The sequence below is a fragment of the Bradyrhizobium sp. 25ACV genome (genome assembly GCF_054863005.1).
Window position 1 is genome coordinate 520,427 of sequence record NZ_JAVAYO010000002.1, and the last position, 57,671, is coordinate 578,097.

General features: G+C 58.6%; 46 protein-coding genes and 3 pseudogenes (2 of these 49 running past the window's edge). 29 read left to right on the forward strand and 20 right to left on the reverse strand.

Annotated elements, in window-relative coordinates:
- Window positions 1-433: the 3' portion of a plasmid pRiA4b ORF-3 family protein gene (locus RAD04_RS06220; RefSeq protein ID WP_461623037.1), read on the forward strand. It extends 170 nt beyond the left edge of the window; only the last 433 of its 603 coding nucleotides appear in the window; the start codon falls outside the window, past its left edge; the stop codon is at window positions 431-433.
- 46 nt (window positions 434-479) lie between these two features.
- A pseudogene (locus tag RAD04_RS06225) lies at window positions 480-698 on the forward strand (IS66 family transposase); the annotation flags it as partial.
- Window positions 699-740: 42 nt separating this feature from the next.
- Here the strand turns inward: RAD04_RS06225 and ccrA are convergent.
- Window positions 741-2,021, reverse strand: coding sequence for a crotonyl-CoA carboxylase/reductase (gene ccrA, locus RAD04_RS06230; protein WP_461623038.1), 1,281 nt, complete (start codon window positions 2,019-2,021; stop codon window positions 741-743).
- Between the two features lie 1,225 nt (window positions 2,022-3,246).
- On the opposite strand from ccrA, the gene RAD04_RS06235 reads away from it, so the two are divergent.
- The 10 genes from RAD04_RS06235 to RAD04_RS06280 all read left to right on the forward strand — a co-directional run bounded on the left by RAD04_RS06235 (window position 3,247) and on the right by RAD04_RS06280 (window position 20,775).
- Window positions 3,247-3,564: a 2Fe-2S iron-sulfur cluster-binding protein gene (locus RAD04_RS06235; RefSeq protein WP_461623039.1), complete on the forward strand. Its 318-nt coding sequence runs from the start codon at window positions 3,247-3,249 to the stop codon at window positions 3,562-3,564.
- A gap of 25 nt (window positions 3,565-3,589) precedes the next feature.
- Window positions 3,590-4,837: a cytochrome P450 gene (locus RAD04_RS06240; RefSeq protein ID WP_461623040.1), complete on the forward strand. Its 1,248-nt coding sequence runs from the start codon at window positions 3,590-3,592 to the stop codon at window positions 4,835-4,837.
- 928 nt (window positions 4,838-5,765) lie between these two features.
- Window positions 5,766-7,028 carry a serine hydrolase domain-containing protein gene (locus tag RAD04_RS06245; protein WP_461623041.1) on the forward strand — a complete coding sequence of 421 codons (1,263 nt, stop codon included), beginning with the start codon at window positions 5,766-5,768 and terminating at the stop codon, window positions 7,026-7,028.
- Window positions 7,029-8,742: 1,714 nt separating this feature from the next.
- Complete coding sequence (locus RAD04_RS06250) at window positions 8,743-9,771, forward strand: radical SAM protein (RefSeq protein ID WP_461623042.1); 1,029 nt, start codon at window positions 8,743-8,745, stop codon at window positions 9,769-9,771.
- 160 nt (window positions 9,772-9,931) lie between these two features.
- Complete coding sequence (locus tag RAD04_RS06255) at window positions 9,932-11,323, forward strand: Gfo/Idh/MocA family oxidoreductase (RefSeq protein WP_461623043.1); 1,392 nt, start codon at window positions 9,932-9,934, stop codon at window positions 11,321-11,323.
- A gap of 167 nt (window positions 11,324-11,490) precedes the next feature.
- On the forward strand, window positions 11,491-12,066 hold the full coding sequence (locus RAD04_RS06260) for a class I SAM-dependent methyltransferase (RefSeq protein WP_461623044.1): 576 nt from the start codon (window positions 11,491-11,493) through the stop codon (window positions 12,064-12,066).
- A gap of 678 nt (window positions 12,067-12,744) precedes the next feature.
- Window positions 12,745-13,491 carry a YqcI/YcgG family protein gene (locus RAD04_RS06265; RefSeq protein ID WP_461623045.1) on the forward strand — a complete coding sequence of 249 codons (747 nt, stop codon included), beginning with the start codon at window positions 12,745-12,747 and terminating at the stop codon, window positions 13,489-13,491.
- Window positions 13,492-13,650: 159 nt separating this feature from the next.
- Window positions 13,651-14,943, forward strand: coding sequence for an APC family permease (locus RAD04_RS06270; RefSeq protein ID WP_461623046.1), 1,293 nt, complete (start codon window positions 13,651-13,653; stop codon window positions 14,941-14,943).
- A 1-nt stretch (window position 14,944) separates the two neighbouring features.
- Window positions 14,945-16,042 carry a radical SAM protein gene (locus tag RAD04_RS06275; RefSeq protein WP_461623047.1) on the forward strand — a complete coding sequence of 366 codons (1,098 nt, stop codon included), beginning with the start codon at window positions 14,945-14,947 and terminating at the stop codon, window positions 16,040-16,042.
- Window positions 16,043-19,767: 3,725 nt separating this feature from the next.
- Window positions 19,768-20,775 (forward strand): cytochrome-c peroxidase, encoded by a 1,008-nt coding sequence (locus tag RAD04_RS06280; RefSeq protein WP_375849172.1) that lies wholly within the window; start codon window positions 19,768-19,770, stop codon window positions 20,773-20,775.
- Window positions 20,776-20,956: 181 nt separating this feature from the next.
- On the opposite strand, the gene RAD04_RS06285 is transcribed toward RAD04_RS06280, so the two are convergent.
- Window positions 20,957-22,198 (reverse strand): cytochrome P450, encoded by a 1,242-nt coding sequence (locus tag RAD04_RS06285; RefSeq protein ID WP_461623048.1) that lies wholly within the window; start codon window positions 22,196-22,198, stop codon window positions 20,957-20,959.
- A gap of 448 nt (window positions 22,199-22,646) precedes the next feature.
- Between RAD04_RS06285 and RAD04_RS06290 the strand changes: the two are divergent.
- Window positions 22,647-22,853 (forward strand): annotated as a pseudogene (locus tag RAD04_RS06290) (IS110 family transposase); the annotation flags it as partial.
- Window positions 22,854-22,984: 131 nt separating this feature from the next.
- On the opposite strand, the gene RAD04_RS06295 reads toward RAD04_RS06290, so the two are convergent.
- From RAD04_RS06295 to RAD04_RS06335, 9 genes are all read right to left on the reverse strand, one after another.
- Window positions 22,985-23,236: an HAD family hydrolase gene (locus RAD04_RS06295; RefSeq protein WP_461623049.1), complete on the reverse strand. Its 252-nt coding sequence runs from the start codon at window positions 23,234-23,236 to the stop codon at window positions 22,985-22,987.
- 38 nt (window positions 23,237-23,274) lie between these two features.
- A complete protein-coding gene (locus RAD04_RS06300; RefSeq protein ID WP_461623050.1) occupies window positions 23,275-23,709 on the reverse strand; it encodes an HAD family hydrolase in 435 nt (144 codons plus the stop codon).
- On the reverse strand, window positions 23,706-24,479 hold the full coding sequence (locus tag RAD04_RS06305) for a phosphoribosylaminoimidazolesuccinocarboxamide synthase (RefSeq protein ID WP_461623051.1): 774 nt from the start codon (window positions 24,477-24,479) through the stop codon (window positions 23,706-23,708). Before RAD04_RS06305 ends, RAD04_RS06300 begins: the two co-directional genes overlap by 4 nt.
- Window positions 24,480-25,048: 569 nt before the next feature.
- Window positions 25,049-26,179 (reverse strand): aminotransferase-like domain-containing protein, encoded by a 1,131-nt coding sequence (locus RAD04_RS06310; protein WP_461623052.1) that lies wholly within the window; start codon window positions 26,177-26,179, stop codon window positions 25,049-25,051.
- Window positions 26,180-26,190: 11 nt separating this feature from the next.
- On the reverse strand, window positions 26,191-27,774 hold the full coding sequence (locus tag RAD04_RS06315) for a class I tRNA ligase family protein (protein ID WP_461623053.1): 1,584 nt from the start codon (window positions 27,772-27,774) through the stop codon (window positions 26,191-26,193).
- 1 nt (window position 27,775) lies between these two features.
- A complete protein-coding gene (locus tag RAD04_RS06320; protein ID WP_461623054.1) occupies window positions 27,776-28,105 on the reverse strand; it encodes a cupin domain-containing protein in 330 nt (109 codons plus the stop codon).
- Between the two features lie 26 nt (window positions 28,106-28,131).
- Window positions 28,132-28,911, reverse strand: a complete 780-nt coding sequence (locus tag RAD04_RS06325; protein WP_461623055.1) for a phytanoyl-CoA dioxygenase family protein — start codon at window positions 28,909-28,911, stop codon at window positions 28,132-28,134.
- A gap of 21 nt (window positions 28,912-28,932) precedes the next feature.
- Window positions 28,933-30,030: an MFS transporter gene (locus RAD04_RS06330; RefSeq protein ID WP_461623056.1), complete on the reverse strand. Its 1,098-nt coding sequence runs from the start codon at window positions 30,028-30,030 to the stop codon at window positions 28,933-28,935.
- 152 nt (window positions 30,031-30,182) lie between these two features.
- Entirely contained in the window at window positions 30,183-31,499 is a 1,317-nt protein-coding gene (locus RAD04_RS06335; protein WP_461623184.1) for a lysine N(6)-hydroxylase/L-ornithine N(5)-oxygenase family protein, read from the reverse strand.
- Between the two features lie 1,503 nt (window positions 31,500-33,002).
- Between RAD04_RS06335 and RAD04_RS06340 the strand changes: the two genes are divergently transcribed.
- From RAD04_RS06340 to RAD04_RS06375, 8 genes are all read left to right on the forward strand, one after another.
- Window positions 33,003-33,203, forward strand: a complete 201-nt coding sequence (locus RAD04_RS06340; RefSeq protein WP_027544377.1) for a hypothetical protein — start codon at window positions 33,003-33,005, stop codon at window positions 33,201-33,203.
- 669 nt (window positions 33,204-33,872) lie between these two features.
- A complete protein-coding gene (gene sfnG / locus RAD04_RS06345; protein ID WP_461623057.1) occupies window positions 33,873-34,979 on the forward strand; it encodes a dimethylsulfone monooxygenase SfnG in 1,107 nt (368 codons plus the stop codon).
- Between the two features lie 116 nt (window positions 34,980-35,095).
- The gene (locus RAD04_RS06350; protein WP_461623185.1) at window positions 35,096-35,923 is read left to right on the forward strand and encodes an ABC transporter ATP-binding protein; all 828 of its coding nucleotides are present in this window, start codon (window positions 35,096-35,098) and stop codon (window positions 35,921-35,923) included.
- Entirely contained in the window at window positions 35,923-36,813 is an 891-nt protein-coding gene (locus RAD04_RS06355) for a branched-chain amino acid ABC transporter permease (protein WP_458180775.1), read from the forward strand. Before RAD04_RS06350 ends, RAD04_RS06355 begins: the two co-directional genes overlap by 1 nt.
- Before the next feature lie 3 nt (window positions 36,814-36,816).
- A complete protein-coding gene (locus RAD04_RS06360; RefSeq protein WP_461623058.1) occupies window positions 36,817-37,863 on the forward strand; it encodes a branched-chain amino acid ABC transporter permease in 1,047 nt (348 codons plus the stop codon).
- 27 nt (window positions 37,864-37,890) lie between these two features.
- The gene (locus RAD04_RS06365) at window positions 37,891-39,222 is read left to right on the forward strand and encodes an ABC transporter substrate-binding protein (protein WP_461623059.1); all 1,332 of its coding nucleotides are present in this window, start codon (window positions 37,891-37,893) and stop codon (window positions 39,220-39,222) included.
- A 66-nt stretch (window positions 39,223-39,288) separates the two neighbouring features.
- Window positions 39,289-40,083 (forward strand): ABC transporter ATP-binding protein, encoded by a 795-nt coding sequence (locus RAD04_RS06370; RefSeq protein ID WP_458180778.1) that lies wholly within the window; start codon window positions 39,289-39,291, stop codon window positions 40,081-40,083.
- 20 nt (window positions 40,084-40,103) lie between these two features.
- A complete protein-coding gene (locus tag RAD04_RS06375; protein WP_461623060.1) occupies window positions 40,104-41,300 on the forward strand; it encodes an acyl-CoA dehydrogenase family protein in 1,197 nt (398 codons plus the stop codon).
- A 240-nt stretch (window positions 41,301-41,540) separates the two neighbouring features.
- Here the strand turns inward: RAD04_RS06375 and RAD04_RS06380 are convergent, their stop codons facing one another.
- The 5 genes from RAD04_RS06380 to RAD04_RS06400 form a co-directional block, all read right to left on the reverse strand.
- Window positions 41,541-43,148, reverse strand: a complete 1,608-nt coding sequence (locus RAD04_RS06380) for an acyl-CoA carboxylase subunit beta (protein ID WP_461623061.1) — start codon at window positions 43,146-43,148, stop codon at window positions 41,541-41,543.
- A 1-nt stretch (window position 43,149) separates the two neighbouring features.
- Window positions 43,150-43,653 carry an acyl-CoA carboxylase biotin carboxyl carrier protein subunit gene (locus RAD04_RS06385; RefSeq protein ID WP_375860577.1) on the reverse strand — a complete coding sequence of 168 codons (504 nt, stop codon included), beginning with the start codon at window positions 43,651-43,653 and terminating at the stop codon, window positions 43,150-43,152.
- Window position 43,654: 1 nt separating this feature from the next.
- The gene (locus RAD04_RS06390) at window positions 43,655-45,130 is read right to left on the reverse strand and encodes an acetyl-CoA carboxylase biotin carboxylase subunit (protein WP_461623062.1); all 1,476 of its coding nucleotides are present in this window, start codon (window positions 45,128-45,130) and stop codon (window positions 43,655-43,657) included.
- Between the two features lie 1,332 nt (window positions 45,131-46,462).
- Complete coding sequence (locus RAD04_RS06395) at window positions 46,463-47,401, reverse strand: class I SAM-dependent methyltransferase (RefSeq protein WP_461623063.1); 939 nt, start codon at window positions 47,399-47,401, stop codon at window positions 46,463-46,465.
- 392 nt (window positions 47,402-47,793) lie between these two features.
- Complete coding sequence (locus RAD04_RS06400) at window positions 47,794-48,000, reverse strand: hypothetical protein (protein ID WP_461623064.1); 207 nt, start codon at window positions 47,998-48,000, stop codon at window positions 47,794-47,796.
- Window positions 48,001-48,401: 401 nt separating this feature from the next.
- On the opposite strand from RAD04_RS06400, the gene RAD04_RS06405 reads away from it, so the two are divergent.
- The 5 genes from RAD04_RS06405 (at window position 48,402) to RAD04_RS06425 (ending at window position 54,208) form a co-directional block, all read left to right on the forward strand.
- Window positions 48,402-49,571: a metallopeptidase domain-containing protein gene (locus RAD04_RS06405; protein ID WP_461623065.1), complete on the forward strand. Its 1,170-nt coding sequence runs from the start codon at window positions 48,402-48,404 to the stop codon at window positions 49,569-49,571.
- Between the two features lie 48 nt (window positions 49,572-49,619).
- Window positions 49,620-51,956 (forward strand): non-ribosomal peptide synthetase, encoded by a 2,337-nt coding sequence (locus tag RAD04_RS06410; RefSeq protein ID WP_461623066.1) that lies wholly within the window; start codon window positions 49,620-49,622, stop codon window positions 51,954-51,956.
- 39 nt (window positions 51,957-51,995) lie between these two features.
- Window positions 51,996-52,187, forward strand: coding sequence for a phosphopantetheine-binding protein (locus tag RAD04_RS06415; protein ID WP_461623186.1), 192 nt, complete (start codon window positions 51,996-51,998; stop codon window positions 52,185-52,187).
- Window positions 52,188-52,367: 180 nt separating this feature from the next.
- Window positions 52,368-52,928, forward strand: coding sequence for a HipA domain-containing protein (locus RAD04_RS06420; protein WP_461623067.1), 561 nt, complete (start codon window positions 52,368-52,370; stop codon window positions 52,926-52,928).
- Complete coding sequence (locus RAD04_RS06425) at window positions 52,874-54,208, forward strand: HipA domain-containing protein (RefSeq protein WP_461623068.1); 1,335 nt, start codon at window positions 52,874-52,876, stop codon at window positions 54,206-54,208. Before RAD04_RS06420 ends, RAD04_RS06425 begins: the two co-directional genes overlap by 55 nt.
- Before the next feature lie 30 nt (window positions 54,209-54,238).
- Here RAD04_RS06425 and RAD04_RS06430 read toward each other — a convergent pair.
- The 4 genes and pseudogenes from RAD04_RS06430 to RAD04_RS06445 form a co-directional block, all read right to left on the reverse strand.
- Window positions 54,239-54,475, reverse strand: a pseudogene (locus RAD04_RS06430) (AbiV family abortive infection protein); the annotation flags it as partial.
- Between the two features lie 73 nt (window positions 54,476-54,548).
- Window positions 54,549-55,085, reverse strand: coding sequence for a hypothetical protein (locus tag RAD04_RS06435; protein WP_461623069.1), 537 nt, complete (start codon window positions 55,083-55,085; stop codon window positions 54,549-54,551).
- A 288-nt stretch (window positions 55,086-55,373) separates the two neighbouring features.
- A complete protein-coding gene (locus RAD04_RS06440) occupies window positions 55,374-56,315 on the reverse strand; it encodes an ImmA/IrrE family metallo-endopeptidase (RefSeq protein ID WP_461623070.1) in 942 nt (313 codons plus the stop codon).
- On the reverse strand, window positions 56,302-56,694 hold the full coding sequence (locus RAD04_RS06445; protein ID WP_456659641.1) for a helix-turn-helix domain-containing protein: 393 nt from the start codon (window positions 56,692-56,694) through the stop codon (window positions 56,302-56,304). The genes RAD04_RS06440 and RAD04_RS06445 overlap by 14 nt, the downstream gene beginning before the upstream one ends.
- Before the next feature lie 162 nt (window positions 56,695-56,856).
- Between RAD04_RS06445 and RAD04_RS06450 the strand changes: the two genes are divergently transcribed.
- The 3 genes in view from RAD04_RS06450 to RAD04_RS06460 are tightly spaced (at most 3 nt apart) and all read left to right on the forward strand, a layout consistent with a single transcriptional unit that may run on beyond the window.
- Window positions 56,857-57,198: a multiubiquitin domain-containing protein gene (locus RAD04_RS06450; protein WP_461623071.1), complete on the forward strand. Its 342-nt coding sequence runs from the start codon at window positions 56,857-56,859 to the stop codon at window positions 57,196-57,198.
- Window positions 57,199-57,201: 3 nt separating this feature from the next.
- On the forward strand, window positions 57,202-57,603 hold the full coding sequence (locus RAD04_RS06455; protein ID WP_461623072.1) for an E2/UBC family protein: 402 nt from the start codon (window positions 57,202-57,204) through the stop codon (window positions 57,601-57,603).
- Window positions 57,600-57,671 carry the 5' portion of a ThiF family adenylyltransferase gene (locus RAD04_RS06460; protein WP_461623073.1) on the forward strand. 1,344 nt of this gene lie beyond the right edge of the window, so the window shows 72 of its 1,416 coding nt (coding positions 1-72); its start codon is at window positions 57,600-57,602; its stop codon lies off the right edge, out of view. The genes RAD04_RS06455 and RAD04_RS06460 overlap by 4 nt, the downstream gene beginning before the upstream one ends.

Here is a 57,671-nt window from a genome sequence, read left to right on the forward strand (position 1 = left end):
CGAAGGACGTTGGGGTATCCCTGATCCCGATGGAGATTTTGGCCCTCAGCCCATCGATGCCCGCAAGACGCGGCTCTCTAATATCGTTCAGGAGACCGGCGCGAAGACGATCCATTATCTCTACGACTTCGGCGACAGCTGGGATCACGTGATCAAGCTTGAAAAGTGGTTCGACAACACGACAACGGAGGGACTTCCGTTCTTGCTCGAGGCCGCCGGCCGTTGTCCTCCGGAAGATGTCGGCGGTGCGCCAGGCTATGCCGAATACCTCGACGCCATCAGCGACCCCACCCATCCGGAGCACGAACATATGCGCCTCTGGGGCCCGGAGCAGTTCGATCCCAACGTGGTCGACCGGAAGGCGTTTGAGGCCGCTGTCAATGCGTTGTCCCACATATGGAAGCCGCGCCGGCGCACCACGCGCTCAAAATAGACGTCAAGCGCCAATCAAATGGGCCTCAGAGCTACGCTTACGCTGAGCTCACCTGCGGCGGCGTTTCTTCGACATCGTCCAGGACGGTCCTGCCGCGATCGCCAGCGAGGCGCTCGCGCGTATCGCCGCTCTCTATGCCATCGAGAAGACGATCATGGGCCGCAGCGCCGATGAGCGGCGCGTGGTGCGGCAGACGCGCAGCAAGCCCCTCGTGCTGCCGCTCAAGGCTTGGTTCGAGCTGGCACCCACCCGCTTCTCGGCAAGGCGAAGATCTGGTTGTGTCTGCGCTCGCCAGCTCCAGCCGCGGTCATGTAGTAGGCAGGGTTGTACTTGCTTGAACAAGAACTGCCATGTTTCCAGGCCGATGCTGGTTTCGCCACATTTTGGTGTGGGCGCGCGGAATTTCGCCCCACGCAAAGACTTCGGACAGGCACGGGGTTATGCGCCGTTCAACTACAAGTCTATTCGCCTCCCACGCTTGATATAGATTCGCGAAGTGACTGCCTTGCACTCGTTTCTGCCGCATCCAGATCACGCGCGCATCCATCGTAAGATTATAGCCTGAGGTCCCACCACAGAAGACGACCATTCCGCCTCGTTTCACGACGAAGCAGCTGACTGGAAACGTCATTTCTCCTGGATGCTCGATGACAATATCGACGTCGTTGCTCTTTCCCGTAATCTCCCAAATGGCTCTGCCAAAGCGGCGCACCTCGCTCATGTAATCGCTGTAGCGAATACTGCTGTCGATATCGGGAAGTTGACGCCAACACTCGAACTCTTTCCTATTTATCACACCTTTGGCGCCCAACGACATCACATAATCACGCTTCGCGTCATCAGAAACGACGCCGATCGCGTTGGCTCCTGCCACGCTTGCGAGTTGGATTGCCATCGACCCCAGGCCGCCAGCGGCACCCCATACCAAAACGGTTTGACCTGGCCGGAGGGCATGTGGGCGATGACCAAATAACATCCTGTATGCAGTGGCGAGCGTGCCCGTATAACAGGCGCTCTCCTCCCAACTTAGGTGCATTGGCCGGGGTAGCAGCTGACGCGATTGAACGCGGGCGAATTGTGCAAAGGACCCGTCCGGGGTTTCGTAACCCCAGATTCTCTGAGATGGCGAGAACATGGGATCCCCGCCATTGCACTCGACATCGTCACCGTCGTCCTGATGGCAGTGGAGAACAACCGAGTCACCGACTTTCCATCCTTTTACGCGATCTCCAACTGCCCAAACGATTCCCGCGGCATCGGAACCGGGAATGTGATGAGAGTGCCGATGTATGTCGAAGGGCGAGACCGGTCGCCCGAGAGCCGCCCAAATACCATTGTAGTTTACACCAGCAGCCATAATCATGACCAGGGCGTCCTCCAGCCCTATCGCAGGAGTATCAACTACCTCCACTTGCATTGCAGACTCCGGGTCGCCATGCCGCTCGCGGCGTATCACCCAAGCATACATACGCTTTGGCACATGACCCAACGGCGGAATTTCCCCAGTCTCGTAAAGGTCCTTTGGGACGGACTGCGGATAGTTCGCTGCGAACGGATCGGAACCGCTGCATTGATTGATTCCGTTCATGTATAACCTCCATGCAAATGAGAATGGATATAACGCACGACTAGTGTGGGTCGGGCGATCGATGACTGCACGTCACTGGTCGCAGCTCGATGCAGAGTTTGCGCTCAGCGCCTTAAGCTCGGATATAAAAACAGCGGCGAATCCAAGGTCCAACAGAATCGGTGAGAGGCCGAAGCTGTGAGTTCGGTCTTCAGACAATCCGGGGAAACGGGTGCACTGGCGCCCGATCTCCTCTGCCGAGCGCTTTCGTATCTCGAGTCGAGACCCGTAACGACGCCAACGTGACTGCTTCTTCGAATATCATGATCCGGAACATCCTTCCTCCGAATTTCCAGAGCCATCCCATGGAGAAGAATAGAACAAGATTGAAGCAAGGCCGCCCTCCCGTTTCTGGTAGGAAGCGCAAAATCGCTCGCGTTTGCAAGCTCGCCAGAGCCGAACAGCGGCGATAAGATCTGCAACCCTTCTGAATTAGCGCGAATCTAGCTCACCCAGTACCTTCCGTGAGGACCTGGCGCCTCACCAATCGATAAGAGAGCTCGAGCACGTCTTCAATCCTCCTCAGTACGGTCTCACTTTCGCAATTCCCCAAGTGCGAATGTTTGGCGCCGCGAGTTGGATGTAATTCCGAGAGGTTCACCAGCTGGATTTGGTTCGCCTATTCGATGACATGTTTTGTTCGATGCCTGACATGTCTGTTCGACGTTCAACAGTCTGGAAATTGACTCACTTTGCCAATGCTGCAGTGTGACCAGCCGGCTGGACGCGCCTCGTAGGCGGCGTTCAAGCAGCGCTCCAATTTTCGGAATTGTGTCGGATATGGACACAGGCCGTTGCGCCACGTAGTGCGCAACCTCCAGGCCGCGGCCCTATGCATCGTGTACCAAACGACTCGCGTCGGAGTGGTTGATATATGAGGTACTAACTGTTCGAACCACTGAAGTGTTGGTTCGAGTGTCTGTCAGACAAGGTCGTTCCCGACGTTTGTGCATGCCCTCCGATGGCTCGGCTCGAGTCGCCAGATCGGCTCTCTCAAACTCGCCAGCGACTACAGACGGCGACACCAACACGGCGACTCTCAAGAATACCGAATAGATTGTTCGTCGGTCCAATACTGGCATCGAGATTGCTGGGGTGCTTGGAAAGCGTAAAAGAAGATTTTGAAGGGTAGATGGCTCGCCCCGCGCTGAGACCGGACCAGATAAAGAAAAAGGATTGAGACAATATGCCGACAGTCTATTTCGAATGTGGCGAACGTGAATACCAAGTAGAGGTTCCAGTCGGCACCAGTGTAATGCGGGCCGCCCGCGATAACGGCGTGCCGGGGATTGACGCCGACTGCAACGGGGAGTGCGCGTGCGCTACGTGCCATGTGTATGTGGAGCATGCCTGGCTATCGAAGACCGGCGAGCGAACGTCGACGGAGGAGCAGCTCTTGAGCTTCGCGTCAGCGGCAGAATCAAATTCGAGGCTTTCCTGCCAGATCAGGATCACCCAAGCGCTGAATGGTCTTCGGGTAAGGATACCTGACGGCCAGCACTGACAACCACTGCAACTAGGAGGCGAATATGAATACTCTATTGGCAGACCGAGTACGCGACGACGCTTATAATATCTCACTTGACAGTCTCGATGTGAGCGAGGCCAAGCGCTTCCAAGACGATACCATCTGGCCGTACTTCGAGAGGTTGCGAAGGGAAGATCCCATTCACTACTGTAAGGACAGCCTGTTCGGTCCATATTGGTCGGTGACTAAATACCGGGATATTATGGCCGTGGACACAAACCATAACGTGTTCTCGTCCGAGCCAGCTGCTGCTGTCAGTATCGTCGAGATGCCCGAGGAGTATCGAAATCCAAGTTTTATAAAGATGGATCCTCCCGAACATGACGAGCAGCGGAAGACCGTCAGCCCGATAGTGGCACCGGCAAATCTCGCTAAGCTGGAAGGTTTGATCCGCAGCCGCGCCAGAACCATTCTCGAGGGCCTGCCGCGTAATGAAACTTTCAATTGGGTCGATAGGGTATCGATAGAATTGACGACACAGATGCTGACCACGCTATTCGATTTTCCGTTTGAGGATCGTCGGCTGCTGACATATTGGTCGGACGTTGCCAACACAATTCCGCAAATAGGACAGGAGATCGACAGCTGGGATAAGCGAAGAGCAATTCTGTCCGAGTGCTTGGCCTATTTCACGAATTTGTGGAACGAACGGATAGATGCCGAGCCGCGCGCTGATCTAATCTCGATGATGGCGCATTCGCCAGCGACTCGGAATCTCGAACCACGCGAGTTCCTCGGAAATCTGATCTTACTGATCGTAGGCGGGAACGACACAACGCGCAATTCGATCAGCGGCGGCATGTGGTTCATGAATCAGAACCCGAGCGAGTTGCGAAAGTTGCGCGATAACCCCGCACTGGTGTCGAGCGCGGTGTCCGAGATTATCCGGTACCAGACGCCCATCGCGCACATACGCCGCAATGCCCTAGCGGATATCACTATGTGTGGCAAAACAATCAGGAATGGCGACAAGGTCATCATGTGGTACATCTCCGGGAATCGCGACGACGAGGTCATCGAGAACGCGAACAGCTTCATCATCGATCGTAAGAATGTACGGCAACATCTTTCGTTCGGATTCGGCATCCATCGCTGCCTTGGTAATCGTCTTGCGGAACTTCAGCTGAAAATCATGTGGGAGGAAATTTTGTCTAGTCATCTGGATGTAAACGTCGTCGGTGAACCGGACCGGATCGCATCGAACTTCGTGCACGGTTACTCCGCCCTGCCGGTGCGAATTGTAGCTTAGGGCCGCGGGCACAGCTCAGTCGAGGGACAACTTTGCGAGGGACCGATCCGAGCCAAGAGCCAGCAACGGTTGAGTTGTTGCGACCTTTTTTGCCTTGATTGCCTGAGTTTGCGAGATAGTTTCCGCATCCTTGAGGCGAAGGACTTCGTCAGATGGCGGTCGGTCAATCTTTTCTCCAAAGCGCGGCCTTCAGATGCTCGGCCGCCTGCCGTGTGTTCGGCAATGGTAGATTGCATCATTGGTACAGCGTTCGAACTGAGTGCAGCGGAACGTCCGACGCATCCCTGTATCAGAGGAGCAATGCAGAAAACGATACTAACGGCCGCTGCCGCAAATGGAGCCCGTTCGAAGGAAAACCACGAGACAACTCCGAAGAAAGATTGTCGACTTCGACTCGATCCAGGAACTCGGCAGTCAGTTGGCGCAGCTCAGCTGTTCGTTAAAGGACAACCATCCAAGTGACCGAAGTTCGTTGTCTTGACTTGCAGGCACGGCGTGCCTCAACGGAGTCCCGCACGAAGCTCGTGGTTCTGGTTCGTCTGTCTGATTGCTCTAGCCTGTTCGCTGCCGACATCTGCGTTCGATCCTCACGTTATTGTGGCGGCTGCAGGACTTGGCGTACCGTTCTCAATGTCCAATGTCACGCAGCCGTACCGCTCGCGCGCATATCACCGACAGCCTTCGAGCGGCACATCAATTGCAGAGCACGTCTTGGGTAAGGATACAGTCCGTTAAGCGGCGCGATCTCAGGTAGCAGCGTGATGCATCTCTTACCAATGCGAGGTGCGTCCGGCCGTTTTGGCATGTCGGAGATCGATGGTTTCGACCACGGGAGACTTGGTTCAAGTGACTATCCAATACACGGTCACGGTTCTGATCGCCATTTGCGCCGTCTCGCACAACGAACGCTGCGGGAGCTTGGCAATCGATGAAAGCTAGGCTGAAGTCGCTTTCCTTTTCGGCGCGCTTAAAGCTCGTAGGTCGGACCTTCGCGCACGGCTTACCCACCGCCCAGCCCGAGACCGTCGATGTCTCGCCTGAGCGGATCGCCCGAATTTGCACGGTGCTGCAAAAGGAGGTCCATGCGGAGCGCATGCCGGGTGCCGTCGTTATGATTGCTCGGCGAGGCAAGTTGATCTATTCCGAAGCTATCGGTTTCCAAGAGAAGGCGACGGGCAAACCGATGACCAAGGATGGGATCTTTCGCATCTATTCCATGACGAAGCCACTCGCCTCAGTTGGCGCCATGATGCTGGTCGAGGAAGGCAAGATCCAGCTGAACGATTCTGTATCCAAGTTCCTGCCGCAACTGGCCAAGATGGAGGTCATAGTCGCGGGTAAAGACGGTAAAACCGCCCGTGAGCGCGCCAAGCGCCAGATAACCATCCACGATCTCCTCCGACATACGGCGGGCCTCACTTACGGAGAGTTTTCCAATATTCCAGAGATCAGAGCCGCTTACGCCGAAGCAAAACTTTTTACTGAGCCGTCTCGCTTCATCACGCCGGAACAATTCACCGCGGGGATTGCCAAAGCGCCGCTAGTGCGTGAGCCGGGCACCGCCTTCGAGTACAGTTTGGCTGTAGACGTGCTCGGCCGCGTCATCGAGTCGGTCTCAGGCCGGCGTCTTTCAGAGTTTCTCGACGAGCAACTGTTTCGGCCCCTTAACATGGCTGACACGGGTTTCAAGGTTCCTGAGGCAAATTGGAACCGAATTGCCGAGCCAATGCATAGGAAAAGGCAATTTCTCGACGTAAAGATCGAGCCGTCGAATGAGCTTGCCGGAGTGGGGGGCGTGTCGACAGCGACCGACTACCTGCGCTTCTGTCAGATGATGCTGAACGGCGGCACGCTTGATGGCCGCCGATATATGAGCCCCACGACTATTAAGATGATGACTTCGGATCACCTCGGGCGCCGTCCCGGGGTGCCTGCATTACCCGGCAACATTCTCATGGGCATCGATGGTTATACCTTCGGACTGGGCTTTATGGTTCGCCAAGGGTCTGGGCTGGCAAGTGTGCCCGGTTCCGAAGGCGAATACATGTGGGCCGGTCACGGTGGGACCTTCTTCTGGATCGATCCAGAGGAGGAACTAGCAGTTGTTTTCATGGCGCAGATCTCGGGAGGCATTCGCACCTACTATTATCGGATGATAAAGGCACTAGTGGCTCAGGCGCTCGGTAAGTAACCTGATTCGACCATTGCTGCCGCCTTTGAACAAGGCAAGCAGCGCTTGTGCTTACATTGCGTACCCCGTGCCAGAATCGCTCAGTAGATCGCGCGCACAATGACTAACCCAACCGCTCTCAAGGAAGGGATTCTAGCTTAGTTGCGTGCCTGAAGCTCAGCAGCAAAATCGATTACGGGCCAGCAGCACTATTCCGTCTGAGCAGCCCTCGTTAACTTGCCCCTAAGTGCAGTAAGCGAAGGCGGCTCAGAGTGGGCGCCGATCTGTCAATCGGCATATTAGAATCGGCTCTGACGACAATTGGTGCTGCTTGAAGCACATCGATTTTGCCACAGGCGTCTGACAAGTTTGAGCTGGGTGATCTGCCCCCGCTCTGTCCGTTGGAGCAAAGTGATCGCCGCTCGAACCGCCGCTGCCGTTGGTAGCACCGCGGGGTGAACGAGGCAACGCGACTGGCGAGAGTGCGCTCCATTCATGGTAACGGCTCGGTGGCGGCTCTGCGCCGCATCAGTAAGCGGATTCGGCGATGATCCCGCGTGCTTCGAGCAGGGTTGGCACGTAGCTTGGATCGCTGCGACAGTCACCCTCTCTCCCTTCGAGAATGTATCCCGTCCGACCGTCTTGATACCAGCGATCGTTCTGGCCGTGGGTTCCGCGAAAGTATTCAAGATCGGCCTTCTCGCACCGGCTGCGTGTTACCCATTTTCCGGCGATAGTGCATCCTTAGGCGAGCCCAAAGTTCAGCCCATTTCGGCATTCGGCGGCCCACTGATCATCGAACCATGACAGGTGCTGATCGAGGGAACTCTGCCGCGATGCGGAAGGCATCATGGCGTTCACCGCGACACCTGTTGAACCAGCTTTCCGCCATGACCGGTCCGGCGTACGATCTGCTTGATCGGCGTTCTGCCTTTCGACAGGAAGACCATGAAGCAATATGTTGGGCTAGACCGTCGTGTCTGCAAGCAGGCACCGCATACGGAGAACATCGGTCGGGCGATGGCGAGTTAGCTGTGCCATGAACTTCACAGAGTCTCGGTGCGCATAAACAAGAGCGAGACGTCATGGTACCCTCAGCTTTGTTGGCGGCATTGAGCTGGTCACCGGTAAGGTCACGCGCTCGTTAAAGACCGTCGCCGCAGCCGAGAGTTCATCGAATTCTCGACGCCGCCCATTCGGTCAGGACCGTCATCAAGTTGATTCCCGACAATCATTCCGCGCACATTTCGGGAGAAATTAAGGCCTGGCACGACACGCGACCGGCGACCTGCTTTGAGTTTCCGCACTCTAAGGGCCGTTTGACAGCTGGAGTTGCCTCCACGTCCTGTGCTGTCCTGAATTCGCTTACGGGCATCGGGTAATTGTCGGTCGGAGTCAAAGCGACGCGGGGCCGCGTCGGTGACGTGAACAACGTCTCGTTTGACAATTGGTCGCGTCGCGCCCCTGAAGCTTCGAGGTGTTCTGCAGAAAAGGAATTTGACGTTGTAGCGAACACAAATTGGCGATGGACGTCGAGAGCGATGGAAAGATTGTGTTACTCGGCAATCCCAAGAGCGTGGGTGCTTCTGTTTGGAACCAAACGCATTTGATGTCGAGAACCCGCCAAGCTGTTTGCAGAGCGACATTGGGCGTCCAAACTCGTCGGCGCTTCGTCGCGTCGCGGACTGGCATAAATCCTGCTGCAACCTTTCTGGGAGAAAGCTAGGAGGATGCCATGTCAAGCGACCATCCGCTACCCATTGTCTTCAACCACGCGAGAATTTGCGTATCTTTCTACTGCAATCTTCATTGCGAGCACTGCTATGTTCCTGAAGAGTATCGGGATCAATACAAGCGGCTTTTGGAGCCATCACAACTATCTATCGAGGAGATGACGGAGTTCGTCGACCTTCTCGTCGACAAATATTCGCTGAGAAAAGTCTCTTTGACGGGTGGCGAGCCGCTTCTCAAGCGCGTGTTTCCGCGCACGGCAGCCGTGATGGCCCATGCGAACAAGCGAGGCCTTCACGTGCAACTGAACACAGGAGGGCTCGGCCAGGTGCCAATTTATGACGTCGCCTCGTTCTTCGACGATCGCGAGAAGCTGACGTTTCAGTTCAGCTTTGACGGTGCGAAGCGGAACACGGTGGACCGCTTCCGGGGCAAGGCGGGTGTTTACGATTCTGCGCTCCGGCAGATGGCTGAGGCGGCCAATTGCGGGGCCTTGGTGCAGGCCAGGATGACGGCCAACCGGCACAACATCGGTGAGGCGCTCGACGCCTACCGGCTCCTGTCGTCGATCGGCGTCTACTCCTTCAGGGTCAAGCCGATGTTCGCCTCGGGCGTTGCCCTCGGCAATGAGGATGCGCTCTTGGGCTCGGCTGACGAAATTCGAGAACTGCAGGAAGCCCTGATGGAGATTGCTGCGCAGCCCAGCTCGGCGCGCCTCGAACTGCCGCCGCCGATTTTCATCGATACGTCGCAGCCGCGGCCAAACGTCAGATATACCGAATGCGACTGTGGTGCCACCGCGGTCTACCTCTCTACGGACGGCGATTTGTATCCCTGCTCCTTCGTCGTTGGGGATCCCGATAGCCGCGAGTTCCTCCTCGGCAATATCCGATCGCCGGAATTCGACCTGGAGAAGGTTTGGCGTACCTCGCCGGCCCTCAGGAAATTTCGGGCGAACAGCGGCTGCGGCCAATGCCCGAGCCAGGTCGCCCTCCTGAAGAATGTCGAGAACCGTGCGCTTTCCTGCGCCTGACCGGGCGAACGATGAACGAAAAGCGGTCTCCACATCGGGCGGTTCTCGGTGCGCGAGGAGGCAGCATCCCACCTTGTCAGCGTCCGTCAGGTCGACCCAGTGTCTGCCCTCATCGCGTCGAAGTTCTGATTGCGGCAAAAGTGAGAGAGTATCAGAAGGCATGCGAGGAGACATCATTCTCGTCGGGCTCGGTGCTTATGCCCGGGCGAGATATATTCCTCTAATCGAGGATGCTGTCTCCAGCGGTCGAGCATCGGGCTTCCATGTCGTCGAGCTCGACACTGCGCGAGACGACATGGTTGCCTTTTTCCGGACCCGCTCCTGCAAGCCGGCGAGCCTCTCATGGGTACCCGATCTCCGGCGACGGGCGATCTGGTATTCCGGCCATGGGGAGGACGTCCTGACGGCTCTGGCACGTCCAGGCACGAAAGTGATCGTCTCGACCGAACCCAAGGCTCATTTGGGCTACCTGCGCGCGGCGCTTGGACTTGGCCTTGATTGCCTGGTCGACAAGCCCATCGTTCTTCCCATGGGGTCGAATGGACGCCCTGCCGCGGACCGTCTGGTTGGTGCGGTAGCCGAGCTTAAGGAGATCTGCGATCGGACTGGCGGCCGTTGCGTGGTCATGACGCCGCGCCGATACAACGCAGTCTACGAATTGATTGGACGCTATGCGCGCCGCGCCTCCCGAAACCTTGGCACGCCGGTCACCTATATTGGTATCGAGCATCACGCGGGAGTGTGGAACACGGAGGAGGAGATCCTCTCCCGGGAGGACCATCCTTACCGCTACGGCTACGGAATGCTTTGCCATTCCGGTTATCACTACATCGACATTCTCTCCGGTCTCCTGGCTCACAATGAGGACCACTTCGGCAGTCTTGCGCTTGAGCTGGATGTCCACCGGGCGACCGCCGCCGACCAGGTCGAGCAGATTGGCCCGGATCCGGTGCGCAGGCTTCGCGGCGACGCGCCAGACGCTCGACTGTTACCCGCGCCACCGTTCTGGGGTGAGACGGATATTGTCTCGTCCGGAGCCGCAAGGCGTCCCGGAAGCCGCGATACCGTCTGCCTGTTTCGGCTCGACCTTCTGCAGACCAGCGTGTCGCTTCGCAACTGGCGGCAACTGCCAACCGATGTTTACAACAAAAACGGACGGTACGGGTCCGAGACCATCCGCTTGAATATCGGTCCCTTCGCAGCGATCGAGGCCAGGATCTTCAAGCGCGCACATTTGAGCACGGAAGCTCATCCGCAACTGAGAAGGGAGGCGCACATCACGCTTTGGCGCAATGCCGGTTTCCTCGGCGGCGCAGCCTTACGCGAACGGGTTTATCCCGCGCGGGACACACTTATCCGAAACGCTGATCTGGGGGCTGGCCGCAAAAGGCTGTTTGACGATTGGCTGGCGGGACGGAGCGACAAGAGTTCCCTCGATTCGCACACGCGGACGATATCGCTCTTTGCTCACTATTTGGCAGCGCTCACGACGGATGGAGCGAACAGAGATCAAGCGCCCCAATTACGCACTGTCAGCAAAGTGCTGGCATGAATGCCGTTGCTTCGGCTTCAGCGCGCCGTCGGCATTCTGAGCTCGCCGTGTTCGCCGGAAACGGTCCGACCTTGGCCATCGTTGATGGTGACCGGGATGGGAAGGCGCTTGGCCGTGGGTACGGCATGCCAGATGTATTTTCCGACCAACTGCGCGACGAGTGATGAATGGTGACCGTCATGACGTCCTATTTGACGGGAGCCATCCTCTGCCCAGCAATTACCGGGCGCACAGGGCAGTCGGTTCATGCACGCCTAGTGAAGATCCTTCGGCAGAATCTAAGGTGCCGCTTTCTCGAGATCGGCGTAGGGCCGACCTTCAGGCAGGAGCGGTTCAGGGCCATCAACGACCTCGGCATCCACTATGTAGGCTTGGATTTCGAACATGTTTGCGCCGAACGCCGGGCTGACCCGGCCGCGGCCAGCATCGCCGATCGAAACATCACCTTTCTGGGAAATCCGCCAGGAACATACCTGTTCAACTTGATTAGGTTGGCGAGGAATCGAGAGACTTTCGACATCATCCATCTCGACGATAGCCATTCGATCTATGTCGATTTGGCGGCCGCCATCGCAGCAGTACGGCTATTGAAGCCTGGCGCCCTCTTCCTTTTCGACGATGTGAGGTTCTGCTTCGGAAGGCGACATTTGATCCAGACCACAACTCAATATGCGGATGCCAATCAGGCCAGGCAGTTGAGCGAGGATGAGGCCAACGAACCGCACGTCGCGATCCGGGACTAGCTGATCCCTTTGTTCAGCTTTGAGGTGGAGCTGTCGTGGTCGGATCCTGATTGGATCGCACTCCGAGCGCCCAGGTCCGTTGCGTGGATACGGATTTGACGGTTCTCCCACGATCGGTTCTTCGATCGACGTCTGCACGAAATGCAATCTCGACCGACGCCGGCAGGGGCAGCCGTCATGTTGGGACGCATCGCGTGCGGTCGCGCTTGCCTAGACGTCACATCGTAGATCGGTCTTCACCGACGAGCTCGCTCCATAGGTGCGCGTCCGAAGCATGCGCGCCGATCCGAGCTCGCGCTTACGCTAGCAGTCATTGTCGGATCTCCGACGATGTCGGACATGGAAACATAGCGCTCTCAGATTGATCGTAGTGATTCCCGCTTGGCACGACACATGCACGACTATCCACAACGCCTACGCCACCGATCGGAGATCCCATGATCAGGTTCGCCGTGCAACGATCACCGAGCGAAAAACTGCGCTTTTCGATCCGACGCGGACGTTGCCGGGAGTCTTCATCTGATCGATGTTTTCACGCCGTTGATGTGTCAGGCCGAGCTGTAAACGGACATGCTGCAACAACGTATGAGATCGCTCGCTGCAGAAGCGGTTGGTTGCGGGCAGAGGGGCTCGGGCCATCGCACACAGCGCCCAATGCACAAATTGAGGGGAGAAAACATGCTATTCAGTCAGGAAGAACTTGCTAACCTCCCTACAAGATTCCGCTGGGGCCACTCAGCTATTTCGCACATCCTTTCGAAGTTCGAAAATGAAGCAGAACCCCGCACTGCATTTCCCTGCATTTTCGCGCGGAACGCGGTTAAGCGCGGGAATTTGCGTTTCCTCCTTATTCCATACGAACTCGAAAACTCACGGTATGAACTTAACCTTCTTGCTTCTGGTCTACGCACCTACGTTGATCAGATCAATATCGATGCGCTCGATGTCAACCACAACCGGTCACTCCTGGTGCTCTTCGAGCCGGTAGCGACCTTCACGACCACGGATCAATTCAAGCAGATCTTCATCGAGGCGATGCAGTATCTCCTCGATGAAGATCAGCGACCTTGGCCTCCGCACGTGTCCAAGGATCCCACGCATCGCACCTGGACGATGTGCTTTCACGGCTGCGAACTCTTCGTGAATGTAAGTCATCCAGCACATGTTCTCCGCAGAAGCAGAAACATGGGCGCCGGACTAGCTTTCGTGATCAATCCGCGAAAGATCTTCGATATTGCTGCTCCTGCCAATCAGCAGGGCAGGGCCATCACTGCAAGGATCAGACAGAATATCGACGTCTACGATGGCGTCACACATAGCGGGCTGCTGGGATCGTACGTTCTGGGCGAAGCGCAGTGGCAGCAATACATGATACCCGACAACAATGAGGACGCCCCACTCGAGTGCCCTCTGCACTTCAGGTGATGGTCAGTGTATCAGCGGCTTCGTCCCTCTCTCACTTGAACCCTGAGCGTGACTGAGCGGGACGGCTCGCCCATGGCGAACTCAGCGACCACGTCGATCACAGCACAGCTTTTGTAAATTGGCTTACCCCTCTCGCTAGCCGGGCGATGGACAAATCGTGTGGCCGGCTATCGCGAGGGTCCTTATGTCGAGGTCAGCGTGAAACATGAAAGCGAGAGCAAACTCGAGGGACATTTGGGGCTTGCCTCCGGGGTTTTGCTGATCGTCACAGTCATCCTCGGATCCGGCATCCTTGTCCTTCCCGGATTTGTGTTCGAGAAAATTGGCCAGGACGGCATCTACACGTGGTTCGCCTGCTGCTTGCTCTCTGCACCAATCCTGGCGACGATGGTCCTGTTAGGAGGCGCATATCCCAGTGCCGGCGGTGTTGCACACTATGCCAAGCTGGCCTTTGGCCAATACCTGGAATTGCTGGTGTCACTGCTGTTCCTGGGAGCGATAATGGTGGGCTTGCCATCCATCACCCTTGCGGGGTCTGTCTACCTGCAGAAGCTAACCGGCCCCAGTGTGGACGTCCATTTGCTTGCCGCGTTGCTCATCTTGCTGGCTGGTTTCTTTGCCCTTTCCGGTGGCGAGGCACTCCGTCGAGGCGTGAAGCTCATCGGCAGTTGGTCGGTCTTTTTATTGGTAGGCGCGCTTTTCGCCCTCATTGTTCTGGCGGTGCGGGCCAACGGTGTTCGGTTCGATCGTCCCGCAAACGTTCTGTCGATTGCGAGCCAGATTCCCGTGATCTTCTTCTCCTTCACCGGTTGGGAGGCCGCGTCCCATCTAGCTGCAGACTTTCGGAATCCAAAAAGGGATTTTGGCCTGGCGATGCTCTTGGCCTTTGTTCTTGTCTGCGGGGTCTACATCTGCAGCGCAGTGCTCGTCCATGTCGCTGATATCAAGTCGAACTTCAATGCGCCAATATTTCAAGCTGCGGCGGAGCTTGCACCATCCGCGCCAGGCTGGCTGATTCCCCTGCTTGGCATATCGTTGATCGCGGCCAACCTCTTCGGGTCAGTTGTAGCCATCTCACGGCTCGTCCTGTACCTCTCCGGACGACGCTTCCTTCCGGCCTGCCTCGGTTGCCTGCACAATGGTGCGCCCCGGAACAGCGTCTATTTCGTGGTTGCATCCTTGGTGTTGGTCGTGGCCTGCGACCAGATTGGGTGGCTCGACATCGAAATGATGTTCAGTCTGGCTGGGATGAATCTTCTCTTCATTTACATGATTTCGGCACTTGCGCTGGTGAGGCTCCGGCGAGGACCGGTTTCGTGGCTCCTCGCTACTCCGATTGTGATTTGCTCTGTGCCGATTATCGTTGGCGTCAAGTCTTCTCACCCTCTTATCGCATCGACGGCCATCCTCGCATACGTCTTGAGCCGCAACCATCGAACGGAGTTGACTTGATATGAATCAATCCGTCGTCAACGAGATGTTCAAGGCCCTCTCGATCAAAGAGGGCCTGCTGCCGCTGAAGGCGACGCCATTCTATCAAAGGAAGATCAAGGAAGAGGTCGAGGCGTTAGGCAATCATCTGGGCCCGCTTCACCGAGTGTCCTTTCCAACGCAAGACAGATTGTTGTTGAGGGTCCCGAACGAGGTGAAGGACTTCGTCGACGATCGGTCAAATGCGGTCGGCCACGCCCACAAAACGTCCGTCGTCAAAAAGTACGTTGACCGCATACTTTTCCTCACCACATCGGAATGCTTTGGGAATTGTCAATATTGCTTCCGCACAGACGTGCTTACAGAAAACAGTGCTGCTGACATACGAACTGGACGACTTGCTGATCTGCACATGCTGCGTGAATATCTGGGCACCCACCCGGAAGTCACGGAGGTTATCCTGTCGGGCGGTGATCCGTTAATTCTGCCGGCATCCAGGCTGACGGAGATCATCGAGTGGATCCGTTCGGTTCCATCGGTAAAGTCAATCCGAATTCATACAAGGGCGATTGTGTATGAACCAAAAGCCTTCACTGCGGAGAAAATTGATATTTTTGCGAAACACAATGTTCGCATCGTCTTTCACATCGTGCACCCATATGAAATCTGCGAAGACGTTTCTGAAAAGGTCGAAAAACTTCGAGAGCGCAAGGTGAGGCTGTACAATCAATTTCCGTTGTTACGTAACACCAATGACCACCATTTGGTCCTCTATCAGCTCCTGGAGAGGCTCGACGAGATGGGCGTACGCAATCTCTCGATCTTCATTCCGGATCCCATCAACTTCTCCGCGGCATTCCGCGTGCGTTTGAGTCGGATGTGGCGCATCGCTGATCATCTAAACGCCACCTCACCATCATGGATCAATTCGACACGCTTTGTATTCGACTCCAAGGTCGGAAAAGCGCGGCGAGAAAACTATATTGCGACGGATGATGGCGATGTTGCGACCTTTGTGCGCGACGGAAATCCGATTTTGTTTCCCGACTTTCCTGAGCATCTTGATGTCCCCGGAAAGATCGAATTGATGCTGTGGAAAGAGGGGGGCCACAACAGCTGAGGTTGCGAGAGCGGGGCCTGCTGCCAGTTCGGTGGCAGATAGGGTGCTCAAGAGCCGCAGGGTGCGAACGCGGAGAAAGAAAGTCTGCAGCAAAGGTGAGAGCGGATTGTGAGGCTGGTCAACGGGTTGAATGCTGTTCGATCTTGAAGCGTGACCCGGAGTGCGGAGTCCGGTCTATGTCGCCCACCCGTTCCGAGATGATCTCACCCATCATTCTGAACTCAAGTCGCTCTTGTTCGAAGAAGATGTCGCCCACGATTCCGCGATGATGTCGCCCCGGGGTGACGAGGCCTCTTCTGGCGCCCATACGGTCGCCCTTTCGGCTTGCAACGGGGGACCATGGTTGCCGACGCAGAGGCTTGCAATGCGACATGTGCGCGGGTGATGAAGATGAAGGCAGGCATACTGCCAGGCCGCGAGATTGCGCGGCGGGTCGGGCGGCACCCTCGACGATGCGGGTGGCGGTCCGGCGCTTCGGGGCCGTGGGCCTGAGTTGTTAGTCGCCGGACGATGTGACCGACGTGGTCTTGGAAGCGCGGCTGTTTGCCCGATCCGTCATCAGCCGGCGACGGGCAGCGGCGGCTTGCCGAAGAGCGACTGCGTAACCGTGCACCGCGAACTCAAGCGCAGGTAGGTGACGCTGCGATCTACCGGAAGAGGACATTGCCGCCGAGCCCGGCTTCTATCGGGACTCACGCTTCTGCGAGGTCATCGCCAAGCGAACATGGGCTTTCCGGCGAGTGCGGCAAATTCCATGGCGGAGCTTGGGCCGGTACCGCACTTTTGCGGTGGCAATGGAGTGCGGGCTTCCGGTGTTACGCGTTCAACAAGTGTATGGGATTTCGGGAGGACAACTAGAAGGACCGTGGTGGGAATTGGTCTTCCACACCACGGTCAAGGGATAAAGGGACTAACTCAAGCGCTGGCAGTGCTCACACTTAGGCCGACCGCCCGTGCCAGAGGCTAGATATTGCCTCTCGATATTGTTGCCTTCGGTGCACTTATCGTTGTCGTGGTAGACGTTCTTTGTATTTGGCTTCTTTGAATGAAAAGGAGCTACTTTCGCCATGATGCAGTCTCTCGAATTACGAGTGCCCGGAATTGAGCGCTCGTTTTGCTGCATGTCATGTTTCTACAACTTTTGGGAGTCCATAAAGATTGGATGCGTCGCCGCGGGCTGCGTCGCATCAATCGCCACAGACCTAAAGCTCGACGGCGTGCGCTTTTGTAAGGGCGCGAACAGGGATCTTGTTTCGAAATACTGCGCAATTTAGCAATAAGAGCTGTATTTCTGCGTGCTTTGCGACTGGGCTGCCGGCTTGCAGCGAAGTGAATGTGCTATCCGGATTGGTAAGGTTCTCTAGGCGAGTGTGGCGGAGGAAATTCGGTGCTACCAAAGAAATACGCCGCACGCGCAAATATCGTGTGGGGCCTTTGCGCCCAGAGCCGAGCGCGCGCATGTGGTGGCGGCCGACGCAGCGTCGCGATCGAGACACACGCCCGCGCTGGCATTGGCTCAGCGAATGACAATGTTCGCACGGTGCTGCGAAGGGTTCTGGGGTTATTTGCGCGAAACGATCATGAGGTCAAAGTGCCGGGTCTTTCCGAATGCGTAACCGCGACAGGACCGATTGTTTTGACTTGTCTGCATCCCGTATCGTTTTCCGCAATATTACACAGCCGGGCAAACGACCAAGATGAGCATCTGCAGCGAGTCCCTATTGGTAATCGCGCGTGAGCATTCCATGCCAGGAGTTGGGCCTATCGGCGAGATCATGGCGGCCGGTCTCCATCGCGCGGGCGCGCGGCAGGATACCGCCGGCTGCTTGTTTGAAGCCGGAAAATCTCTACCCCGCGCTGTTATCGAGGATCTGGTGTTGTCTGTGAGTTCCTGCCTTACGAGCGTTGCACCGGCTCAGCTCTGCGGCGAGGGGGCGCCATGAGAATCGACCGCGAGGTGCATGCCTTACGTCGGGAGAGCCGGCAGGCTGCGCCCATCATCGACGGCTCCATGCAAACGCTGGAAGGCGACGCGCGAGAATCGGAGATCACCGGGTTGGTCCTGGTTGAGCTAGCCTTCCACCAGGCGAGCCGGACCCGGATGGGAGAGACTCACTGCGCCTCTCGTGCAAGCGCTGGCGCCTGAGGTGCTGGAGATGTGGGGTCGATCAGGTGCCGTGGGTTTGGCGTTAATCCTCACCGATCCCGATTCACTGGCCGAATCCCTTCAGCCCGGCCTCCAGCTGGGCTTGCATCTGGAGGTATCGGGTGACCTCAGCACCTGGCAGAGTCGCTGCTGGCCGACGGCCATCGACTGGTCTTCTACGGCTTCGGACTCGCGGACAGCGCCCGCGGGGGAGCCAAGGTGTTGGTGAAGCTGTCGGGGATCGGACGCGTCCCAGATGGCTGGGCCCAGGCAGCCGCGGCCAGGATGCTGCAGGAGCTGCGGCCGAAACCGCTGCTGGGGCTCGGAGTGGCCGCACATGATGGCTGCCCACGCCTACGCGCCGTCGTATGCGCAGACGCTTCATTGGCTTGAGGGTCTCGTTCCAGACGAGGGCGGCGGAGGGGCTGATGACATGTTTGATCGATTTCCAATCTTCGACGTTGTCTTGGAACGCCGTGGACGAAGATGGCTGTGGTCGATTCGCACGACCGAAGGCGCGCTGGTCATGACAGGGTCAAGAAGCAGCCGATCCGGTGCGCGTTATGAAGCTCACAGGGCACTCTTTCTGATGCTGCTGAGCGCGCCGTACGGTTCGCGGCCCTCGGGGGGAGAGATCCAGGCTAACAAACAGGGTCGCGCGGGGCGTTCGCTTCCGCCCAAACTTTAGAGCCATTTGACCTTTCGAAGAAGACGCGCTCGTGGCCGGCATCTGTTAGCTCGACCGGGTCTGGCGGGCTGACCAGAGCAGCTCTCGGCAGTTGTTGGAGGCCCTCTTTGCAGCCCGATATGGCTACGCTGCGGATGCGAGGAAAGGCGATGTTCGTTGGGCGCCAACTTTCGAACATCCATCTCAACACCGAGGCGTGCCCGATATTTTCACTTTAGCGGTCCCAGCGTAAGCGCTGTGGTTCGTATCCCTGGTGGACGCAGCGCTCGTGCACTTTCCTTGCTGTCGTAAGGCCATCGAACAAATGCATCCCCGGCCAAAGGTTCGTTTGATAATTGCCAGTGTTCCGGCTACTCAAACCAGCGGTGTCCGATTTCCGACATAGGCTGCAATCGCTCCGATCGTGCGATACGATGTGCTCAGCGTGCGGTTTTGCGCTGATTTCGCGAGCGCCATAACTGGTACAAGTCTTGCTGTTCTCACTCCCGGTCGTCGGAAGTTGCGGAGGCCTGTGTGCACGGAATCGTCTCGATCAAGCTGGCTCTCGACTTCGCGCAGACTGTGCGTGCACCCGAATCATGTTCGTAGACCAGAAGGAAAGATATCCTTGTCAGAGTTGTCTTAGCTGGATTCACGCCGCGGTCCGGTCAGTCTAAAAGGCGCTGCCTGCGCCCCGCGATCAGATCGAACACCGCAAATAGCCACAACGTAGTCCGGCTTGACGTGCTTTCGCGCGACCGGACTACGCCATGCAGGATAGCCGCACACGGTGTCGTGCCTTTCAATTCCCCAGAGCATCAATGAGAACTGCTACCGATGAGACTTACTAGAAAGAAGTGCGTGATCCTGGAATACCCCCTTGTACGGAAGTTGTGCGCTGCAGCCATTGCGATGCTGGTCACATCACACGCTGGTGCAGAAGATGATTTGATGAAGGCCGCTAGGCGAACATTCAAGCCGATCCCCTCGGTCGTTCCTGCGGTGAAGGACAACCCGGTCACCCACGAAAAGGTCGAACTCGGCAAGATGCTGTTCTTCGATCCGCGCGTGTCAGGTAGCCAGATAATCAGCTGCAATACCTGCCACAATCTAGCTACGGGCGGAGTAGATGCCGGTCCGACGTCGGTCGGTCACGGCTGGCAACTGGGGCCACGTCGGGCCCCAACCGTCTATAATGCGGTATTCAATGTGGCGCAGTTCTGGGATGGACGGGCGGCGGATCTCAAGGCGCAGGCAAAGGGCCCTGTGCAGGCGAGTGTCGAAATGAACGCGACCCCAGAGCATGTGATCAACACGCTAAGCTCGATGAGCGATTATGTGATCATATTCAAAAAGGCGTTTCCAGATGAGGCGTCACCGGTCACCTTTGACAATTTCGCGCGGGCGATCGAGGCCTTTGAGGCGGTTCTTATTACGCCCGCGGCCCCTTTTGATCAATATCTCGAAGGCAACGCGAATGCTCTCAACGATCAGCAAAAATCAGGATTGAAGCTATTCATGGAAACAGGATGCTCCTCTTGTCACAATGGAATCAACGTCGGTGGTCAGGCGTTTTTTCCTTTTGGCGCGGTCGAAAGGCCAAGCACAAGCCTGCTTCCGACAGTCGACAAGGGCCGATTCGCGGTCACCAAGGTGCCCGGCGACGAGTACGTTTTTCGTGCAGCGCCGTTGCGTAACGTCGCGTTGCGACCGCCATACTTCCATTCGGGTCAGGTTTGGAGCCTTAAGCAAGCCGTTGGTGTGATGGCTGAAGTTCAGCTTGGCGCCAAGCTTGGCGATAAGGAAGAAAACGATATCGTCGCATTTCTGAATTCGCTGACTGGGCAGCTGCCGAGGATCGATTATCCGATGCTGCCCACCCGGACCGACACGACGCCGCTGCCGTCTACAGGAAAATAGCTCGTTCTATCACTGTAGCGGCGCGTGTTTGTTGGGAGAAGGGACAATGCAGGGGAGTCCCATCGAGGCCAAAAATGCTTGCGACTGAGAGAATCCTCTCCCAGCAGTAGAACTGCTCCGACCGACTCACGGTTGCAAGCTCTGGCTTCTCTCAGGGCGATTGCAAGGAGCAGCCTATTCCCTAAGCTGCCATCTGCACTGGGAGGGCGGAATAACCGTGCACGAAGTTGGATGCGACTCGTTCCGGCTCGCCGACAACCTTGATGTCAAGGCGCCTGTCCAGCATCTCCTCCCAAAGGATCTTCAGCTGCAGTTCCGCAAGGTGTCTTCCAACGCAGCGATGGATACCGAACCCGAACGAGAGATGTTGCCGTGGAGTCTTCCGATCGATGATGAAGCTGTCAGCCTGGTCAATGACCTCATCGTCCCGGTTCCCGGAAATGTACCACATGACGACCTTATCGCCTCGTCTGATATGCTTGTTGCCTATCACGATATCGACCATGGCGGTGCGGCGCATGTGTGCGATCGGCGTCTGGTAGCGTATGATCTCGGAGACGGCACTCGACACGAGCACAGGATTCCCGCGTAGCTTCCGGAACTCGGACGGATTCTGATTCATGAACAATACGCTTCCACTCATCGAATTGCGCGTGGTGTCATTCCCGCCCACGATCAGCAGGATGAGGTTGCCCAGGAATTCGCGTGGCTCCATATTCCGAGTCGCCGGTGAGTGCGCCATCATCGAAATCAAGTCCGCGCGGGGCTCGGCATTTCTGCGCTCGTTCCAAAGTCTTGTGAAGTAGTCCAGGCACCCGGATAGGACTGCCCGTCGCTTCTCCCAGGTGTCGATCTCGTGGCCAGTTCGCGGAGTTGTGGCGGCGACGTCCGACCAATAGGTCAGCAGCCGCCGATCCTCAAATGGAAAATCAAACAGCGTCGCCAACATTTGCGTCGTCAACTCGATCGAGACCTTATCGACCCAGTCGAAGGTTTCATTGCGCGGCAAGCCATCCAGAATGGCCTTAACTCGCCGACGGATCAAGCCCTCGAGCTTGGCCAGATTCTCCGGTGCCACTATCGGGCTGATCGTGTTGCGCTGCTCGCCATGTTTCGGAGGGCTCATCTTGATGAAACTCGGAGTCCGATACTCCTCCGGCAAATCGACGATCGTGACGCCTTGCTCTGACGAGAACACTCCGTGAGTCATGTTGACTGCAACGATGTCGTGGTATTTTGTTATGGACCAATAGGGACCGTAGGGGCTATCTCTGCAGTAGTGGATGGGATCTTCCTTTCGTAACCGCTCGAAGTAGGGCCAAATGCTGTCATCCTGAAAGCGCTTGACGTCGCTGACATCCAGATCGCTCAGAAGAACATCATATGCCCCATCGCGCGCGTGACCTGCCGATATTGTATTCATGATCTCCCTCCGGCCTTAACCTCTCATCTTGCCTCCGCTCGCCTGGGCGAATTCCCATGATGGCTCTGAGAGCTTCCCACGATCTTTGATGGACCGACCGATCATTTCGCTTTCGGTTGCGAGCGATTGATCGGTGTGAATGGTCGAACAATATCGCAAGCCGGAGCGCAGCTCCCCCTATCATGATTGGGAGGCGCGTGAGCCTGCGTTCACTGCTATAATCGTTCCTCGCGCAACCGCTCAGCTGGTTGCAGCGTAATCGCGAGCTATCGCCGAAGTCTGGTGATGGCTTGGCTGGTCAGGAGGCGGCGGCTGTGGCTTGACTGACCTCGATCCCGTCGCCCGAATGTCAGACCGGGAACGAGTTTTGGCAAGTGATTGTGGCCATCGAGACGAACCAGCCTTTCTGCGCGACCGCTCGATCTGCTTGCGTTCTTAGCCGGGCTCGCTCGAGGCGTGCGCGACTGCGCGCCATTGTGCGCGCGAATTGATCGCGCTCGGCCACCAGGTCTGGCTGGTGCCGCCGAGCTACGTCAAGGCCCACCTCAGGCGCGGCAAGAACGACGCGGCGGATGCAGAAGCAATCTGCGAGGCGTTGACGCGACCGAGCATGCAATTCGTGCCGGTAAAGAGCGAAGAGCAGCACCTACTGCTTCTTCGCAGTGGATGTCCACTACCTACTCCTTGCCGGTTTGCCGGCGCACCAACTGTCGTGCTCAATCTGAGTGTGGCGCAGCGGCATCCGGAGTCACAAACGCTTCTTAGAAATGAAATTACCGGTACTGCTTATGCACCCTTGCCGAGGAGCGAAATGATGTCATCGAGCGTCGTTATGACAGCGACCGATTCGTCTTTTGGCAACGAGGCGTCACGGCAAAACCAGACTGCTCGGCATCCCGCGCCGCGTGCGCCCAGAACATCCGAGCGAAAGCTATCACCTACCATGATGACGCTGTCTGGCGCCTCACTCAAAAGGTCTAAACAGGCTTCAAAAGCGGCTTGGCTGGGCTTGCGATAACCGCAATCGCCGCAGAACATGACAAGATCGCAGTTGAGGCTGACGTTTGTGTGCCGACCTACCTCGGCTCGCCACAACCTGTGGCTCGTTCCCCAAGGTTATTGGACAAGATCGCCGTCCGGTAGCCCGTTTGGCGAAGGGTAGCAATGACTGTCTCCGCTTCTGGCATGAGCTGGCCACTAGCAAAGATTCGTTTGCAGAGGCGCAGCTCGAGTAGCGCTGCATCCGCGTCATCCATGTCGGGTGCCAGTACGCATCTCAACCGGTCGGCGAAAGAAACCACACGACAATCCTCGCGCTCTCTGTTCAGCGCCTGCAACGCTGCGCTAGCGACGGATCTCGGCGCTGTGACGGTGGCCAAATCTGTAAAGCTGGACGGATCGGTGAGAAAATCATGCAAGAACTCAACCTGTTCGGCCTCGGTCCGCAATGGATAGTCGCAAAGGGTGTTACCCCAGTCAAAGATGACGGCTCCTGGGTTGCTCATCTTCATGGAAGCGCTTTGAGCCGATCTAGAAATGCTCGCCACTGGCGGAGAATAGTTTCTGGATCTTTGCCTTTGCGCCAAAGGTCCTTGTCTAAACCATTTGACGCGTGCTTGGCTCGCATGCAGTCTGGTGAAACCTCGCCAAATATCGCATCGCCTTCGGCGGTGATAAAAAAGCAAATATCGAGGAGTTCAATTTCGCACGATGCCAAGACGCTCGCCAGCGCCTTGAAGGCTCGCAAAGCCAAAGGCCTGGCAGCATCCGTATCGATGAAGCGGTCCGCCAGCCAATTCGGCATGCATTCGTCCCGATGTGGTAGTGGGTTGCGCCAATCGAAGCGCACATAGGGTTCGTGTCGCTGATCGGGTCGGAGGTATCCGCCATGACGCGTTGGGAAAGTCTCCAACCCGAGGTAAATATGTTTTGGTGTCCCGACATAGGCGGCCTTCACGATGACCTCGATAGGCGGAGCCGCAACTCGCCGACTGATGTAATAATCTTCACCAACGTGAACGATCGTGGAAGGCACGCCCTCAGTCTCTAGCATCCGCCAAAGCCGCTCGCTGATGCGTAGGCGTAACCAGTCGGTGCCCTCAACTGTGGCAGCGCGATTTGCGGAGTACGAAAACAACGTGGGCTTTAAACGCACGATGACGCTTTGATCGTCGATAACGCGGATCACCTTCGATTCGCCCTCTGTCAACAAGGGCAAATCTTCGAACTTGGAGCGCCAGTGGTCCGGATACGGAAACGCGGCTCGTTCAATAGGCTGCATGAGGATTTCCATCTATTCGCTATGTTTCTGCGTACGGGACACTGTCCTGTCGTACGCAAGAGTCTTCGTGTTCGTACCGCCGAGGGCATCCCGACGAGGCTGTGAGCGACCGCGACCGCAACCGTCCAGGCGTCCCGTTGCACACCACCTCGTTCCGATTACAAGCGCGGTGGCGCAACGGCGGGTATTGTCAGGCGCTGAATCCGCCCCACATCACCGATTGCTCAGTGATATCCTTCCAACACGCAAATAGCGTGCCGGATTGAAACTGGCGCTTCTGCAAGCCTTGATCCAAGCATCTTCAAGAGCCTTGAAGCGTGCGTCGCGTCACATTGCTCGAACTGTCTCAAAACCGACAATCGACACTGAAGGATATCCGACAAGGTCAGTTGGATTGTAATGTACCCCGATTGTGGGGCCACGTACTCAGTTGGAAGGGGCCGCTCCGTTTGATAGGCGGAGCCCATGATGACGACGAAGACCAGACGCAAGATCGACGCGGCACTGAAGGCAAAGATCGCGCTGGAAGCCGTGCGGGAGCAGGCGACGTTATGTCGTGTGGAGTTTAGTTAGGTCGCGTGCAAGGTCCCCAATCGCGCCAGGCCCTGCTCAATGAGCGATGTGGGGAGATAGCTAAAACACAGGCGTACATGATCGCCACTTCGTGGGCCATAATCGCGACCATTTATGAGATGAACGGCGTGCTCGCGACGTGCAGCCTCAATGAAAGTCTCAACTTCGAGACCAGCAGCCAACCGCACCCAAAACGAGAATCCACCGCTTGGTACGACATACTCTGGCTCGCAAAATCGGCTGGACTGCAAGAGTGTATGCAGGATATCCCGCTTGGCACGATAATGCTGGCGCAAGCGCGCAATGTGCGCATCAATGGTGCCCGATTGCAACAACGCTAAAACGATATTACTGACGATGGGGCTTACGCCGCCATCGCATTTTAGCCGTGCAAGCCCGTTGATGATGTCCGACTCCGCAAGCACCCAGCCTACCCGTAACCCCGGTCCGGCGACCTTGGAGACGCTATGAATGTTGATCACGTTGCCGCCTGGTGCCAGCCAATCAACCGTGCCGTTATAGGGCAGCTCCGCATACACAAGATCCTGTACCAACGCCACGCCATAGTGGTCCAGCAGCGCGGCGACCCGGGCCATATGGGTGCGCGACATCTGGCGCCCAGTCGGGTTATGAAATGCTGGCGTCGTATAGAAAAGCTTCACGCGGGTATGACTACGCAACGTTGCTTCGAGTTCATTCAGATCGACCCCTTCTGCGCACATACCGAGCTGGAGGATGTTCGCACCTACGATCGAAAACGTTCGCAGTGCGCCCAAATAGCACGGCTCCTCGGTCAGGACCACATCGCCTGGGTCGATCCAAGCGTCGGCAATCAATTGCAACGCCTGTGAAGCGCCACCCGTAAGGATAACTTGGTCATGGCGCACACGGTAGCGCCCTGCGAGCTTTGTACGGAGCTCGGGTAAACCCAGCGCATCCGTATACTGCGGCAGATCGGTGGAGGCCACGCCGGTATCTCGGTTAAATGCATCCGGCCAGGCCAGCTCTGCAAACATCACCGGATCGGGCAGGCCGTAACCGAAATTGATGGCGTGCTTCGCACCTGAGTAAGAGAACGGGGCAAAGTCCTGAGCGAGAGCGCTGCGGTTGGAGGCCCGCGAAGTCATGGTTTCGTCTCTCAAACAGATTGCTTCACCTGTTCTGTGCGAAAACGCGTGTTGTACGCTGCAATGAAGTTCGCAGATACCGCCGCACTGAAATACGGGAAGTCCACTCTCGCGCTCGGCAAGGCAGCTGTTGCAGCAGGGTTCTCGAGGGACGGCTGCCAGGCTGCGCCGAAGAAATGCTGACCGTAGCGTATCGCTAGCTCAGGTACCACGGGATAAAGCAGACTTAGGAACAATGAGACCTTCGCAGCATTCCACATACCATTATCCTCGCGCGCAAAGTCGGCCACCTCGAGGTACATGTCGATGATATCAAGCGCATCCCAGAAACGCAGTGACTCGATCGCATCGGCATAACGCTGAACCAGGCTGCGGAGAGTAGGGCAGAGGGGCTCGTTGTCCACTGTGTGTGCGTTGTTGGCTGAGTGGCGTAACGCATCCTCCCAGATCCGAAGGCGTGACGCTGCCATGATCAGGCTGTCAACATCGAAGTCGTTCTTATTGCTGTCGAATGGCTTGGCCACGCGCGCCAGTGCGTAGCGGAGTACACTGGCGTCGACCTCTCGCGTCACTTCATCGGTCCAAAGGGCATGGTCACGACTGGTCGAAAACTTTTCGCCCTCGAGCTTGTAGAAGTCCTGGACGGAATGATTTTGGGGAATTGGGTAGCCGCGCGCAAGCAGGGTGCCTGTCACACCTACCGTGTAGTAGAATCGGTTATCCTGGCCCATGAAAAACAAAAGCTGGGTGTTCGGATCGTGCAATGCCGAGTGGGCGTCCAGATTGTCACGGGCACATAGCTCGCGAATTCCAGTGTCGAAACTCCACAGGCCCTCAAACCATGTGAGGAGGGTTTGGCCAATCAAATGTTGAGGCTGTGTCAGCTTGACACCATGACCGAAGTGGCGTGACATCGGCAAGCCATGTACGGCGCCGGCTAACCAAGTGCGCGCCTTGTCGCGGATAACCCCAGGCCAAGCGCTTTGTCCAATAGCGTTGTCCAGCGCCTGAGCCAGCCGGGGCATATCAAACACGGCCTGCTTGATCGGCCTTAGCCCAAGTGTGCTGCCGCACGTGGTGTGCCGCGCGTCGCGTAGGGTGTCGTGCTGGACAGCTAGGCCGCAGTTTTCGCACAAATTACTGTCGGTCGTCGCATCGCACGCCGGACAGGTGCCAACTGCCAGCGAGTCGGCCACGAATTCGTCGCAGTGTTCGCAATAGAGCTGGACACCGTCGCGCACGTCGACATAGCCGGCCTCCTGCAACTCGCGGAAAATCGCCAGCGCATTCTCTCTGTGGGTCTCGCTAGATGTACGCACAAACGCATCAGGCGTGATTTGCACCGCGCGCAAGCACTGCAAGATGTCGTGAATGTGCTTCTGTGCGACGTGGCTAACCGGTTGGCCGAGTTTTCGTGCTTTCACCAGCGTGTACGTGCCGTGCTCATCCGCACCCGTAATATAATACGCGCGATGGCCGGCCATACGCTGAAAGCGCTTGAACATATCGGCGAGTAAGTATACGCCGCCGACGTGACCGAGATGCAGCTTGCCGTTGGGGCAAGGGGGAGCGGGACAGACAAAATAGGTCCGCATGTCAATCCCACCAAATAGATAGAAATTTGAGAGGACTGTCCTGACTGACGTTGCGGATAGTGTGCTGCTGGTTTGGTCGCATGTAGCACAACGTCGTCTCGCTCACCGGCCTCATCTGGCCGTCGGCTTCGAACTCTCCATGCCCGGAAACCACCACCCAGAGTTCGTGCTCGTGGTGCCCGTGCAGATCGACCGCACCGCCGGGTGCGACCTCCACCACCGAGGCGCCGAAGCCGGGGCTGAGACCATCCGGAAGATGCTCCAACAGACGGCAGACCAGCACGCCATATTCCGTTCGCATCAATGAATGATCGATCTGCTTGGTGTGCACGACAGTCCTTCCTTCTGAATCGGCACTCAATCGCGATAGAATATGCCGTTAGGGGCGTTCAGGTTTTCCGGATCCGATAGCTTGCCTTCCGGTGGGTTGTAGGCGCGCTTCATGCGCATATACTCGGCACGCGTTGGACCTCCAGTCGATGCGCGCTGGAACACCAGATAGAGAGCGCGGCGGGGGCGATTGCTCTTATTTGGTAGTGAATAGTGGGGGGCGTAATCGTCGAAAATAAACACATCGCCGGCTTTCCATGACACCGGTTCCCATGTGAAGGTCTCGGCGACCTCTGGATTGATCACACCGCCGGCATCCATTGGAAACACTCCCTCCTTATGGCGACCTGGCGTGAAGAAAAGACCGCCGTTGTCAGGCTCCGAATCGTCGATGGCAATGGCTGCCACTGCATGCACCATGCGTTCCGGTATCTTGTGCGGGATATGATAAATGTCCTGGTGCGGGCGGTAGCCGCCGCTATCAGGATACTTGAAGATCAGCAGCTCCTTTAGCATCCGCGTGTCCTCATCGAGGAGCGTCTCGACAGTCGTGCGTATGCGGCCGTCGGCCAACAGCGCCTCGCGCAGAGCGTCATGGTAATCCAAGAAGTTCTCCACCTTTGAGATAATCTTGCGATTGCCGGCTGTCTTCTCGAACCACATCATCCATTTGTCGACGCTTACATCCCAGCGCGCGACATCGTCCACGAAAGTGGAAATCCCATCGCGAGCGGCTGGATCGAAAAAGCCCTCGAGCCGGAGATATCCGTCCTGTTGCCATTTCACTTTTTGCGCCTCGGTCAGCATAGGCGAGCTCCTTTCTCAAAATTACAGGTAACCAGTTGTAGCCTTCACTCGAAGCGCAGCTACCAGCAGCGCATTCAAGGCCGTCGCGCCCAATAGCGTCAGCAACATCACGTCGGGACCAAATCCGCGGATCAACTGCCCGCCGGCCAACGGAAAGCCGAACAATCCGAGGAAATATGCCAGCGTAAAGATTTGTGAGGTGACGGGCACGGACACCCCGTGGTCGCCAGCAAGATTGACGGCCATTCCGTTGAGGGTGGAGTAGGTGAGCCCATAGCCTGTCGCGAAAATTGCCGTGGCCACCATATAGAGCGGGGTGCTGCCGGTATTCACAATGAATAGGACCAGTGACGCACCAGTAGCTGCGAAGAGCATGAGCGCAAGTCGGTGTACGGGCAGGCGGCCCATCACGTGGGCGAGAGAGAAGCGTAGCGCCACGCTGGACGCAGTAAATATCAAAAAGAACAAATCGGAATTCAGGTGACGGGATGCGGCATAGGCACTCTGATACGTCGACAGTCCCGAGAAAGTGCAGGCAGCAACCGCAATCATGGCGATGGGGACAGCTGTGGATTTTCGAACGAGCGCTAAGGTCGCAGTTACCGTGATTTCGATATGCGGCATCGGCACTGCGGGCAGGCCCAACATGGCACGTCGTGCGACCTCTACGCAGATGGTCGCGATGACGCATGCTATCGCGAACAGGACATAGACCATGGCCAAAGAGCCGGTGACGTTTGCCAAGAAGTGACCGAGTGGAGCGGCTAAACCGAGCCCCGCCATTTGTGAGCCGGACAAAATGGTTAAATATTGGATACGTGCGGCGGGCCGTAGATGCCGAATGATCTGCAACGGCGACAAGATGAAGGACACCGACCATCCCGCGCCCATCAGCATGCTGCCAGCATAAGCTGCTCGCTCATCGAGGACTGCGCCGGCAACGAGCAGCATGGCTAGGGCCATGGTGATCGAGGCGGCGGCCACCGTCGGCATAATGCCGATGCGCTGCGCGACCCAGCCTGCCGAGCAGCAGCACACGATCGTCACAACCATGGCGCTGGAGATCAGAAAGCCTGTGGTTTCACTGCTCTTACCAAGCGCCTGCATGTAGTCCGGCAATAGGAAGCTCGTGCCGTAAGCTGCTGCAATAACAATCGATGCGACCAGAAATGGTCCAAAGGCGCGGTGATGTAGCCTGACAGATAGCTCGTCCGCAGCTACAGCGGACGCATCAACACGACAGCCGTGTACGGGGGAGAACGACGCTCGGCTCATGTGATTGCGGCCATGGGTTGCGTGGACGGCATCGCATCTCGACTACATGGTTCGGGCATGTCTGATGTGTCATGACCGTCCAGGATCTGCCGATCTGACGTATCGAGATAGAACGGTTGTCCGAGCAGGCTATTGATAATGAGGCTGCTGCGGTATGCGACCAGTGATAAATTGACGCTCTGCAGCCCATGCTGCAGGCGGCTTTGGTTCTGCAGATATACCGGCCCTGGCATGTGTTGATCGAACCGGACGGCGTAGTCCGGGCCGACGACAGGCAGGCTATCCTCCGTACGCGCGCCCCGGAGGAGCGTTTGCAAAAAGGGCGGGGTGCGCGGCTGGAAGCCTGTGGCGAGCACTATGCGATCAACCAGGATGCTGTGATTTCGCTGCGCCGCGATCTCACTCAGATCGACTTGCCAACGTTTGTTGTGGGACGTGATGTCCGTTAGGACAACGTTGGACAACAAACGAAAACTGTCGTCCAGCGTGCCCTCAACGCCGCGTTCGTACAACAGGTCATAGAGGCGATTGCACAACTCGACGGAAATGCCGTCGCTTGTCAGCTTCTCTTGCTCCACGATGGCACGACGTTGCTGGAGCGGGAGAGCGTGAAAACGCCGGCTGTACCCCGGCATGTAAGCCTCGTTAACGAAACTGTTGTCGTCCATTGCAAACAGGTTTGTCCGCGACGTCACCCACGTAATCCGGGCCGCTACGGGACGACTAAGCATGTGCTCAACAATCTCAGCACCGCTCTGACCACCTCCCACCACGAGCACATGCTCGCCGACGTCAGGTGGATCGCGCTCGAGATACTCGGCCGCATGATAGACGGCGTTGCCGATCAGGGGCCTAGCACACGCGGGAATCTTCGGCTCTACGCCAATTCCTATCACCACAGCGCGCGCGAGGTATGTGGTTGTGCTCGTGTTGACGCGGTAGCCGTCCCTGAAGGGCGCTACGTCGACCACCTCTTCGCCAAAGCGGAGCGTCTTGAGCCGTCGTGCGACCCACTGGTAATAGTCGGTAAATTCCCGCCGCGAGGTTGAGGCGTCGCGTCTGTTGACGAAGCTGTACAGCCGCCCGTGCAGTGCAAGGTAGTTGAGGAAAGAATAGGGGCTGGTAGGGTCTACCAGGGTCACGCAATCCTTAAGTGGCGACACTTGTAGCCTGCTGTTCGGCAGCGCCAGTCCCGGATGCCAACAAAATCCCTCGCGTTTCTCTAAAAAGAGCGCGCGTAGCGGGGTAGGTTCAATCAGTGCCGCCAGGCTGAGGTTGAATGGGCCGATCCCGATGCCGATGACATCAAGCATATCCACAGAGGCCTCTGTCACGCTCGTGTAAAACCTATCCGGAGGACGAAGGAAGTCGCCTACTCGAATTGGCAGCCTACAACCTGACGTCACGTGCGATACAAGCGCCTTCAGATGATCCCGCTGGACCGCATGCCATTCTGCCGTGAGTAGAGTGGCTGCAACAAAGCCGCGCCGTGAAGCCGGCGGCAGCAGCCATCGTCATCTGGTGTCGCCGGCCCAGCTCGGGCAAGCGCGTGATTTTGTATGGATCTGTCAGCATCCACCGGCACCCGCACGCGGAAGGACTCTCTGCGCAATTTCGTGATGGACGAGCTGTGTGAGGGCGGCCGGGCGAACGGGGTTTAGCCAACCGAGGTGAGCACATCATACACATATCGGCATTGGAGCGCGGAGGCCTTGTGCGACTCCGACGAGTGTCGCCGGCGACCTCGGGTTCTCCATAGGTATCAACGCCATGCGAACTGGCTTCCGAGCTTCGTCACTTGTGCCTCGTGGGTTTGCGTTTGACAGCCTAAGCCAGTCGACCGACGCAGATAATTCTGACAGCGCGTTCGGAGATGGCGGCGGCCAACTGCCCGTTGTGCGGGATGCGTTCGCGCCGAATCAATGCTCGCCACCATGGACAGCTTGCCGATCTGCCCCGCGTCGGCAGGGAGGTACGCATCCAAATGATTCACGACGGCTGTTTGCGCGATGGGGTGGCGCGTTGCCGCCGGCAGATATTTGCCGGGCGGCCGGGAGACGATGTTGTCCCGATCCGGGAGCGTCGTGCAACGGCACGATCGGGATGAAGCACACGAGCTCATGACGGACACGTCACTGCTTTGCGCGGGCCGCGCCGCAATCCGGCGCCAGCGGTCGATCGAAGTCACATACCGTCGCGGGCGACGTCGTCGTCACGGTGATGACCTCGTCGACACTGTGGGCCGATTTCGGTCGAACGGACGAAACGTTGCGGCGTCACCGTCGGTCTCGACGGGAACCAATTCAATCTTGTGCGTGTGAGGGCGCTTAGACTGGCAGAAAAGCAATTCTCTCGAAAAACGCGAGACTGGACAATTCATTTCAGCAACATAGTGTCGATGCTTGCAGGTTTGGAGACGCGTAATGATCTATGTGCCCGAGTGCAAATGCGGGGCTTGGGGGCCGCGCGTTGAGCCAGCGTCGGTCAGGAGGCGTCGCGCCGCAACGACCTTCTGCAGCCGGCGTCGCTAGAACTTTGCTCATTTCTAGTCTGAGATGAATGCGGCACCGCGCCAATTCATCAACTTTGGATAGCCATTTCATTGACCATCGTGCTGTTCTGCCGGATAGTCGTCAGCAGCAGATCGTGCGGCTCAGGGTCGCCGCAATGCGACGGAAGGTTGATGTTCGACATGCGAAGCCGCATGCCACATCGCGCCGTCTCGGCTGCGACTGGCGTCTGTAGTTGATCGTACCAACAAAACCGAATTGATCAACAATCAGGCAGGAGCGCCAGAGGCCGGCGATCGAGCAGACATGTCCCAAGCCTATGTCATCGAAGTATTCGATCGAACCGCTGGTATCGTCGTCAGCGACGGACGCGGCTATCGCTTCTTCTCATCGGAGCGGGTCTTTGACAGCCTCGACGGCGGTCATTTCGGCTCCGCCCGCGCTGCGGAACGCGCGGCGAGGGCACTTGTCGAGCAACGCCGCGGCGCCGGCAATCAAGCGCCATAAAGCCCAAGGCAGACAGACGTTTCAGCTTGTGTGGGAGCGGTGGGACCGTTGAGCGATCGCGCTCCCACGGCTGAGGGGCGCGGCGTCGGCCGTCCGCGCGGGTCAGGGCCAGGTGAAGGCACCGCAAAACGGTTGGAGGCAACGCTGACCGCTTGAAGATGAATGGTTGCGCTCCCAACGCGGGAGTCGTCCGCTTCAGACGGTCGCGACCAGGGAATGTCGGCATCGGTGATTGTGCGACGCGAGTCTTGGTCGTGGAGCAACAAACAAGCCGCTTGTTGCGAATCTAAAAAAATGAGTTTCTCGGATACCTCAAAAAAGAGTTGGTCTTAGACTCGCGCGCTCATGGGTTCTCTGGGACTATCGACCGTCAATCAATGGTGCTTGAGAGAGGGAAGCGCTGATGGTTTGCAATGATCTCGTCGAGGAGGCCGAACGTTCCGCCACGCGGAGGACTTCGCGTCTTATGGTGGGCGCGCCGCTCTGTTGATGAGGCCGTCCTGCGTCAATGGCACCTGCACCGCAGATCGCCAAGAATTCTACGACTTCTAGCTTAGCGTCGGATTGAATTGGGTATGCACTCGCTTGTCCCGAGCGGCGTGAATGCACTGTGCTGCCTGCTTTAACCCGCCGTTCGCCGATCACAAGCCAATCACGTGAGGTGACAGCATGACCACGAACAGCAATGCCATCAAATTCGCCTATTGGGTGCCGAACGTGTCGGGCGGCCTCGTCATTTCCTCGATCGAACAGCGCACCAGTTGGGAAGTCGATTACAATCGCAAACTGGCCCAGATCGCCGAGGAGGCCGGCTTCGACTACGCGTTGAGCCAGATCCGCTTCACCGCAGGCTATGGTGCCGACAAGCAGCACGAATCCGTCAGCTTCTCGCACGCACTTCTCGCAGCCACCGAAAAGCTCAACGTCATCGCCGCCATCCTTCCCGGCCCATGGAATCCGGCGCTGGCCGCAAAGCAGATTGCGACGATCAGCCACCTGACCAATGCCCGGGTCGCGGTCAATATCGTCTCGGGCTGGTTCCGCGGTGAATTCCATGCGATCGGCGAACCCTGGCTGGATCATGACGAGCGCTACCGCCGCTCGGAAGAGTTCATCAACGCGCTGCGTGGGATCTGGAACGAGGAGAGCTTCACCATCAACGGCGACTTCTACCGATTTCGCGACTACTCCGTGAAGCCGAAGCCGCTCGACCCGCTGCCGGAGATTTTCCAGGGCGGTTCCTCGCGCGCTGCCCGCGACATGGCCGCCCGCGTCTCCGACTGGTATTTCACCAACGGTAACACCCCAGACGGTCTGAAGACGCAAGTCGACGACATCAGAAGCAAGGAAAAGGCGTTCGGCAAGAACTGGCGAACCAAGATCGGCATCAACGCGTTCGGCATCGTCCGGCAAACCGAAAAGGAAGCCAGGGACGTCCTGCAGGAAATTCTCGACAAAGCGATCCCGGATGCCGTGCGTGGCTTCCACCATGAGGTCCAGAATGCCGGCAATGCCAGCCCCGAGCGTGAGGGCAATTGGGCCAAATCCACCTTCCAGGATCTCGTCCAGTACAACGACGGCTTCCGCTCGAATCTGATCGGCACGCCGCAGCAGGTCGCCGAACGCATCATCGAGCTCAAACGCGCGGGCGCTGATCTGATTCTGCTGGGGTTCCTGCATTTCCAGGAAGAGGTCGAATATTTCGGCAAGCATGTGATCCCGCTGGTCCGCGAGCTCGAGGCGAGAGTGCCCGCACACGTTCAGGCTGCTGAATAGGCGCAAGGAAAGGCAGCCAGGTGGCGGGGATTGCGACAGGAGCCGGCGTACTTCGGCTGGAGGAGCTGCCTCCGGATGGAGACGTGCGTGGGTCGAGTGCAGAACGGGGTGAGGCGATACCGAGCCGCACCGAGCCGGCCGGCCAAACGCTCGCGCGGCCGGTCCTCGGACTTGCGAATATTTCGTTGACATTCGGCGGGGTCGCGGCGCTTCGCGATGTCGATCTGCACGTCGCCGAGGGCGAAATCCGGGCGGTGATCGGGCCGAACGGCGCCGGTAAGAGCTCGCTGCTCAACATCGTCAGCGGGGTTTATCGACCCGATCAGGGCGAGGTGTGGTTCGGCGATCGCTCATTTCGCGAAGTGCCGACGTCGAAGCTTGCCGCGCATGGCGTGGCCCGGACGTTTCAGAACCTTGCCCTGTTCAAGGGGCTTTCCGCTTTCGACAATGTGCTGATGGGGCTGGCGCATCGCGTGCGCGCCGGCTTTCTGCGGCAGATCGTCGGCTCACCATTGGCGCGGCGGATCGAGGCAGAGAATCGCGCGGCTGCGGAAGAGGTGATCTCTTTCCTGCACCTCTCCGAGGTTCAAGATCGCATGGCCGGAACGCTGCCTTACGGGCTCCAGAAGCGGGTCGAACTGGCGCGGGCACTGGTTGCCCGACCGAAGCTCCTGTTGCTGGACGAGCCATTCGCCGGCGTGACGGTCACGGAGAAACAGGAGTTGTCGCAGCATGTGCGCAACGCCCGCGACAGCTTCGGCGCCACCATCGTCCTGATCGAGCACGACATCGGCGTCGTGATGGGGCTGTCCGACCGCGTGGCCGTGCTCGATTACGGACGAAAGATCGCCGACGGCACGCCCGACCAGGTCCGTGCCGACCCAGCAGTGATCGATGCCTATCTCGGCGTCGCGCATGAGGACGATACGGAGCTTGCGATCTGATGTTCGATTATCAATTTCTGATCGAGGTTCTGATTGGCGGCCTGCTTTCGGGGGTGATGTACTCGCTGGTGGCGATCGGGTTCGTGCTGATCTACAAGACCTCCGGCGTGCTCAACTTCGCGCAAGGCGCGATGCTGCTGTTTGCGGCGCTGACCTTTGTTAGCCTGGTCGAGCGAGGTACACCGTTTGCCGCGGCGCTGGCGGCAACGCTGGCGATCATGATCGTGTTAGGCATCGTCATTGAGCGGGCGGTGCTGCGGCCACTGGTCAACCAGCCACCGATTACGTTGTTCATGGCGACGCTCGGACTCTCCTACGTGATCGAGGGCGCTGCGCAGCTTCTGTGGGGCACGCAGGTGCATGGTCTCGACATCGGCATCAGCGACACGCCGTTCGAAGTGGCGGGCGTGCTGATCAGTCAGTTCGACCTGTTTGCGGCGGCCGTCGCGGGCAGCCTGGTTGCGCTGTTTGCGCTGTTCTTTCGCTATACCCGCACCGGGCTGTCGTTTCGTGCCGTAGCCGATGATCAATTTGCCGCCCTTGCGGTGGGCCTGCGGCTGCCGCGGGTGTGGGCCGCGGTCTGGACGGTGGCCGGAATCGTTGCTCTCGTCGGCGGCCTCATGTGGGGCGCACGGCTCGGCGTGCAGTTCTCGCTGTCGCTCGTCGTGTTGAAAGCGCTGCCAGTGCTGGTGCTCGGCGGGTTCGATTCGATCGCCGGTGCAATCGTCGGCGGTCTCCTGGTCGGCGCCATCGAAAAACTGGCAGAGGTCTATGTCGGGCCGTTCTTTGGCGGCGGCATCGAGGCGTGGGCGGCCTATGTCGTGGCACTCGCACTCTTGCTGATCCGGCCATCTGGCCTGTTCGGCCAGAAGCTGGTGGAAAGGGTGTAGGCTATGACCGCTCTTACACCCGCCAGACTGCGCTGGCCTTCGGCCAAGACGCTGTGGATCGGCATCGCGATCTTGGCCGCCTACGGCGTCGTTCCGCTTGCGGGATCGGACTATGTGCTGGATGCCGTGCTCACGCCGTTCCTGGCGCTGGCGCTTGCCGCGGTCGGGCTCAACGTCCTCACCGGCTATGCGGGGCAGGTTTCGCTTGGTTCGGCGGCCTTCCTCGCTGTCGGCGCGTATGCCGCCTACAACCTCCATCTTCGCGTCCCGGCCTTGCCGCTGCTCGTCGATCTGGTGCTGGCCGGCGGCATTGCGGCGGCAATCGGCATCCTTTTCGGGCTGCCGAGCCTGCGGCTGCGTGGCTTCTATCTCGCGGTATCGACGCTCGCCGCGCAATTCTTCGTGCAGTGGGCGCTCACCAAGTTCGGCTGGTTCTCCAACGACAATCCGTCCGGGGTGATCGACGCGCCGGTTCTCAAGATTGGCAGCATCACGTTTACCAGCGCCGCCGAACGCTACGTCTTCTCGCTGACGATCGTGGTCGTCTTGACGCTGTTGACCCTGCGACTTGTACGCTCCCAGTCCGGCCGCAACTTCGTCGCGGTGCGCGACCACGAGATCGCGGCAAAGGTGATCGGCGTGCCGCTGCTGCGCACCAAGCTACTCGCCTTCGCGACCTCGTCCTTCCTCATCGGCGTCGCCGGCGTGCTCTGGGCGTTTGCGTATTTGCGCACGGTCGAGCCGGCCGGCTTCAATCTCGATCGCTCGTTCCAGATCCTGTTCATCATCATCATCGGCGGCTTGGCCTCGCTGCGCGGCTCTTTCGCCGGCGCGGCCTTCATCGTCGTGTTCCCGCTTTTGCTGTCGCGGATCGGCGCCGCCTTGTTCGGCAGCGTGTTCGATTCCGGTGTCCTGGAGATGAGCCAGCGTATCATCATCGGTGCGCTCATCATTGTGTTTCTGATCGCTGAGCCCCGCGGGTTGATCGCCCTGTGGGACCGTGCCTGGTCCGCCGTTCGGCCCGCGAATCGCCCAGCGATCCCGAGTTGAGATGGACTTCATCAAAAGGAGCTTGCAATGAACATGTTGAGACGTTTGAAGGTGACGGTGGGCGCGGCGCTCGTCGTCGGTCTAACCGGTACGTTGGCGGCGCACGCCGACGAACAGTTTTTCCCGCTCCAGAGCTATCGCGTTGGCCCCTATGCCGCGGGCGGCACCGGGTTCTTCGGGGGCTTCATCGACTATCTCAATCTGGTCAACACCCGGGATGGTGGCGTCAACGGCGTGAAGCTGACCTGGGATGAAGGCGAGACCCAGTACGAGGTCGAGCGTGGCATCGAAGTCTATGAGCGGCTGAAGAGCCGCCCAGGAATCGCAGCCTGGAACCCGCTGTCGGTCGGCATTGCCTATGCCATGATCGACCGCATCACCAAGGACAAGGTGCCGCTGATCACCATCAATCACGGTCGTACCGATTCGACCGATGGCCGTATATTCCCTTACGTGTTTCCGCTGCTGCTCAATCCCTACAGCGAGACCTCCGGCATCGTGAACTACATTGCCTCAAGAGAGGGCGGTCCGGACAAGCTGAAGGGCAAGAAGATTGCCGTGCTCTATCATGGTTCGCCCTACGGCAAGGAGACGATTCCGATCTACAAGCTGCTGGCGGACAAATACGGGTTTGGCCTCGAGCAGATCGAGGTGCCGCATCCGGGCAATGAGCAGCAATCGCAATGGCTCTCGATCCGTCGGGCGAAGCCGGATTATGTGGTGCTGCGCGGCTGGGGCGTGATGAACCCGGTCGCCCTGAAAACCGCGCAGAAGGTCGGCTTCCCTGCCGATCATATCATCGGCAATGTCTGGTCCAATTCCGAGGAGGACGTCATTCCCGCCGGCGATGCGGCCAAAGGCTACATCGCGATCACGACCCAGGCCTCTGGCGCCGAATATCCGGTGCTGCAGGAGGTGATCAAGACCGTCTATGGCGCGAACAAGGGCAATCTCGACGATAAGAAGCGGATCGGCAGTGTCTATCACAACCTTGGGATCGTGAACGGCATCCTCAACGTCGAAGCGGTCCGGATTGCCCAGGCAAGGTTCGGTAAGCGTACCTTGACCGGTGACGAGGTCCGTTGGGGCTTTGAGCACCTGCAACTCGATCCGGCGCGGGTCGAGGCGCTGGGCGCGAAGGGCCTGTTCCACTCGATCAACGTCACCTGGGACAATCATGAAGGCGACGGCCGTGTCACCTTCCAGCAGTGGGACGGCAGCAAATGGAAGGTCGTCTCGGACTGGATCGCGCCCGACTGGGCGTTCCTCCGCCCGATCATCGAGAAATCGTCGACGGCCTATGCGAAGGAGCACGCCATCAAGATCCGTACCTCCGGTGACGATCCGGTGGGCCAGTAGCGTCAACGCGACGCTCAATACCTACGGGAGCAGAGGCTCCCGCAGGTTCAGATCAATGGGTCAGGCATGAGTGACGTTCTGCTTTCAGTCGAGCGATTGGCCGCAACCTACAATCGCGCCATTCGTGCCGTGAATGACGTATCGTTCGCGGTTCGGCCCGGCGAGATCGTTGCCGTGCTCGGCGCAAATGGCGCCGGCAAGTCGACGACGCTGCAGGCAGTCTCGGCGCTGCTGCCGGCGCGGCGGGGCCAGGTGGCCGCCGGACGCATTGTTTTTCAGGGTCGCGACATTGCATCCGCATCGCCTGCGAAGCTGGTCCGCGCCGGGATTGTTCCGGTCCTTGAAGGCCGGCATTGCTTCCCATCGCTAACGGTGGAAGAGAATCTGATCACTGGCGCGATCGGCCGCGACGCAAAATCTCGCGAGATCCGCGCCGGTCTCGACGACATCTACAAGCTCTTTCCGCGGTTGAAGGACCATCGCAAGACAATCTCCGGGCTCACCTCGGGTGGCGAGCAGCAGATGACCGCGATCGGCCGCGCGCTGATGTCGCGGCCGCGATTGCTGGTGCTCGACGAGCCGTCGATGGGGCTCGCGCCACTCGTGGTCGAAGGCATTTTCCATGCGCTGAAGCAGCTCAACCGCGAGCAGGGTCTCTCGATCCTCGTCGCGGAACAGAATTCGACGGTCGCGCTGCGCTTTTCCGATCATGCGGTCGTCCTTGAGAACGGCCGCAGCGTGCTGTCCGGAGCATCCGTCGCGTTGCGCAACCGCGATGACATCAAGGCACTTTACCTCGGCCGGTCACAGCAAACGGATGTCGGCGGGAAACCGCTCATCAGCGCCATTGCTGGACATTGATCAACACAGGGGACAAGGACATGGCTAACGAAAATCTGGCGCGCAAGATCGATCAGGACGTCTATTCCCGGCTGGATGCCGCGATCAATGCGACCGTAAAGGCCAACGCCGATCGTAATGATCTGGAAAGCCGCTTTCCCAGGGAGAATCTAACGGCGTTGGCGGAGGCTGGTTGGACCGGCGTGCTGAACGAGCCGCGGTTTGGCGGACTTGGGCTTGGTCATGTCGATTTTGCGGAAGCCGCTTACCGCATCGGTCAAGCCGACGCGTCGACCGGCCTCGTCTATATCATGCATGTCGGTGCGGCGCAGACCATCAATCTGTTTGGCAGCGATGATCAGAAGGAGCGCTGGCTCAAGACCCGCAATGGCGGCCTGCTTGGCACCTATTCGACCAGTGAACGCGCCACCGGCGGACACTGGTGGTATAATTTGTCTGAGGCCTCGCGTGATGGTGAGGACTATCGGGTCAATGCCGAGAAATCCTTCACAACGAGTTCCGGTCAGGCCGACTTCTATGTGGTGCAGACGCGCACGCCCGGCGCCAAGGACCAGGCCGATATCGTCTTCTTCATTGTTGACGGCAAGTCTCCGGGTATAGAAGCGAAGCCTTGGGATGCCCTCGGCGTGCGTGGCAATCACTCGGGCCCCATCCGCTACACGAACGTGCGGGTACCGCGACGGGATCGGCTCGGCGCCGAAGGGCAGGGCAAGGAAATCATCTATAACGGCGTATCACCGGTCTATCTGATCGGGCTCGGCGCGGTCTGGGAAGGGGTGGCCCGCGGCGCCTTGAGCGCGGCGGTCGCGCACACCACGAGCTTCGTGCATAAGGACCGGAACAAGAGTCTCTCGGACTACCAAGCCATTCGTCAGGAGCTCGGTGCGGCCAAGGTGCTTGTCGAGACGCTGCGGCCGTGGCGTCTCGAACTGGCCGCAAGGCTTGACGCGCTGTGGCGCGCTGGCAAGCCACAGAGTGAAATCCTGATCCCGCTGACCGAGTTCAAGGTCCATGCCGCCGAAGTCGCGAACAAAGTCGCTGCGACGGCACTGACAGTGACGGGTGGCTACGGCTATCACCGTGGGCCGATCGAGCGCGCGTTCCGCGACGCGCGCGCAGCCATCGCGATGGGACCCTCGAACATCATTGCCCGGGACTGGATCGGCAAATCGCTGGTCGGCCTGCCCCTCGAGCTGTTCTACGAAGGGGGCGAATAGATCGAAATCCGCGAGCTTGATCTGCCGATCGGCGGAACGAACATCTCGTGCAATGAGCGGGATTTTCAGCAAGAACGCGGTAACCGAATCGGTGATCACCGTCACTCCACCAACAGATGCACAGACGACGACCGGCTCTCTTGACCTACTCGCGGCAGAGGCGCTTTGGCAATTTCATCGGGGCGCGGCGCCTTTGCGAGTCGTCTCTCGTGCTCGCAACCTACCCAAATCGGCTGGACGTCACATTCGGAGCACGCCGTAATGCGGCGAGGTGATTGGGCTGTTGAGCGAGGCACTCAGAACGATTGCAAGCGCGTTTCTGGTATCGACCGGATCAAGAATGCCGTCATCCCACAACTCGGATGTCGCATAGTACGCGCTCGACCGCTCCCGATATTCTTCCAGAATCGGCTGGCGAATGGCTGTCAACTCCTCCGTGGAGAGGTGCCCATCGTGACGGGCCAGCTGTCTTGCCTTGACATGTGTGAGCACGCCCGCTGCCTGCTCGGCGCCCATCGCCGAAATCTGAGACTGCGGCCACGTGAACACAAAACGCGGATCGAAAGCCCGTCCCGCCATGGCGTAGGTTCCAGCCCCGTGGGAGGCGTTACAGACGATTGTGAATTTTGGCAGCGACGCCCCGGAGACAGCCATGATAAGCTTGGCGCCGTCCTTGGTTATGCCACGCCGTTCGTAGTCGCGGCCCACCATAAAGCCGGTCGTATTCTGCAAAAAGAGCAGAGGTGTTCGCGACTTGTCGCACAGTTGGATGAAGTGAGCGCCTTTCAGTGCGCTTTCGCTCAAGAGCACACCGTTGTTTGCAAGAATACCAACCTGATAGCCATGCAGACGCGCGAAGCCGCACACAAGAGTCTCACCATAACGTGACTTATATTCGTGGAACCGGCTGCCATCAACCAGACGGGCAATGATCTCCCGCATGTCGAATTGCGTCCGAGGATCCCTCGGAAGAATACCGTACAGTTCGGATGCACTATAGGCGGGCGGCTCCGGAGCGGCCCGGTTGATCGGGGCTTTTACAGGATCACTGAAGCGAGCGACGATATCTCGGGCAATTGCAATCGCATGCAGCTCCGAATTTGCAAGATAGTCGCTCGTCCCCGATACGCTGGTATGCACGTGAGCGCCGCCGAGTTCTTCGGCGGAAATCTCTGCACCGGTGGCAGCTTTGACGACCGGAGGACCGCCCAGAAAGATCGCTCCCGTGCCCTCAACAATGATGTTGTAGTCGCTAAGCGCCGGGACGTATGCGCCGCCGGCGCTGCAATGGCCCATGGCTATACCGACCTGCGGTACTCCCATCTTCGAAAGGATGGACTGATTGCGCAAGATTCGACCCGCGTGATAGCGATCAGCAAAGAACTCCGCCTGTAAGGGCAAGAACCCGCCGGCACAGTCGCACAAATGAACGACCGGCAGGCAATTCTCGATCGCGATGTCCAAGGCCCGCACGATCTTCTTGACCGATAGCGGATACCACGCCCCGCCCTTGACGCTAGCGTCATCTGCGTGGATGACGACCTCTCTACCCGCGACAATGCCGATTCCAACGACCTGAGCGGCGCCGGGCACCTCGCTATCATAGGCTTTGTTAGCCGCCAGCGTCGAAAGCTCGAGGAACGGGGTTTCTGGGTCAAGCAAAGCCTCGATCCGATCACGCACAAACAGCTTGTTTTGCCGCTTGAGACGCTCAAGATCCCGCACCGGACGCGCGAAGCGGGCGGCATGCTGGCGCTCCTCCAATTCTTTTGCAAGTCGCCTGTTATGAACTTCGTTGAGCCGATAGTCTTCCGAATTGACATCCACCAGAGACGAGAGCTGCTGCATTTCAGGGCCGCTCCTCTAGGAGCGTAACCAGTACAGCATCCTGCTCAAAGCTCTCGCCCTCCTTGAAGTGAATACGCCCGACAATGCCATCTTGCGGCGAACGTATGACGGTCTCCAACTTCATGCTCTCGATCGTCATCAGGGCCGTCCCGGCAAAAACGGCCTGACCAGGCGAAACCCGGGCGCCAATGACGACGCCCGGCATTGGCGCGCGAGCGACGGCTTGGCTTACCTCCTGCTTCGACGTAGCAAGCGTTCGCAATGGGTCGCGGTAATGCAAACTGCGCGTTTCGCCACTCATGTGCACGTGAATGGTTTCGCCATCAATGGCGAACCTGACGGGCTGGCTTTCACCCGCAATAATGACAACACCGCAGCCGTCACCGCGATGGGAGAACGCGACCGGGGCAATCACCCTGTCATGCAAGCAGAGACGGTAGTCCTCTCGGCATCGTGACAGCCATAGCTGATATTCGACGCCATCGACCTCAAAAGAGTGATTCACGTTAGTTTCTCCAGCTGCCCAGCGCCGCGTGAAGGTCGGACACGGCATCTGCCGATTCGCGGACCGGTCCGGTCAGGAGGGCGCCTGCTACCAGGAAGGCCGACAAGTCGGCCTGGGGGTCGCCTGCGACGATATGCGGATGTTCCTCAAGATAACCCGTGTGAATGTGTCCATGCAAAAATCCGTCGTCCGCAAGGATTCGGGCAAGGAAGCTTGCGTTGGTTGCGCAGCCGAGAAACACCAAGTCCCGCATCGCCCGATGCGCCTTTTGCGCAGTCTCGATACGGGAGGGGGAATGCACGATGATCTTGGCGAGCAACGGGTCGAATGCTGTCGTGACCTTCTGACCTCGCGAAAGGCCGCTGTCGATGCGTATACCGTCGCCGTCGGGGTAGTCGAGCACAAGCACCTTACCTGTTGTTGGCGCGTATCCGCGCTCCGGCGCTTCGGCACACAACCTGGCTTCGATCGCATGTCCGCTCGGCACAATGTCGGACTGTGCCAATCTGATTGGGCGGCCCGCGGCGATGTGGATCTGTTCGGCAACAAGATCAACGCCGGTGATCATCTCGGTCACGGGATGCTCAACTTGCAAACGTGTGTTCATTTCCAGAAAATGGAACTCTCCTCCGCCAAGGATGAATTCGACTGTGCCTGCACTGTGATAGTTGGCAGCACGGGCGATGCCGACGGCGGTATCGCAGATCCGTTGACGCAACTCCGACGACAGCCCCGGCGCGGGCGCCTCTTCGATGACCTTCTGGAACCGACGCTGGATCGAACACTCCCGCTCGAACAGATGAGTAACGTTTCCGAAGGCGTCGCCCAGCACCTGGACTTCGATATGACGCGGGCTTTCGATATATCGTTCGACGTAAAGCCGCCCATCTGCGAAGTAGCGCTGCGCCTCGCTGCTCGCCTGCGCAATTGCGTCCTCCAGGACGCCGATGTCGCGCACAATCTGCATGCCCTTGCCGCCGCCGGCCGCGGAAGGCTTTACGACCAAAGGAGGGCCCATGGCTCGGGCTCTGCGCACAAAGGTCGTTGGATCATCTTCCTCGATGGCGCAAGGAGCGACTGGAAACCCGTGCCGCTCTACGAAGTTCCGAGCCCGGATTTTGTCGCCCATCAGTTCGATGCTTTCGGGGGCAGGTCCGATGAACGTGATGCCCGCGCTTGTAACGGCCCTGGCGAACTCCGCGTTCTCTGATAGAAATCCATAGCCTGGGTGCAGTGCACCAGCGTTCGCTTTTCGGGCGGCGGCGATAATCTGCGGGATGTCGAGATAGGCAGAAGTCGGCGTGCGTCCGTCGATCGCGATGGCTGCATCGGCCATGGAGACCGCAAGCGTGCCGGCATCAATGTCGTGGTAGACGATCGCAGAACGAAGCCCCAGCTTGCGAAGGGTCTTGATGATACGAACGGCGATCTCCCCCCTATTGGCGATCAGAACCGTGTCAAAAGGCAGTTCGTGCATGTCCGTACCTCCCGCTGCATGGTGTGCCCGACCACAGACGTTGGGCTTGGGCGGGACGAATCGTCCTGTCAGTCCCGCGTCACGTGTCACAACCGTTGATCGGATCGGTCTAAGGCGGCGGCACGCGCAGGTGCCGCGGCACGAATACGATCAAGCGAAACCAGCTGTCGCGCATACCTCATCTCGGGCCGCCATTTCCTGTGGCAGCATCCCGAACTGAGATGATTTGGCGACATTGCACGCTCAAGCGGTGGATATTGGCTTTGAGACAGGCCGCGACGGCGTCCTCATCAGGTATGTGGGCGCCGCAGAGGCGAAACGCATCCGGTGTGCACGCCTGTCGCGCCTCCGCTGGGACCGGCCGATCTCGCGCACCTGCACTTCCGCAGCACAAAGCTGTCGTCATCGCAACGCCAAAGAGAACAATCGTATAGCGATGCGCTCTGGGGCGCGACGATCCGGTGGTTCGCTGCTTGTGGTTCAATAGCTATCCTCTGTCGGTGTGAGTTACGATATTGTTCATGCTGTTGGAAACGACCCCAGCGCGTAAGAGACGCCGAGTCGTTCTTCGCTGCACGAGCGGTTGGCGTGCTTCCGATGTTGCGTCCTCGGATCGGAAATCGTCCGATGGGCGAGCTTGCGTTCAAGCCCCGCCGCGATGCGAGAATGCCGGGCTCCGATTTCAGATGCCCGAGCGGCCGTCGGACCGGCGGTCCGCGCGTGGTGACCGCTTGGCCGTGTGGGAAGTGCACGGGCATGAGAACAGAGTGTCGCGATGCAGGTTCGAGAGTCTGTGAGGTTCACTATTCTCATCATATGCCAGGAAGTGACCGACGGTCGGACGTGGTCCGACGCCTTACCCGTATGATGATACAAACTCACGTTACGTGCGATTCAAGCCCCTTGAGAGCCGCTCGTGAGAATAGGTCGAGACCGCCACGCTGCCAGAAGGGTCTGTGCCAAACAAAGTACCTGCCAATGCTCGAGGCGGTCCGCACTCGCCGTTACCGCGAGCTCATGGGATATGCAGAGCGAGAGCGCCCTTGCAGGCGCCGGGCGAATGAAGGCGTCTTGGGTCTCGCCATACGCCTCAATCGCAAAATGAGCCCGAAATCACAGCGAGGCCTGGACAGGGTGCAGGCCAGTCTCCTCGCGCGCTGCTCGATGCGCGCCTACCGCCCGGACCCGGTACCGCCGTGCATGGTGAAAACGCTTGTCGCAGCCGCACAGTCAGGCCTCATCATGCTCCAACCTCGAACAGATGGGAGCATGATCCACTTCGGTACGCCGTTCCGGGGCGCACGCGCGGCTATCCTCGCAAATAGGAACGTCTCAAGGCTCGAGTGCGATCTGCAAGCCCTCGTCACCTCCAACGTGAACGTAACGCGGCCCGATTGGCCGACCTCGACCGCTGGCGACGGTGACAATGTCTTCCAGAGGAGCGGCGCGTGCATCCGATTCAGGGCGGGACAAGATCAGATCGGCGTGGAACAGACCTTCCGATTCCAGTCCGGTCGCATCGATGCCAAGAGCCGCCAACGTGGCCAAAGTCCTTTCAAATTCCTCAGCATCGCGAAATCGACGTTGAATAAATGTCGCGCCAGTAAGGCGTTCCGTCACAAGACCACGCTTCGCGAACGTCGCAGCCAAGGAATCAAAAGGAAACATCCGCAGCACGAAAGAGATGATCCATGGACGTTTCTCTGTCGCATCGAGAACTTTGCTGAACGTCTTCTCGGTGACGTAGCCGATGCAGCCCGTTGACATGATGACATCGATGGAGCGGAGAATACGCGCGCTTTCGGTCGAAAGCGGTTCCTTTTCAAGGTCGGCGACAACACCTTGCTCAAGGAGGCCAACGCCCGTTGCATAACTGACGGCCGGTGCCGATACATCGAGACCGATAAACCGCGCAAGTCCAACGTCAGGCCAAGCCGAATAAAAATTGCGATCGAGGCGCACCAGTGTCTCGGAACTGATCGCCCTCATCTCGCGCCGGGCATAGCGGTGACGCAAGCCGCCGAAGGTCAGTGGAAACCGATGCACCGCCGCGTTGATGCCGTATGAACAGCCGACATCAAGCACGATCGGCTTAACGCTGGTTGCCGAAGCTTTCGCTGCCAGAATCTGACGCACGACCGGCTCAGCCACATCCGGGATCATGTAATCCAGGCCTCCCAGGACGGAGAAATACGCTCTTGGATCATCCGAAGCATAGATGTCATCGAAGACAGCTTTATCCTGATTGATACGCGAAAAATTTGTTCGCAACCCCACGTCTCCACAGTTCAATTTGCACGTAAGCCCGAGGCTCTTGCCTCGACCGGTACTCTCTTATTGCAGATGTTGGCCGATCTATGAACCTCACGGTGCTTTGCGTTCTGCCTAACCCCAATTCCTTGAAAGATGAGCCAGTCCTTCTCCCTCCGTGAGGCCTGCAGCTCGTCGCATTGATGCTGACCCTGCACATTGAGGCGGGGTGAAGACGTAGAGCGATGGCCAATCCGTAGCGACAAGCTGCGCAGAAGGACGCTTTCCAAGATGCTGGGGCGGGGTCGAGGCGGGCTGCGAGCATCTTCTCGACATAACGCCCACTGCAATAGTCGTTCCACTCAGCTTCGCCCTCCGCCTAGGTCTCTCTATATGCCGAGGAGCCGGATGCGCTAACAGCTCAAGCTCATGACGGTGTCATGGACCAATCGGACCGTAGACACGATCTCTACAATAGTCGCCGCGATCTTCCCTTCGCAACCGCTCGAAGTAAGGTCATCGCTGCCATTTTGTAGTGGCTTGACCTCGCTCGCATCCAGACCGCTCAGCAGGACATCAGATGCCCCCGCGCGCACGTGACCTGCCAGCAGTGTATTCATGATCGCCCTCCGGTCTTTACCTCTCATCTTGCTTCCGCTCGCCTGGGCGAAGTCCCACGGCGGCTCCGAGAGCGTCTCGCCATTCTTCAAACCGACCCGTCATTCTCCACCCGCTGCGGCGGTTTCGGTTATGAGAAGTTTTATCGGTCCAAATGGAAGAATATCGGAAGCCGGATCGCAGCTCCCTACCATAATTGGGAGGAGCGTGAGCTCGGTTCACTTCTATAATCCCTCCTCGCGCAAGCACTCAGCTTGTTGCAGCTTCATCGCGAGAGATCGGACAAATCTCGCGTCCGCGCTGCATAGAACAGCGTGCTCATGATGACGCTCTACCCTTCGACAGGTTCAAAATGAAGTCTGGGCGATGTCAGGCCCAGACGGGAGGCGACTTCGAGACAAGCATGTCAGAGATCACGCGTCGTAATGTGTTAGCCCTTGGAGTTTCAGCGTGGCTTCCGGTGATGTCCGGAGGCCCGGCGCGATTCGCCGGGCCGGACCGAATCCCGGTTCTTGACCGAAAGTGGAATATCTATTTGAGCGAAGGAGAGACTGACCCTCGAAGCCTCCCAGCTATTGGGGCGCTGAGAGCGATGATGGTGTTTGTAGACTTCGCTGACGCACCCGGCGATGTCAGCGACACGGAAGGGATAGGAGATCATCTCACCGGACACGGTAAGGCCGAGAAATGGTTTAGGGACCAATCGTACGGGCGCCTCACCTTCGAGATTGCCAGAATTCCTGGCTGGCGGCGCATGCCGAAGCCCTCGACCAGCTACACCGGCACCAACAAACGTTTCACATTCCAGCAGCAGAAGGACTATATCTCAGACGCCGCAGCACTTTTCCCAGAACTCGATGTCCGAACCCACCCCCTGTTGCTTGTCGTTAGCGCGAAGACCGACGGGATTGCTATTTCACCAACATTTATCGCCACGCCGATCAATGCAGCTATGACTCCAACGGGGCCGGTTCGTTGGGGCGTGACCTTCGGCAAGGACAGCTATACCAACAACCACATGAACCTGTGTCATGAGGTGTGCCACACCCTCGGGTTGCCTGATCTCTATAACTTCGAGCCACCGCGATTTACGACCGGCTCCTGGGACATCATGGGCGATATCTTTCGGGGGACTTCGCTGATCGGCTGGCATCGCCACAAACTTGGCTGGCTTGCAGACGAGCGCAAGGCGTACCTGGCGCACGGTGAGTGTGAGACCGTCCTCACACCATTGCCAGGCAGCACAGGAACCTCGATGATTGTGGTACCAGCCGACGGTGCGTTGAATCCATCGAAAGTGTACGCGATCGAACTTGCACAGCCGATCCGAGGCCACGATGGCACAACCACCGGCGACGGTGTCCTTGTCTATAGCGTTGATGCCGTCATCCCGACTGGACAGAGCCCGGTCGGAATCGTGCCGGCCAAAACGACGGCGAACTTCAACTACGGGGAATTGTTCGAAGCGCCGTTCTCCGCAGGATCAATCCTCGATGACCCGACGTTGCCGTTCAGTCTTTCGATCAAAGCCAAACGCGAGGACCGCTACGTTGTCGGCGTGAAGGTGCGCTAGCCGGAGTTTTCGCAATGCTATTTCTAAGCGACGACGAGCTGCGCCCGCATGACTGTTGCCCATGAAATGTTGGCGCCTCGGGAGAGCTTTTGGCGACAGCGCCTTGAGCGGTTCAAGTCATTGCAGCTTCCCTTTGTGTCGTTTTCGCCAGAAGTGTCGCCCCGATGGCAGTCGAGCGCTTGGCTGTCTCCTGAGGCTTTGGTCGAATTGCTGCCGATCGATCGCACGGAGTGCGTACTAGCTGCTTTCCTGATCTATCTTGCCCGCATCACAGGTGAATCTGAGCTTCAACTCGGCTGGGAGCCCGCACCCAAGCCGCCGCAAGCGGGCCTGAACGCGGGTGAAGCGCTGGTCGCCTCCGTCGTGCCAATGGAGGTGGCCATTGATCTTGCTCATGACTTTGCGCAGGTGCACAAGGTCGTTGCGGCCGAATGCGCCGTTCTGAGAGCGCACGATAGTTTTGCCTGGGATCTGATCGCGCGCAGCCCGGCGTTGCGGGAGATCGGGATGTTACGGTCCTGCCGACCCTGGCCGATTGGCATCACCATCAGCGACATCGGCTCTCCCGCTGCTGGAGATCTGGCTTCGCGCGCCAGTTCGGACGCGGCTCCATGTGGTGATTTGCTGACGTTGGAAATCCGTGTGCTCGATGGAAGCTTTCGATGGCACTTTGATGCAAGTCGGCTGCCATCCACGCAAATCGAGCGGATGACGACGCATTTGAACAATCTCTTGCACGCCGTGATGGCCGATACAGGGCAGCCGCTGGGACGGCTTGCGCTGTTGTCAGGTGAAGAGCGCACCTACCTCTTGGAGGAACTGAACCGAACAGCTGAGCCCTATCCGTCGCATAAGTGCATCCATGAGCTGTTCGAGACCGAGGTCCGGAAAGTGCCGCATGCAGTAGCGGTAGTCGATGCGGAGACAGACTTAAGTTATGGCGAGCTCAACAGCCGGGCGAACCGGCTGGCGCATCATCTCATTGGGCTTGGACTCAAGCCGGGGGATCGCGTCGCGACCGTGTTGGATCGCTCCATCGCCCTTGTCGTGGCGCAGCTGGCCATTCTGAAGGCAGGCGCGGTCTACGTACCGATCGATCGGGGGCTTCCATCCGCGCGACAGAGCTGGATGATGATTGACTGTGCTGTGCGCCTGGTGCTCACGGCAACCGACAGTGACGGCGAGGTCGAGGCTGCCATTCCTGTTCAGGCCATTGAGCCAATCATCGCTGGAGAGGGATGTGATGCCGATCCAGGCTTGACATTGGCCGCCGAGGCCACCGCCTACGTGATGTACACGTCGGGGTCGACTGGCGTTCCCAAGGCGGTTGCTGTTCCTCATCGTGCCGTCAACCGGCTTGTGATCAACAATGGATATGCGGAGTTTAGCTGGAGTGATCGGGTAGCGTGGGTGGGCAATCCCGCCTTTAGTATCAGTACGCTGGAAGTCTGGGCGCCACTGCTCCACGGTGGGCGCCTGATTGTTGTTCCACACGCTGCCATTCTGCAACCGGATATCCTGTGCGGGCTGGTTCAGCAGAACAGCGTCACCGTGCTGCATTTGACAGCCGGACTGTTCAACTGGAGCGCCGATCATTTGGCGCCGGTGCTGGCGAGTTTGCGATTGCTATTGGTTGGCGGCGGTGCAGTCGATGTGGCGGTGGTCGCACGGGTGTTGCGCCAGTGTAGGCCGCAACGTCTGTTGCACTGCTATGGCACAACCGAGACATCGACCTTTGCGACGGTCTGCGAGATCACCGCGATCGACGAGACAGCCGGTCGGCTGCCGATCGGCCGGCCGATCGCCAACATGCGGATCTACCTGCTGGACGGTGATGGCGCGCCCGTTCCGTTCGGGGCGGTGGGGGAGATCCATATCGGCGGCGCCGGCGTTGCCCGCGGCTATCTGAACCGGCCCGAGCTGACCGCGGAGCGGTTCGTGGCCGATCCGTTCAGTGGCGAGGCCGGCGACCGGTTGTACAAGACCGACGATCTCGCCCGCTACTTGCCGGACGGCAATCTGGAGTTCCTGGGCCGCAACGACGATCAGGTCAAGATCCGCGGCTTCCGGATCGAGCCGGCCGAGATCGCGGCGCGGCTTGCCGAGCACCCGCTGGCGCGCGAGGCGGTGGTGCTGGCGCAACAGGATGGTCGTGGCGAGCCGCGACTGGTTGGCTATATCGTTGCGGCAGAGCATGCGGCCGAAGACGATCTGGCCGCCACGTTGCGCAGGCACCTCACCGCGCGGCTGCCGGACTACATGGTGCCGTCGGCGCTCGTGCGGGTCGCGGCGCTGCCGCTGACGCCGAACGGCAAGCTGGACCGCACCGCGCTGCCGGCTTCGGACGATGATGCCTTTGCGCGGGCCAGCTACGCCGCCCCGTAGGGCGAGATCGAGATCGCGCTCGCGCAGATCTGGGCCGAGCTGCTCGGCGTCGAGCGGGTCAGACGCCACGACCACTTCTTCGAGCTCGGCGGCCACTCGCTGCTGGCGGTGCAGCTGATGGCGCGTCTGCGGCAGCTGTCGCTGGGGGTGGAGGTGCGTACCCTGTTCGCCAGGCCGATCTGGCCGCGAGCCTGGGCCGGCATCATGAGGTGGCGGTCCCGGCCAACCTGATCACCGAACAGAGTGCGGCGATCACGCCGCAGATGCTGCCGCTGATCGCGCTGGCGCAGGACGAGTCTGCAGGATCGACTGGCGCGGCTTGAGGTCTATCGAACAAGGCTGGTCGCCTGAACCGACCGGTTCGGAGTAGCCTGTGTCTGACTTTCGCGCATCTGAAATGCGGGGAAGTCTGTGACGGCCCTCCTGGTCGGTGAGACCATTGACAGGCGACGCGCCCATGCGCAGGCGTCGGCAGGCGAGCTAATTCAGCTCGTCCGCGGGGTCTATGCCCAAGCCAATGCCGATGTCGACACGGCGGTCTTGGCCCACGCCGTGCGCATCGCACATTATCTCTACCCGGCCGCTTATCTCTCGTCCGCCTCGGCCGCACTCCTGCGGCCAACCTCTGACGGTCGGCTTTTTCTTAGCGGACGTCGCAATCAGCGCACCCGGATTCGCACACTCGAAATCGTCCAGAACGAGGCGCCGGCACATCCATCGACAGCGCCTGCGATCGTAGGCGACGATCAGGGCGAGATCAGGATCGAGGTGTCGTCGCCGCGCCAGCGGTTTTTGGAAGCTTTCCGCCTCCGAAGCGAGCACGCCAGCGCCATCACCGACGAGCTTCGCGCCGACATGGCCACGCGGCTGGTCGAGGAGTTTGGATCACCACAAGCGGCGGCGACGCGCTCTGGGCTTTGGCTCGCGAGAACGGATGGTATCGCGAGGGCGAGGGCGCCGAGCGCTACCTGACGACGCGCCCGGCGGTCGGCAAGGCTGCTGCGAACAAGGCGGCGCTTGAGCGGATCGTGGCCTGGCATGGCGAGCCCCTCGGCCGCCTGACGCATGACGGCTTCGAACGGCGCTGGAAGGCCGCGGCAAATACGGCGCCGCCGCTCGTCCGCCAGACGGCGCCCGGCAAGCTGCCAGCCTTTGTGGAGTCCCTCTTGCCGGAAGGCTGGCTCGCCCAAGTTCTTCACGAGCGCGATGATCGCGACGCCATTCGGCACGGCAAGCGGTTCATGTCGAACATCGCGGTCGTTGCCACCAAGAAGGAGCTCGACGCTCTGCCGCTCGACCTCCTGCAGGCGCCGCTCGCGAAGTTTGCCAAGCGCGTGCAATTCATAGGACGCTATGTCGGCCTGTCGAGGGGTGAGCTGGAGCAGAGCTTCGAGCAGAATCTCGCGCAACTGTTTGAGCGCGCGGAAACGCCTCGTCTGTCCGGCGTGCAAATCAAGGCGCCGATGTGCCTGACCTCCGACGGTGCGCTGATGGCGGCGATCGACGCGCCGTTCACTCACATCCTCAAGCCCGCCGGGACGGCCGGCTTCGAGGCGCTGCCAATCGCCGAATGGATATGCCTGGAGCTCGGTCGCGCAGCGGGGTTTGTCGTTCCCGACGCGGCGCTCGTCGGCATGCCCGACGGCATGGCGCCTGCGCTCGTCGTCGAGCGGTTCGACATCAGGCGAGATAAGGCTGACAAGCGCCGCCTTGCGCTCGAGGACTTTTGCTCGGTGCTCGACTTGCCCGCGTCGGCCAAGTACGACGGCACCATCGAGCGTGTGGCGCGCGGGCTTCGACCGCTGTCCACCGATCCCGCCGACGATCTCGATATTCTATTCCGGCGCGCACTGTTCGCGTGGTTGATAGCCGAGGGGGACATACACCTCAAAAACCTGGCGCTGCTGAGGGGCGCCGCGCCCGGCGCGCGGCAATTTGAAAGCGTCCGGTTCGCGCCGCTCTATGATGCCGTCACCACGCGGGTCTTTCCCGGCCTGGCCAGCGATCGCATGGCGCTAAAGCTGAGCGAGAAGGACGAACGGCTCACGCCGCGTGATTTTCTGACGCTCGCCCGCACGATCGAGCTTTCCATCGCGCGTGCGGAAGAGGCGATGGCGAGCGTCACGGCGGCGACGCGCAAAGCCGCGGGCGCCATCTCGCTGCCAGAAATGGCGAGGGACGGCGAAGGCGCCAAGTCCATAGAGGAGCGCGTCAAAGCGATCGTCGCCGAGCGATGCGGCGCGTTCGCATGAGCCTTCATATACTTGCGGCTCATTGATAGCCTTCCAATCGCCGCGCGCCTTGGCGTTTTTCTCTGCCTGCGATCCCTTCAGCATATATGCATTGCCCTTGTTCTTGGCGGAATGACGCCTGAATGAAGCAAGAACTTTATTCTGATCTACCGGAAGGCCAGACAGCAAGCTGGTTGCCCATGCACCGATGTTCTCGACCTTCGAGCATTCCTCAAGCGAAATCTGATGGAGGCAAAGCGCGCGTGCCGTGGCACCGGCTTTTGCCAAACGTCCGCCTCAAAATAGAGCTGCTCGGAACGTCTTTTCGGCGCCCCGCACGAGAATGCTTAGGAGTTGGCGATCAACCTTCGGGGGCGCCTCGGTCATTTGGGGCTCCTACTCGTCTGTTGTATACCGCGATCCACGCCTCGTGTTCGCCTTTGAGGTTCTCGACGAGTGCATTCACTATCGCGTCGTTGATCGCCTGCGGCTTTCCGTGAGTGAACTCGTTTCTACGTTCGTGGATGTCTTTTAGCAAATCGGCAACTACCGAAAATCCATGCGCTCGAAGATCTTCGAAATAGTTCGTCCCAAAGAATATTTTGTACAGATCGTAGAGGCGGCTCCCGATTCCGGAGTAACGCCGAAGCTCGTCATCTAAAACTCGTTGCGGAAGCCCACGCATCGCAGTTCGGTGAAGCCGCTCGATACGAGTCTCAAAGTAGCCCCAGAACAGCAGCACTAAAGCTGCTCGAGCGGATGGACGTTCCGAATCTGCGAAATGTGAGAAGCGTTCAAACTCGGCCGCTGGCCGCTCCCATTCACGCTGGAGCATCTGGAGATAGATGTATTCCTCATAGCGACCTTCAGCACCTGCGAAAGCGGGATGGATGACCATCCGCTCATCGTTTATAGTCCTGATGAAGGGCGAAGTATCAAGCGGGTCGGAACCGCACGCGGGGCAGCGCGCATCAATTCTGCGAATGCCGGGACAGTCCGCTCCGCACAACACGTAACCTGACCAGAGGCTTGTCCATGATTTTCCCGGGAGGTCGTCGCACCACATTAGATGACTCCGTAATCGGCGCCGCCGCAGCCTCTGCCAGACAATTCTCCGGAGCTGCGCGTGGCGAGCTTCAACCAGCGCAAAAGCCGACGCGTTCCGTCGCGGCCTGAGGCATGCCGGCTAAACGACTTTTTTGAACCCCGGCGGAAGGATGATTGTCGGTTTGCCAAGTGCTTTCACCGGATAGAGCAGAATGATGATATTGTGTGTCGTGTTGAAAGCCTCCGCCACGCACTCGTGAGCAACGCCGTTGCGATCCGTCATTGAAATGGTTGTAGGGCGTGTCATCTTTCGACCGATCGGAAGGATACGGCCAAGGCAATGATCGGTCGTTATGATGGTGTCCGTAGGTTTGCCAAACTGAAGGATGAAAGGAGGCGAGGGTTCGATGCGACGGACCGCAGCCCGCGCGCCATGACCCGGAACGAACTCGATAGGTTCGAGAATATATACAGCGCAGGCACGGTGGTGAGTGCGGGCAAATTCCCGCGCCGAGGCGTAGTTGGATGCGCCGAATTTCTTTGCGAGCGTGATGGGCGTCTTGATGTCGAACTTATAGTCAGCCGCATAGCGCGCGTAAGTGTCGCCCTTAAAGAGAGCAAACCGGGCAAAGTTGTTGGCCTCGCGTTCAAACTGGTCCGAGATTTCGGGATCGAGATGTTGTTCACTGTCCTGGAAGAAACGAAACATGCGCTTGTGAACTGGAAGGTCGTGATGCGCAGTTTCGTGGAGCGTCAGAAACGTCTTCTTGGATTTGGATTTGATGGCGCTGTCATCGATATGAATGAGCGTGTCAGCGGAGTCATAGAGGCCGAACAACTTGCCAAGGGCGGATTTTACGACGGTTGCTGTTTGGATTGCCTTTCCCGCTAAGTATTCCATGACGGCGACGGGGTCGAACAGGCTGGTTTGGGCAACGCGCACATTTGCAGCAGCAAGGATATCTTCAAGAGGCACCGGGAATCTATCCCAAGCGCTTGCGCGGTCGAGGAGTTGCCGTGCTCGCTCCTCGACCGCGCGAAGATCTTCGGGTTCGAGACTGCTATCGTCAGCTTTTGTCACCCGGCTTTTTCCTTGCCCGCATGAATTGAAGGTACTGCAACATCTCGGTCTCTTCCTCGGCCGACAAATTGTGCTCGGCGAAGGTCGCGATACGTCCGTGCCGCTCGGTATCGGCGCGCTTGTTGCCGGATATGTACCCGGCCATGTCCATCAGATTCTCGAAGCTGATGGCATAGAGTTCTGCGAGCGCATGCAGAATGTTCGGCGATGGTTTTTTGATCTTGTTGTTTTCGATCTGCGACAAGTAGGCGTTCGAGACCTGCTTATTCGTCGCTTCCTCGACCTCTCGCAGACTTAGGTTCCGGTCCACGCGAATCGACGCGAGATACTGACCGAGCGTCAGTTTCGATGTGTTCCTTTCATCCGTGGGAGAGAGCATGGCGGGTGCTCCTGTAAGCTATTGTTTCTGTTGTGATTCTATCCCAGTCATTTCTTCTGGTCAAGCGTGCAAAGGGATTGCTTGATATTCTTAGCGCGCTATGTCATATTGAAATCGTGGAAAGGCGAGGTGCCTCGACACGTCTCATAGGGAGTAGATCACATGACGGACAATCTTAAAGAAAGGAGCGCCGATTCCGGCGTTGAAGAGGTGCTCGACGAGATCATCGATCTCGAAGAGTACGCCAAACTCGGCAAGCGCCCGCCGCTCTCAAAGGGCTATCGGATCCTCGTGAACGGCGACCCGTTCGTGGTGAACGAACCGACTCCGACCGGCCGCGCCATCCTGACGCTTGCGGGCTTGCTGCCCGCGGAGAACTATACTCTTCGCCTCAAAATGGCCGGTGAAAAGCCGCATAAGGTCGGGCTCGACGATGAGGTCGATCTCCGCCGCCCGGGCGTGGAGAAGTTCAAGGCTCTGCCGCGTGATCAGACGGAGGGTTGAGCGATGACCCTCCGTCGTCAGTTTGACTTGCTGCCCATCGACCGGGAATTTCTCGACGAATACGGGCTGCCATGGGAAACCATCGTGGACGGCTCCCAGTGGGTGCTTATCCACGACTTCCCCGTGCCGCGCGGCTACAACCACGCGACGGTGACGGCGGCGATCCGGATCGAAACCGGTTACCCGAACACCGAACTTAACATGGTGTATTTCTTTCCGGCCCTCGCACGGTCGGACGGAAAGAAAATCGGGGCAACCGAGGCGCAGCAGCAACTCGACGGAAAAACCTACCAGCGCTGGTCTCGCCACCGCACGGCCGCGAACCCGTGGAAGATCGGACGCGACCACATCGGGACGCATGTCATCCTGATCGAGGACTGGCTCGACCGGGAGTTCGAGAAATGACCGCTCCCATCACCCTGGCCCTTTCAGGCGACCAGCACGAGCACTTGAAAAGTTTTCTCTTTCCCGGC

Bases quoted from the DNA above. Each gene is read 5' to 3' on its own strand.
- RAD04_RS06455 (WP_461623072.1), top strand. From the start codon at position 57,202: ATGACCCTCCGTCGTCAGTTTGACTTGCTGCCCATCGACCGGGAATTT.
- RAD04_RS06260 (WP_461623044.1), top strand. From the start codon at position 11,491: ATGGTGACCGTCATGACGTCCTATTTGACGGGAGCCATCCTCTGCCCA.
- RAD04_RS06325 (WP_461623055.1), bottom strand. From the start codon at position 28,911: ATGCTGACCGAGGCGCAAAAAGTGAAATGGCAACAGGACGGATATCTC.
- RAD04_RS06285 (WP_461623048.1), bottom strand. From the start codon at position 22,198: ATGAATACAATATCGGCAGGTCACGCGCGCGATGGGGCATATGATGTT.
- RAD04_RS06375 (WP_461623060.1), top strand. From the start codon at position 40,104: ATGGCTAACGAAAATCTGGCGCGCAAGATCGATCAGGACGTCTATTCC.
- sfnG (WP_461623057.1), top strand. From the start codon at position 33,873: ATGACCACGAACAGCAATGCCATCAAATTCGCCTATTGGGTGCCGAAC.
- RAD04_RS06300 (WP_461623050.1), bottom strand. From the start codon at position 23,709: ATGAAGATGAGCAACCCAGGAGCCGTCATCTTTGACTGGGGTAACACC.
- RAD04_RS06315 (WP_461623053.1), bottom strand. From the start codon at position 27,774: ATGCGGACCTATTTTGTCTGTCCCGCTCCCCCTTGCCCCAACGGCAAG.
- RAD04_RS06295 (WP_461623049.1), bottom strand. From the start codon at position 23,236: ATGTTCTGCGGCGATTGCGGTTATCGCAAGCCCAGCCAAGCCGCTTTT.
- RAD04_RS06275 (WP_461623047.1), top strand. From the start codon at position 14,945: ATGAATCAATCCGTCGTCAACGAGATGTTCAAGGCCCTCTCGATCAAA.
- RAD04_RS06235 (WP_461623039.1), top strand. From the start codon at position 3,247: ATGCCGACAGTCTATTTCGAATGTGGCGAACGTGAATACCAAGTAGAG.
- RAD04_RS06400 (WP_461623064.1), bottom strand. From the start codon at position 48,000: ATGAATACACTGCTGGCAGGTCACGTGCGCGCGGGGGCATCTGATGTC.
- RAD04_RS06355 (WP_458180775.1), top strand. From the start codon at position 35,923: ATGTTCGATTATCAATTTCTGATCGAGGTTCTGATTGGCGGCCTGCTT.
- RAD04_RS06305 (WP_461623051.1), bottom strand. From the start codon at position 24,479: ATGCAGCCTATTGAACGAGCCGCGTTTCCGTATCCGGACCACTGGCGC.
- RAD04_RS06390 (WP_461623062.1), bottom strand. From the start codon at position 45,130: ATGCACGAACTGCCTTTTGACACGGTTCTGATCGCCAATAGGGGGGAG.
- RAD04_RS06410 (WP_461623066.1), top strand. From the start codon at position 49,620: ATGACTGTTGCCCATGAAATGTTGGCGCCTCGGGAGAGCTTTTGGCGA.
- RAD04_RS06445 (WP_456659641.1), bottom strand. From the start codon at position 56,694: ATGCTCTCTCCCACGGATGAAAGGAACACATCGAAACTGACGCTCGGT.
- RAD04_RS06370 (WP_458180778.1), top strand. From the start codon at position 39,289: ATGAGTGACGTTCTGCTTTCAGTCGAGCGATTGGCCGCAACCTACAAT.
- ccrA (WP_461623038.1), bottom strand. From the start codon at position 2,021: ATGAACGGAATCAATCAATGCAGCGGTTCCGATCCGTTCGCAGCGAAC.
- RAD04_RS06255 (WP_461623043.1), top strand. From the start codon at position 9,932: ATGCGAGGAGACATCATTCTCGTCGGGCTCGGTGCTTATGCCCGGGCG.
- RAD04_RS06450 (WP_461623071.1), top strand. From the start codon at position 56,857: ATGACGGACAATCTTAAAGAAAGGAGCGCCGATTCCGGCGTTGAAGAG.
- RAD04_RS06335 (WP_461623184.1), bottom strand. From the start codon at position 31,499: ATGCTTGATGTCATCGGCATCGGGATCGGCCCATTCAACCTCAGCCTG.
- RAD04_RS06340 (WP_027544377.1), top strand. From the start codon at position 33,003: ATGTCCCAAGCCTATGTCATCGAAGTATTCGATCGAACCGCTGGTATC.
- RAD04_RS06240 (WP_461623040.1), top strand. From the start codon at position 3,590: ATGAATACTCTATTGGCAGACCGAGTACGCGACGACGCTTATAATATC.
- RAD04_RS06365 (WP_461623059.1), top strand. From the start codon at position 37,891: ATGAACATGTTGAGACGTTTGAAGGTGACGGTGGGCGCGGCGCTCGTC.
- RAD04_RS06265 (WP_461623045.1), top strand. From the start codon at position 12,745: ATGCTATTCAGTCAGGAAGAACTTGCTAACCTCCCTACAAGATTCCGC.
- RAD04_RS06360 (WP_461623058.1), top strand. From the start codon at position 36,817: ATGACCGCTCTTACACCCGCCAGACTGCGCTGGCCTTCGGCCAAGACG.
- RAD04_RS06250 (WP_461623042.1), top strand. From the start codon at position 8,743: ATGTCAAGCGACCATCCGCTACCCATTGTCTTCAACCACGCGAGAATT.
- RAD04_RS06280 (WP_375849172.1), top strand. From the start codon at position 19,768: ATGCTGGTCACATCACACGCTGGTGCAGAAGATGATTTGATGAAGGCC.
- RAD04_RS06380 (WP_461623061.1), bottom strand. From the start codon at position 43,148: ATGCAGCAGCTCTCGTCTCTGGTGGATGTCAATTCGGAAGACTATCGG.
- RAD04_RS06245 (WP_461623041.1), top strand. From the start codon at position 5,766: ATGAAAGCTAGGCTGAAGTCGCTTTCCTTTTCGGCGCGCTTAAAGCTC.
- RAD04_RS06310 (WP_461623052.1), bottom strand. From the start codon at position 26,179: ATGACTTCGCGGGCCTCCAACCGCAGCGCTCTCGCTCAGGACTTTGCC.
- RAD04_RS06405 (WP_461623065.1), top strand. From the start codon at position 48,402: ATGTCAGAGATCACGCGTCGTAATGTGTTAGCCCTTGGAGTTTCAGCG.
- RAD04_RS06435 (WP_461623069.1), bottom strand. From the start codon at position 55,085: ATGGTCATCCATCCCGCTTTCGCAGGTGCTGAAGGTCGCTATGAGGAA.